This window comes from Streptomyces sp. IBSNAI002 (assembly GCF_052244475.1).
In the GTDB taxonomy this organism is placed as follows: Bacteria; Actinomycetota; Actinomycetes; order Streptomycetales; family Streptomycetaceae; genus Streptomyces.
This window is the reverse complement of record NZ_JBQPXG010000002.1, coordinates 7,075,418-7,133,088: the sequence shown is the minus strand read 5'-3', so window position 1 is coordinate 7,133,088 and position 57,671 is coordinate 7,075,418. Positions and strand designations below refer to the sequence as shown.

Here is a 57,671-nt window from a genome sequence, read left to right as displayed (position 1 = left end):
GGGCAGCCGCAGGACGGCGTGCCGCTCCCCGGTCTCCTGGACGCTGAGGCCCAGGGCCAGCACCCAGGGGGCGAAGTTGTCGGCGAGGATCTTGTCTGCGGCTGCGGAGGAGAACGTCACCGGGCGATTGTGGCGGCCCGGCCCGGCCGCCACAATCCCCCGTCGGTTTTCGGTCAGAGGGCGGCGGCGAGTTCCGTGCCCTGGCGGATGGCCCGCTTGGCGTCGAGTTCGGCGGCCACGTCGGCTCCGCCGATCAGGTGCGCCTCGACCCCGGCGGCGCGCAGCGCCTCGTACAGGTCGCGGCGCGGCTCCTGCCCGGTGCACAGGACGACGGTGTCGGCCGGTACGAGCCGCTGCTCGCCGTCGACGGTGATGTGCAGGCCCTCGTCGTCGATGAGGTCGTACGCGGCCCCCGCGACGGAGACCACCCCGCGGTGCTTGAGCTCCGCCCGGTGGATCCATCCGGTGGTGGTGCCGAGGCCCGCGCCGACCTTGGTCGTCTTGCGCTGGAGCAGGTGGACCTGGCGCGGCGGCGCGGGGCGTTCGGCGGCGGTGAGTCCGCCGGGGCCGGTGTACGCGGTGTCCACGCCCCAGTGGCGGAAGTAGACGGCCGGGTCCTGGGCGGCGCCCTCGCCGCTGTCGGTGAGGTACTCGGCGACGTCGAAGCCGATGCCGCCGGCGCCGACGACGGCGACGCGCTCGCCGACGGGGGCGCCGTCGCGCAGGACGTCGAGGTAGCTGACGACGTTGGCGTGGTCGACGCCGTCGATCGCGGGGGTGCGGGGGGTGACTCCGGTGGCGACGACGACCTCGTCGTAGTCGCGGAGCGTCTCCACGTCGGCGCGGGTGCCGAGGCGTACGTCCACTCCGCTGTCGACGAGCTGGGTGCCGTAGTAGCGGATGGTCTCCGCGAACTCCTCCTTGCCGGGGATGCGGCGGGCGATGTCGAGCTGGCCGCCGATGTGGCCGGAGGCCTCGAAGAGGGTGACGGCGTGGCCGCGGCCGGCGGCGGAGACCGCGCAGGCCAGTCCGGCGGGGCCGGCGCCGACGACCGCGACGCGCTTCTTCAGCTTGGTGGGCGAGAGCACGAGCTCGGTCTCGTGGCAGGCGCGCGGGTTGACCAGGCAGCTGGTGATCTTGCCGCTGAAGGTGTGGTCGAGGCAGGCCTGGTTGCAGCCGATGCAGGTGTTGATGGTCTCGGCTCGGCCGGCCGCGGCCTTGGCGACGAAGTCGGCGTCGGCGAGGAAGGGGCGGGCCAGGGAGACCAGGTCGGCGCGGCCGTCGGCGAGCAGTTCCTCGGCGATCTCGGGGGTGTTGATGCGGTTGCTGGTGACGAGGGGGACGGACACCGCGCCCATCAGCCGCTTCGTGACCCAGGTGTAGGCGCCGCGCGGGACGGAGGTGGCGATGGTGGGGATGCGGGCCTCGTGCCAGCCGATGCCGGTGTTGATGATGGTGGCGCCGGCCGCCTCGATCTCCTTGGCGAGGTGGACGACCTCGTCGAGGGTGGAGCCGCCGGGGATCAGGTCGAGCATGGAGAGGCGGTAGATGACGATGAAGTCCTCGCCGACGGCCTCGCGGGTGCGGCGGACGATCTCCAGCGGGAAGCGGACGCGGTTCTCGTACGCGCCGCCCCAGCGGTCGGTGCGCCTGTTCGTCGCGGCGGCGATGAACTCGTTGATCAGGTAGCCCTCGGAGCCCATGATCTCGACGCCGTCGTAGCCGGCGAGCTTGGCGAGGCGGGCGGCGCGCACGAAGTCCTCGACCGTGCGCTCGACCTCGATGTCGCTGAGCTCGTTGGGGGCGAAGGGGCTGATGGGGGCCTGGAGGGCGCTGGGGGCGACCAGGTCCTTGTGGTAGGCGTAGCGGCCGAAGTGGAGGATCTGCATGGCGATCTTCCCGCCCTCGGCGTGCACCGCCTCGGTGATCACCCGGTGCTCGGCGGCCTCGTCCTCGGTGGTGAGGCGGGAGCCGCCCTCGAAGGGGCGGCCGGCGTCGTTCGGGGCGATGCCGCCGGTGACGATCAGGCCGGCGCCGCCTCGGGCGCGCTCGGCGTAGAAGGCGGCGAGGCGCTCGAAGCCGCCCTGGTGCTCTTCGAGGCCGGTGTGCATCGATCCCATGATCACGCGGTTCGGCAGCGTGGTGAATCCGAGGTCCAGCGGGCTCAGCAGGTGCGGGTACCGGCTCTGGGACATGGGGGCGCCTCCTCGCGCGGGGGTGATGACCCTGTTGTAGCGAGGGGAGGGCGGTTTTGCAACTAGGTGCATAACCGGGTGGGGCCCGGCCGCCCCGGGAATTCCCGGGCCCCGGGGCCGGGCCGTCCGGAGGCTGTGGCGGAGTTCACGCCGCCACGGCCTCCGGGACGGGGCGCGTCAGTGGATGACCCTGAAGCTGCGCCAGGACAGGCTGGCGGGGGCCGTCACGTTCGTGAGCGTCGTCGCCACGTAGGTGCCGTCGGCCCGGTCGGCCTTGGCGCAGTCCTCCGTCCGGTACAGCACGATGTCGACGAGGGTGTTGTTCTCGACGTGGGTGGCCCCCTGCGGGATGGCGATCTTGTGACAGCCCCGCACGAGGGTGTTGGAGTAGCTCAGCTCGGCCGGCGAGTCGTGGCCGCGGAAGCTGAGCATGCCCGCGGTGCTCCGGCCCAGGCCCGAGCAGGCGGTGGCGGTCAGCAGCAGCGCCGCGACCCCCACGATGGTGCTGATGCGTCGGCTGTGGGACATGGCGCGGTCCTCGTCTGTGCGGTGGCGGCAGTGGCGGCGGTTCCTGCCCACAGCTTTGCCCCGCGGAGCGCGGGTGGCTTCCGTTGCTCGGCCGACCGGATGAACGCGGTGGAGCCGGGCCCGGTCGCACGGCCTCAGGCGCGGCGAGCCGGGCCCTGCTCCACGGGCCTCAGGCGCGGCGCAGGCGGACCGTGACGATCTGGAACGGGCGCAGGGTCAGGGCGACCGTGCCGTCCGCCGCGGTGGCGCCGACCGCCGAGCCCGCCAGGGGGCGCTCCAGCAGGTCGCTCTCGACCGCCGCCGCCACCGGGAAGCCCGCCGAGAGGGTGGCCCTGGCCCGGCCGCCGCGGGACTCGTAGAGGCGGACGATCACGTCGCCGCCGCGGTCCTCGGCCAGCTTGACCGCCTCGACGACCACCGCGTCGTCGTCCACCGCCAGCAGCGGGGCGACCGGGCCCGCGCCGCGCACCACCCGCTCGGGCAGGTTGAGCGCGTGCCCCTCGCGGACGGCGTCGCCGATCTGCGCACCGGGCGCCAGCGAGAAGCGCAGGGTGTGGGCGCCCTGGTCGGTCTCCGGGTCGGGATAGCGCGGCGCGCGCAGCAGCGAGAGCCGGACCGTGGTGGTCTGGCCGCCGTCGGGCCGCACCTCGCGGGTCACGTCGTGCCCGTACGTCGACTCGTTGAGCAGGGCGGCCCCCCAGCCCGGCTCCTCCGCGTGGATCCAGCGGTGGGCGCAGATCTCGAACTTGGCCGCTTCCCAGGAGGTGTTGGTGTGGGTGGCCCGGTAGACGTGCCCGAACTGGGTCTCCGAGGCGGTCCGTTCGGCCTTCACGTCCAGCGGGAAGGCCGCCTTGAGGAACTTCTCCGTCTCGTGCCAGTCCACCTCCGTGACGAGGTCGAGCACCTTGGCCCCGGACCGCAGGGTGAGCGACTGCACGGCCGTCGAGGAGCCGAAGGAGCGGGTGACCCGCACGGTGACGGCCGCCGGGCCGCTCTCGGTGACCTCCATGGCGTCCAGGGCGACCAGGTCGGTGACCTTGTTGCGGTAGAACGCGTCGATGTCCCAGGCGTCCCACATGTTCGGGAAGTCGGGGTGGATCTGGAGCAGGTTCGCCGCGCCGCCCGGTGCGACCGCCTCGCGGCCCGCCTCCAGGTCGTAGGCGGAGACGACCAGCCCGCGGCCGTCGATCTCCACGAGCAGCCGGCCGTTGGCCAGGACGTGACCGCCGCCGTGCCGCTCCTCCACCGTGACCGGCTGCCCCGTCCGCGCCGGGACGCCCGCGCCGCCGGCCGGGACGCCGTGCCGGGCGTGCGGGGCGCAGTTGAAGACCAGGTCCTGCGTGCCCTCCCCCGCCAGCGCCGTCTGCGCCGCCAGGGTGATCCCCTCGAGCTCCGCGCGCACCGCCCGGTAGGTCTCGCGCGCCTCGCGGTGCACCCAGGCGATGGAGGAGCCGGGCAGGATGTCGTGGAACTGGTGCAGCAGCACCGTCTTCCAGATCCGTTCGAGGTCCTCGTACGGATAGGCGTGGCCCGGCACGCGGACCGCGGCGGTGGCCGCCCACAGCTCGGCCTCGCGCAGCAGAGATTCGCTGTGCCGGTTGCCCTGCTTGGTCTTGGCCTGGGAGGTGTAGGTGCCGCGGTGCAGCTCCAGGTACAGCTCGCCGGCCCACACGGGCGCGTCCGCGTACTCGGCGCGGGCCTTTTCGAAGAAGGCGTCCGGCCGCTCGATCTCGACCCGCGGGGAGCCTTCGAGGTTCCGCTGGCGCGTGGCGCGGGCCAGGTGTTCGCGCGTGGGTCCGCCACCGCCGTCACCCCACCCGAAGGGCACGAGCGAGCGAGAAGCACGGCCCTTCTCGCGGTAGTTGCGGGCGGCGTGCGCCAGCTGGGCGCCGCCGAGGTCGGAGTTGTAGGTGTCGACGGGCGGGAAGTGGGTGAAGACGCGCGTTCCGTCGATGCCCTCCCACCAGAAGGTGTGGTGGGGGAACCTGTTGACCTGGGACCAGCTGATCTTCTGGGTCAGGAACCAGGTGGAACCGGAGAGCCTGACGATCTGCGGCAGCGCGGCGGTGTAGCCGAAGGAGTCGGGCAGCCAGGCGCCCCGGGTCTCGACGCCGAACTCCTCGAGGAAGAACTTCTTGCCGTAGAGGAACTGCCGGGCCATGGCCTCGCCGCCGACCATGTTGGTGTCGGACTCCACCCACATCCCGCCGACCGACACGAACTGCCCGTCCGCGATCTTCTTCTTGATCCTCTCGAAGAGCTCGGGCCGGTACGTCTTGATCCAGTCCAGCTGCTGGGCCTGCGACATGGCGAACACGAACTCCGGGTGGCCGTCCATCAGGCCCACCACGTTGGAGGAGGTGCGGGCGACCTTGCGCACCGTCTCGCGCAGCGGCCACAGCCACGCGGAGTCGATGTGGGCGTGGCCCACCGCGCTGATCCGGTGTGCGGAGGCATGGGCGGGAGCGGCGAGCACGCCGGCCAGGCAGGCGCGGGCGGCGGCCGCGGTGCCGGGAACGTCACCGAGGTCCACGGCGTCCAGTGTCGCGTCGACGGCGCGCAGGATCTCGTACCGCCGGGCGTCCCCGGTGTCGAGCTGGGTCATCAGGTCGTACAGGACCTCCAGATCCTGGACCAGTTCCCACACCTCGGTCTCGAAGACGGCGAGGTCCATCCGGGCGATCCGGTAGAGGGGCTGGTCGCCGCTGGTCAGCCGGTCGCCCTCGTACGTGGCCGTCTGCTCGACGAGGACCGGGTTGGACGCGGCCTCGACGTACCACTCGACGCGCTCGCCGCCCTGCGCCCGGTCGGCCACGCGCACCCAGTCGTTGTACGGGTTCAGCGCCTTGACCTCGCTCCCGTCCGCACGGTGGACCAGCCCCTCGCACTGGAAGCCGGGCATCATCCGGTCGAAGCCCAGGTCGAGGACGGCCTCGACCGTACGGCCCGCCCAGTCGCCCGGGACGCTGCCGGTGACCTTGAACCAGGTGGTGCCCCAGGCCGGCCCCCACGACGCGCCGGCCGCGCAGGGCTCGTAGTCCGCCGCCAGGCCCTGGGCGACGGGGACGGGCTCTTCGGGGGCCTCCCAGCGTGCGAGGGTCAGCGGGACCGTGCGGGAGTGGACGGCGGGCTTGATGCGCTCCTTGAGGACCCGGCGGAGGCGGTGTTCGGTGATGCTGCGGTCGTCGTGCATGACGGCTGCTCCAGGAGGGAGAGGGGTCGGGACACGTGAGGGGCGGGGCGCGGAGGCGGCGGTTCAGATCTTGACGGCTCCCTCTCCGACGCCCTTGAAGAAGAAACGCTGGAGGAAGAAGAAGAGGAGCATCATCGGGACGAGCGCGGCCATGGCGCCCGCGGCGATGAGCCGCTGGTCGTTGACGGTGGTGGCGCCGGCCAGGGTCTTCAGGCCGAGCTGGAGGGTGTGGTTCTCGCTGTCGGTGAGGACCAGCAGGGGCCACAGGAAGTCGTCCCAGGCGCCCATGAAGCTGGTGATGCAGACGACGGCCAGGGCCCCCTTGGCGGCGGGGAGGAACACCCGGGTGAAGCGGGTCCATTCGTCCGCGCCGTCCAGGACCGCGGCCTCCTCCACCTCCTTGGGCACGGCCAGGAAGGCCGCTCTCATGATCATGATGTTGAGTACGGAGACGGCGCCGGGCAGCCAGACGCCGATCAGCGTGTCGACCAGGCCCATCTCGCGGACCGTGAGGAACATCGAGATCATCACGGACTCGAAGGGGAACATCAGGGTCGCCACGAGCACCGTGAAGACGGCTTTGCGGCCCTTCCAGCCGGGCCGGGACAGGGCGTAGCCGCCCATCGCCCCGAACAGCACGTTCGAGGTGACGGCGAGGGCGGCCACCACGAGGGTGTTGCCGACGTACTGGAGCAGCGGGAACGACTCGGCGACCCGCAGGTAGTTGTCGAGGGTGGGCTGCGAGGGCAGTACGCCGTCGTACACGTTCTCCGTGCGGCCGCGGACCGAGGTCAGGAACTGCCAGACGATCGGGCCCAGCATGATCACGAGCATCAGGACCAGCGTGACGTACCGGCCGGCCAGTGCGGCGTGGCGGCGCCTCAACTCTCGTCTCCCTTCGACAGGCGGCGGCCCAGCAGGCTGAAGACGAGCGTCAGGAGGAACAGCAGGATCGAGATGGCGGAGGCGTAGCCGGTCTCGCCGGAGAAGCCGAGGCCGACCTGGCGGATGAGGAAGGGCAGGGTGCGGGCGCCGCCGCCGGGGCCGCCGCTCTCGCCGCCGAGGATGTAGATCTCGGTGAAGACGCGCAGCGCAGAGATCGCGGAGAGGGTGCCGACCAGCAGCATCATCGGTTTCACCTGGGGGACGGTGATGCTGAAGAAGCGGCGGACGGGCCCGGCGCCGTCGAGGGCGGCCGCCTCGTAGAGGGAGGCGGGGACGTTCCCGAGGGCCGCGAGGTAGAAGACCATGTAGTAGCCGAGGCCCTTCCACACGGTCACGATCATCGCGGAGACGAGCAGCATCGTGCTGTCGGTGAGGAACGGGACCGGCTCGGAGACGACGCCGATCTTGCGGAAGACGGTGTTGACGAGTCCGTCGCTGCGCAGCACCCACTGCCAGATGAGGCCCACGACCACGGCGGAGGCGATCACCGGGGTGTAGAAGGCGGAGCGGAAGAAGCCGATGCCGGGGACCTTGGTCCGTACGAGGACGGCGAGGGCCAGCGGCAGGAGGACCAGGCAGGGCACGACCACCGCGAGGTAGAGCACGCTGTTGACGGTCGCGGTCCAGAAGTCCGGGTCGGCGAGGGCGCGGGTGTAGTTGGCGAAGCCGACGAAGCCGCCGCCGCTCAGGATCCGGGAGTCGGTGAGGGAGAGGATGACGGTGTTGACGAAGGGCCAGAGGCTGAACAGCGTCACCATGAGCAGGCCGGGGGCGAGGAAGAGGTACGGGGTCCACCAGGCGCGGTGGCGCACCGCGGTCCCGGCCCGCTCCTCGCGGCCGGCGGGCCGTGCGCGGGTCACTTCCGGGCCGCGGCGGCGAGCAGTTTGTTGGCCTCCTCCTGGGCCTTCCTGACGGCCGTACGGGCGTCCTGTTCGCCCGTGATGGCCCTCTGCACCTCCCGTACGACGGCGTCACCGACCTGGCTGGTCCACTGGACGGGGGTGTTGGCGTCGAGCTCGGCCGTCTTCAGCTGCTGCGCGCCGACCGCGCGGGCCACGGTCTCGGCGTCCTTGCCGTCGCCCCTGTCCGCGAAGTACGGGTCCGCGAGGCCCCGGGCGTTGGACGGGTAGATCGTGGCCTTCTTGGAGAACGCCACCTGGTTGGGGCCGTTGGTGACCCATTTCGCGAACTCGGCGGCCGCGTCGAGGTGCTTGGTGTCCTTCTTGATGCCGAGCGACTGGGCGTAGATGCCGATGTGGCCGAGGGTGCCCGTGACGGCTCCCGCGACCTGGGTGTTCGCGTAGACCTGCGGGGCGTTCTGCTTGATGTCCTTGACGAAGCCCGGGGAGCCGGGGCCGAAGACGAGCTTGCCGCCGCCGTACAGCTGGTTGATGTCGTCGGACTTGAGGAGGGACTCCTTGGGCATCGCGCCCTTGGCGTACAGGTCCTTCATCCGTTCCACCCACGCGACGGCCCGGTCGGTGTCGAAGGTGAACCGCTCGCCCTTCGCGTCGAGGATCGGGACGCCCATCTTCTGCCAGTCCCCGGGCAGCCGGCCCTTGGGGTCGGCCATGAAGGCGGCGGTGCGGCCGCCGGAGGTGACGGCTATCCGCTCGGCGTAGTCGAAGAACTGCTCCACGGTGGTGGGCGGCTCGGCCGGGTCCAGGCCGGCCTTCTCGAAGAGCTCCCTGTTGTACGTGAGGATCTCCGGTGTCACGTACCAGGGGTAGGCGTACACGCCGTCGCCCTTGCCCGGCAGCTTGAACTGCTCCCAGGCGCCCGGCACGTACTCCCCGGCCAGCGCTCCGTCGAGTTTCGCGACGTCGGCCAGCATCCCCCGGTCGCCGAGGAGCTGGAAGGAGTCGGTGGACAGGTTGACCACGTCCGGCAGGGCCCCGGCCTGCGCGTCGGCGACGAGCTTCTCGTTGTAGCCGTCGCCCGGGACGTCCTCCCACTTGACCTTCGCGTCGGGGTACGCGGCCTCGAACCTGTCGATGACCCCCTGTACGTAGGCCGTGAAGACGGGCTTCAGCTGGAGGGTGCGGAAGGTGATCTCCCCCGACACTCTGCCCGTCCGCTCGGCCTCCCTCACCTCCCCCGAGCCGCCGCTCATGCCACACGCACCGGTCGAGAGGAGGGCGCCGGCCACCAGCACGGCAACGGCCGTACGGGTCGGGTTCGAACGGGTCATCGTCGCCGCCTTCGCAGAAGTCCGGCCTCATTGCCGGAGGCGGTGCCCACGCTCGCCGGGAACCAAGACCCCGTCAATGAGGCAGGTACCCCACTGGCCGGTGGGGGCCTGTTCAGGAATGCCGCGACCGGGGCGCACAGGCCCCGGAGGACCTCTGCGACGTACGCTCCGAGCTGGACTGATGCGCTTTAGTACAAAGGCCTTTGGCGGTGGTATCGATTCGATGACGAAGCGGCCTCTCCCGCGCGATCTGACGCTTTGTCGCCGGTTCACGAGGGCGTGCACTAATGCGGTTTACCTCATCGGGTACTCGGCCTTCTCCGCGAGCTTGCCGTCCTTGAAGCAGAAGCGGAGCACGGTCTCCTTGCCGTTCCTGGTGTCGCCGCTGGACACGTACCAGGCGCAGACGCTGCCCTCGGGCTCGGCCGGACCGCCCTCCTTCAGCGCGCTCTTGACGAAGGATTCGCCCGACGGGAGCTTGGCGCGCACCTCGCTCTCCGCGTCGCCGGTCTTCACCGCCGCGTAGACCGCGGGGTCGAGAAGGGTCTTGTCGGCCATGTCGAGGACCTTGCCCATGCCGAAGACCGCCGCCACGGCGAGGCCGACGCCCAGTACCAGGGCCACCCCGCAGCCGATCAGACAACCCTTGCGCTGTGCCACGCCGATTCCTCCGTGTCGCTCCGTGTCCGACGACGGTCGCCCGGACACAGCGAGCCTCGCAAAGGGCGGACGCCCGGGGCTGTCCTCGAAAGTCGTCGGCCGCCGCGACGATCGTCGTCCGAGGCCGTCCCCCGCACGGCGCCGGTCAGGCTCCGGGAGTCACCGCACCAGGTCCCCGGGGTCCGTGTTGGCCCCGCAGAGGATGACGGCGACCCGCTCGCCCAGCGGCTCCCGCGCTCCGCGCTGGGCCGCCAGGGCGGTGGCCGCTCCCGCCTCGACGACGATCCGGTGCTCCTCCCACAGCGCCCGCCGGGCGTCCGTGATCGCCGCGTCCGGGACGAGGACCGACCGGACGCCCCCGTCCTGCGCGGCGGCCAGCGCGTCCGCCGAGACGCGGGTGGCCCCCAGGGAGTCGGCGGCCACGGAGTCCACCTCGACGTCCACCGGGCGGCCCGCCGCCAGCGCCGCGTTCAGGGCGCGGCAGTTCTCCGGCTCGGCGGCGAGCACCCGTACACCGTGCTCGCGCGCGGCGGTGGCGATCCCGGCGAACAGTCCGCCGCCGCCCACCGCGACGACCACCGCGTCCAGTCCGGGCAGCGCGGCCCGGATCTCGTCGAGCAGGGTGCCGGCGCCCGCGGCGATGAGCGGGTGGTCGTAGGCGTGGCTGCTCAGGGCCCCGCTCTCGGCGGCGAACTCCTCGCAGGCGGCGAGCGCTTGGGCGTACCGGTCCCCGACGAGCCGGACGTCGGCCCCGTACCCGCGCAGCCGTTCCACCTTCACCCGGGGGGCGTTGACGGGCAGGAACACCGTCGCGGGCACGTCCTGCCCGCGGGCCGCCCAGGCGCAGGCGAGCCCCGCGTTGCCGCCGGAGGCGATGGTGACTCCGGCGGCCGGGAGGGTGCCGGCCCCGTGGTGGGCGGCGAGGAAGTTGCGCGCGCCGCGGGCCTTGAAGGAGCCGGTGTGCTGGAGGTGTTCCAGGGCGTACCAGACCCCGTCGGAGGCGGGGGCCACGGCGACGGGCCGTACCGATCCGGCGATGCGGCCGGCGGCGGCGCGTACGGCCGCGTAGTCGAGCTGCTGTGCGGGTTGCATGGCGTGTCTCCCCGGTCAGGTGGTGGGTCGGGCGGGCCGGGCGGCCTCGATCAGCTGGCGCAGGGCGCCGTAGTACACCTCGTGGTCCGTCAGGGGCGGCAGTACGTCGGCCAGTCCGGCGGAGAGCACGGGGAACCGCTCCGGGTCCAGCGCGGCGAGGGCCGCCCGGGAGGCGGCGGTGGCCCCGGCCGGATCCCGGTGGTCCACGAAGGCCGCACTGCCCAGGGTGAGCAGGTACATGCGGCGGTAGACGGTCATCGCCTCGGCGGCGGTCATCCCGGCGGCCACGCCGTCCGCGAGGGCGGGCTCGACGAGGCGGGCGAGCAGCTGCCGCCCGAGCCAGGGCCGGCCGCCGCGCAGGACGAGCAGCCCGGGGTGGGCGGTCAGCAGCCGGTACAGCGCGCCGAACCGCTCTTCGCAGGCCTGTCCCCAGTCGGTTCCGGCGGGGATGTCTGGCAGCTGCGCGGCGAGGTGCTCGGTGCACAGGTCCAGCAGTCCGGCGAGGTCGGCGCAGCGGCGCTGCACGGTGGCGTGGGAGACGCCGAGCCGCTCGGCCAGGGCGCGGAAGCTCAGGGCCGCCGGGCCTTCCTCGTCGAGGAGGCGCAGGGCGGCGACGGCGATCGCTTCGGGGGTGGCCTGGTCCAGTGCGGTTGATCTCCTCGGCATGAGATACACCGTAACATACGACGTATCGCGCGACCCCGGGCCGTCCATGACCTCTTTGGTGTGACATCGATTGCGGCCATATTGCTGGTCAATCACGGATATCAGCCGACTTGCGTTGACAGCGGGTAGCCGCCTCGCTGCACTGGGCGCACGACTGCCCCCCACGTCAAGGAGACTCCGTGCCGCCTCGCCTGCGCGCCTCGCTCCCCTGTCTCACCGCGGCTGCCCTGTTCGCCCTGGCCCTGCCCCCCGCCCCCGCGGGGGCCGAGCCCACGGCGACCTCGGACACCCCCCTCGCCCTCACCCCGCCCATGGGCTGGAACAACTGGGCGCACTACATGTGCGACATCGACGAGGCCACGGTGGTGGCGAACGCGGACGCCCTCGTGTCCACCGGGCTGGCCGCCAAGGGCTACGACACGGTGACCGTCGACGACTGCTGGATGACCAAGAGCCGCGACGCACAGGGCGCGCTGGTCGTGGACACGGAGAAGTTTCCGCACGGTATGGCCTGGCTCGGGGACTACCTGCACGCCAAGGGCCTGAAGTTCGGCATCTACCAGGACGCCGGCTCGCTCACCTGCGAGAAGTATCCGGGCAGCGGCGCGCCCCAGGGCGGTGGCGCGGACCACTACGCGCAGGACGCCCGGCAGTTCGCCTCCTGGAAGGTGGACTACGTCAAGATGGACGGCTGCAACCTGTGGGTGCCGGAGGGCAGGACGAAGGAGCAGGCCTACCGGGACGCCTACAACGCCGTCGCCGCGGCCCTGCGCGCGAGCGGCCGGGACATGGTGCTGTCGGCGTCCGCGCCCGCCTACTTCCAGCAGGGCGAGTGGGGCGGCTCCGACTGGCACAAGGTCCTCGGCTGGGTCGGCGAGACCGGCCAGTTGTGGCGCGAGGGCCGGGACATCAAGGTCTACCAGCCCGCCGCCCCGGCGACCTCCCGGTGGAGCTCGGTGCTGGGCAACTACGGCTACAACCGCTGGCTCGGCCGGTACGCGGGCCCGGGCAACTGGAACGACCCCGACTTCCTGATCGCCGGCGCTCCCGGCCTCAGCGCGGCCGAAGGCCGCAGCCAGGTCGCCCTGTGGGCCATGATGGCGGCCCCGTTCATCCTGTCCTCGGACGTATCGAAGCTCACCCCGGAGGGCCTCGCCGCCCTCGGCAACAGCCGGATGATCAACCTCGACCAGGACCCGATGGGCCGCCAGGGCGCGGTGGTCTCCTCCAACGCCACCTTCGAGATCCTGGTCCGGCCGCTCGCGAACGGCGACCGGGCGGTGGCCGTGCTCAACCGCTCGGGCGCCGCACGCGGCATCAACGTGCCGCTCGACGAGATCGGGCTGCCGTCCTGCACGGCGGACGCGCTGGACCTGTGGAGCGGGGAACGCCGGGAGGTGTCCGAGACGCTGACGGGGCGGGTCGGCGCCCACGACACCGGGGTCTGGCGGCTGACTCCGCGCGGCTGCGCGCAGGCGGTGCCGACCGGGCAGATCGTCGGTGACGGCGCCAAGTGCGCCGACGGGGCCAACACCACCGGGGTCGGCGCGGTCGTGCTCGGCGCCTGCACCGGGGCGCCCGACCAGCGCTGGACCCTGGGGCAGGACGCGAGCCTGCGGATCGCCGGGGAGTGCCTCTCGGCGGGCGAGGACGGCCTGGTGGAGCTGGCGGACTGCGCGCCCGCCGAGGAGCGGCCGCTCGGCCAGACCTGGGCCCACCGGCGCGACGGGGCCCTCGTCGAGGAGGCGAGCGGCCTGTGCCTGACGGCGCCCGCCGCGGCCGCCACCCCGGACGCCCCGGCCGCGCGTCTGCGCCTGGCCCCCTGCGGCGACCACCGGGTCGACCAGGCCTGGTCGCTCCCGGTCTGACGGGGCCGAGGGTGGCAGAGCCACAGCGCACCCCGCCGCCCACGTCCCGCCCCGGGCCCGGCGCCTCGCCGCCGTCCCGGCGAACTGACCTACACCACCGCCGCGGTGACGATCACCCCATCCGGTGATCGTCACCCTCCCGTGGGAATCTCGCTCCACGTGCGGGGGAGAACCCCCCGCGCGGACCTCCGTGCGGGAGCGGCACTCGGTTCACTGGCCCGGAAACGATCAGGGGCGGCCGCCGGAGCGATCCGGCGGCCGCCCCTTCCGACGCCATGGCGGCAGGACGCGACCAGGAGTGCACCGAACATGTCCCAGACCGAACACGAGCAGTCCGCGCAGGAGCGGCCCCGGCAGGAAGGGCCCGCGGACGCCTCCCCGTCCGCCGCGCCGCTGGAGCTGCTGACGCTGCTCGCCGCCGGGGTGGCCGACCTGGCCCTCGACCAGCTGCGGCAGTCCGCCGACCTGGCGCAACAGGTGATGCGCCGCTCCGACCTGCGGGAACTGCTGACCGACGGGGTGGTGGAGCTGCGCAAGCGCGGTGAACTGGCCACCCGCCGGGCGGGCATGGGCAACGAGAACTACCTGGAGACCATGGCCCGGCGCGCCGCCGAGCGCGTCGCCGCCGAAGGCCGCACCTGTGCATGACCACACCGGCTTCAAGGAACGCATCGACGAGGTGCTGGTCAGGCTGGCCGACGAGGAGGAGCGGGCCCTGCTCGCCATGCACGTCGAACTCTCCCCGCTGTCCGCGCAGTTACGCCGCTCCCTGGCGCGCGGCAAGCGCATCCGGGCGGCGTTCCTGTACTGGGGGTGGCGGGCGGCGGGCCAGCCCGACTGCGAGGGGGTGATCCGGGCCGCGGCCGCCATGGAGCTCGTGCACGCGGCGGCCTGCACCCACGACGACATCATCGACGACAGCCTGACGCGGCACGGCCAGCCGACGGCGCACGCCGCGTTCGCCGCGGCCGGGCGGCGCTCCACCGCCCTGGCCATGATCCTCGGCGATCTGCTGATGGGGTACGCGGGCCACGTCTTCACCTCCTGCGGGCTGCCCGGGGCCTACCTCGCCCGGACCGTGCCGCTCTGGTCCACCCTGCTCCGCGAGACGATGGCGGGCGAGTTCCTGGAGGTGCTGCGCACCGACGCGGAGCCGGCCCGGGATCCACTGGTGGCGGAGTCCCTGGAGGTCGCCCGCTACAAGACGGCGAAGTACACGGTGGAGCGGCCGCTGCACCTGGGGGCCACCCTCGGCGGCGGCTCCCCCGCCCTCCTGGGCGCCTTCTCCGCCTACGGGCTCCCGCTCGGCGAGGCCTTCCAGCTGCGCGACGACCTGCTGGGCACCTTCGGCGACCCGGCCAGGACCGGCAAGTCGAACCTCGACGACCTGCGGGACGCCAAACCCACCGCGCTGCTCGCCCTGACCGTGGCGGCGGCCGGCCCGGACGGCCGCCGGCTGCTCGCCAAGCTGGTCGGCAATCCGGATCTGGGCCTGGAAGAAGCGCTGTCCGTACGCGAGTTGATGGAGCACTGCGGAGCCCGGCAGCAGGTCGAGGACATGATCCGCGAGCGCATCGTACGGGCCACCGGCGCGCTGGACACCGTACCGATGCCGGCGGAGGCACGGTCCGCGCTGCACGAACTGGCCGCCTCGGCGGCCGAGCGGTCGCTGTAGCCGCCACCGCCGCCGCACCCGGCCGGCCGGCCCCGCACCCGAAGACACGAGAAGGACGACAGACGTGAACACCACCAAGAGCGCCTCGCCCGAGACCCGTTACGACGACGCCGCACTCGACGCCCTGCGCACCCAGGGGGATCCGCTCGCCGACGAGACCGTGGCCGAGATGTTCCGGCGCGAGGAGATCGGCGACCTCAACACGCTGATGCGGTTCTTCACCACCGCCGGGGACAAGCTCCCCGAACAGCTCCCCGCTTCCGCACGCGCCTACTTCGAGGCGACCGCCATGCCCCCGAGCTGGGTGGACTGGGACGTGATGGAGCAGGCCCGGCTGTTCTTCATGGACAACGCTGCCCACATCAACACCGGCCTGTCGTTCGCCGCGATGCCCGCGACCTACGCCATTCCCCGGCTCTCCCGGCTGCTCTCCTCGACGCACTCCCTCGCCTACCCCTCGCGGCGGATGGCCAACACCGGGCAGTTCGTCACCTACCTCATGCAGACCGACTCCTTCGCGGAGGGCAGCAAGTTCATCCCGGCCGCGCAGAAGGTGCGGCTGCTGCACGCGGCGATCCGCCACCACCTGCGCCACGGCGGCCACTGGGACATCGAGAAGGACGGACTGCCCATCTGCCAGGAGGACATGATCGGAGGTCAGATCTGCTTCTCGCTGCTGGTGCTCGACGCCATGCACCGGCTCGGCATCCACATGAGCGAGGACGGCGCCGAGGCCTACTTCTACGCCTGGCGGGTCGTGGGGGCGATGCTGGGCTGCGATATGTCGGCCGTGCCCGGGAACCTCGCCGAAGCCCGCGACTACTGCGACCTCTACCTCCTGCGCAACCTCGGCCCCTCCCCCGAGGGGGTCCGCCTCAACGCCCAGCTGATGCGGATGTACGAGGACGTGGTCCCCGGCACCCTCTTCGACCCGATGGTGCCCGCGACCGTCCGCTACCTCGTCGGCGACACCATCGGCGACTGGCTGGAGATCCCGCGCAGTCCCTGGGACACGGCGGCGAAGGCCGTGCCCGTGTTCCTCGGCCTGCTGGAGACGATCGAGGACAGCAGCCCGTACGCCGAATGGGCGCTCGACAAGGCCGGGTCACTGCTCTCCGGATTCGAGCTGGCCTCGCTGACCCGGGGCCGGGTGATGCACCACGCCATCCCGGCCGAGCTGAAGAGCGAGTACGGGGTGAAGCCGCCCCGGACCGGGCGCTGGGTGCCCCCGGCCCCGGTGCACTGACGGCCGGCCCCCGGCACGGCGCGCGGTGCGCGGTGCCGGGGTCCCGTGCGCGGAGCGCGGTGACGGTGCGGTGCGGTGCACCGTACCGGCAGGGCGCGTCACACTGGCCCTGTGACAGCAGACCCGGGGCGTCGGCGGCGACTGCTCGGCGCCCTCTGCGGGGTGGTGGCGGCCGCCGCGGGGCTGGCCGTGGCCGAGCTCGCCGCGGCCGCCGCCCGGCCCGAGTCCTCCCCGGTGACCGCGGTCGGGGCGGCGGCGGTCGACATCACGCCCACGGCCGTCCGGGAGTGGGCGATCCGGCAGTTCGGCGCCGCCGACAAACTGGTGCTGACGCTCGGCATCCTCGCCGTCCTGGCCGCGGTCGCCGCCGGGGCCGGGATGCTGGCCCTGCGCCGCCTGCCCGCCGGGATGGCCCTCGCGGGCGGCTTCGGGCTGCTGGGGGCGGCGGCCGCGCTCGCCCGGCCCGAGGCGGCCTGGCGGGACGCGCTGCCCGCGCTCGCCGCCGGTGTGACGGCGGCCGGGGTGCTGTGGCTGCTGGTCACCGCGGTACGAAGGCCCCGCCCGGCCGGGTCGCCGCCCGGCGCCGCCTGGGCGGTGGACCGCCGCGGCTTCGGCCGGCTGGTCGCCGCCACCCTGGCCGTCTCGGCCGGGGCCGCGCTCGCCGGGCGGCGCCTGGGCGCCTACGGCTCCGCCGGTGCGACGGCCTCCCGGGCCCGCTTCCGGCTCCCCCCGGCCACCGTGCCCGCGCCCCCGGTACCGGCCGGCGCCGACCTCCGGGTGCCCGGGGTCCCGCCCTTCCTCACCCCCAACCGGGACTTCTACCGCGTGGACACCGCCCTGGTGGTGCCCCGCGTGGACGCCGACGCCTGGCGGCTGCACATCCACGGGGAGGGCGTGGACAGGCCGCTGACCCTCGATCTGCGCGAGCTGCTCGCCCGGCCCCTGGTCGAGCACGACATCACCCTCACCTGTGTGTCCAACGAGGTCGGGGGCCCGTACGCGGGCAACGCCCGCTGGCTCGGCGTCCGCCTCGCCGACCTGCTCCGCGAGGCGGGGGTCCGGCCGCCGTCCGCGGGCGGCCCCGCCGACCAGCTGGTGGCACATTCGGTGGACGGCATGACGATCGGCACGCCCGTGGAGACCGTCATGGACGGCCGGGCGGCGCTGCTGGCCGTCGGGATGAACGGCGAGCCGCTGCCCTTCGCGCACGGGTTCCCGGTCCGGATGGTCGTACCGGGGCTGTACGGGTACGTCTCCGCCTGCAAATGGCTGAGCGAGCTGCGTCTGACCACCTTCGCCGCGTACGACGCCTACCGGGTGCGCCGGGCCTGGGCGGCGCGGGCCCCCGTCAAGACGCAGTCGCGGATCGACACCCCGCGGCCGTTCGCGGCGCCGGCGCCGGGCCGGGTGGCGGTCGCGGGGGTGGCGTGGGCGCAGCACCGGGGCATCGGGCGGGTCGAGGTACGGGTGGACGGCGGGCCCTGGCAGGAGGCGCGGCTGGGGGCGGCGGACGGCGCCGACACCTGGCGGCAGTGGGTGTGGGTGTGGGAGGCGACATCGGGCTCCCACACCGTGGAGGTCCGCGCCACGGACGGGACCGGCGCCGTGCAGACGGCGGAACGCTCCGGGACGGTGCCCGACGGGGCGACCGGCCTGCACGCGGTGACGGTTCGCGTCGCACCCGGCTCGTGAGGGCGCTACCGGTAGATTGACGCGACAATCGGAACATCGTGCGCGTTTCGTCCCGTGTCCCGTACGTCAGGAGCCGGCGCCGTGGAGCTGACCAGTACGTCGTTCCTCGTCACACTGATCGTCGTCACGGTGCTGGCCGTGCTCGCCGTCCTGCTGCTGTGGAACCGGATTCCGGGGCCGGGATGGGTGCGCTGGCCGGTCCGGCTGCTGATGATCGGGCTGTGCCAGCTCACCGCCATCTGCGTGGTCGCCACCTGGATCAACGGCAGCTACGGGCTCTACTCCTCCTGGGACGACCTGCTCGGCACCGACGCCGGGCAGGAGGCGGGGGCCGTCACCGGCCCGCCGGTGGGCCGGGCCAGGTTCACCCCGAACGGTGACGGCACCCAGACCACCTTCTTCCGCGGCTCCCACTCCAAGCTCGCCGGCCAGGTCGTCGTGTGGACTCCCCCGGAATACAGCGCGCCGGGCTCGGACCGCACCCGGTTCCCGGTGCTGATCCTGCTGCACGGCTACCCGGGCACGCCGCGCACCTGGATCGACCTCGGGGACATGCCCGACGCGCTGACCGGGATGGTCCAGCTGGGCGCCGCGCACCCCTTCATCCTGGTGATCCCGGAGATCTACCCGGGCGGGGTGAACACGGACTGCAGCAACACTCCGCAGCGCAAGATCGCCGACTGGCTGGCGCAGGACGTGCCGGACCTGGTCGCGCGGAACTTCCGTACGCTGCCCTCCCCCGCCGGATGGGGACTGATGGGCGTCTCCACCGGGGGCTTCTGCGCGGCCAAGCTGCCGCTCCAGTACCCGAAGGTGTTCCGGGCGGGAGCGGCCCTGGATCCCGATCCGCTGACCGGTGACCCGGGGGTGCTGCCCGATCCGGCGCTGCGGGAGCGCAACAGTCCGATGTGGCTGGTCGAGCACACGAAGAAGGCGGACGTCGGGCTGTTCCTGGCCACCTCGGCGCAGGACAAGGACAGCCCGCCGCAGCAGCTCGAGGCCTTCGCCAAGGCCGCGGAGGGCAGCGGGGTCCGGGTCAAGACCCTCGTCCGCCCGGTCGGCGGCCACAACTTCCAGACGTGGATCGGGATGTATCCGGACGCGCTGGGCTGGCTCAGCACCGAGCTGTCGCCGCCGGGGCCGGGCTAGGCGGTCCGGTCCGGATCAGGCCGGGGTGGGGCGGGTGAGGCGGACCGGCAGTTCCTCCACGCTGTTGCCGATGAAGCTGCGCTGGTGCGGCAGTCCGCTCTCGGGGACCGCGAGGTCCAGGTCGGGGAAGCGGGTGAAGAGCCGTTCCAGGGCGATCGTGGCCTCCAGCCGGGCGAGCGGCGCGCCCACGCAGTAGTGCGCCCCGTGCCCGAAGGACAGGCTCCGGGCGGCGGTGGGGCGGGTGAGGTCGAAGCGGTCGGCGTCCGGACCATGGAAGGCCCCGTCCCGGCCGGCCGCGGTGTAGCCGGCGAGGACGGGGGTCCCCTGCGGGATCACGGTTCCCCCGAGGGTCAGGTCGCGGGTGGGGTAGCGGAACGGGAACCAGCTGATCGGACTGTCCCAGCGCAGGGTCTCGTCCACCACGTCCGACCAGGTGGCCTTCCCCTCGCGGACGAGGGCGAGCTGGTCGCGGTGGGTGCACAGGGCGCGCACCGCGTTGCTGATGAGGTTGAGGGTGGTCTCGTGGCCCGCGATGAGCATCAGCCGCATGGTGCCGGTGAGTTCGGCTTCGCTGAGCCGGTCTCCGTCGTCCTCGCGGGCGGCGATCAGGGCGCTGGTGAGGTCCTCGCCGGGGCTCGCCCGGCGGGCGGCCGCGATGGTGGCGATCAGCCCGACCAGTTCGCGTACGGCGGCCATCACCTCGGCCGGGGCGGTGTCGGTGGAGATGATCACCGTGTTGGACAGGTGGTGCAGCCGGTCCCGGTGCTCGGGATCCACCCCGAGCAGCTCGCAGATGACGCTCATCGGCAGGGGCAGGGCGACGTGCGCGCGCAGGTCGGCCGTCCCGTCGGGGGATCCGGCCGCGGCGTGCTCCAGGTCGTCGAGGAGCCGGGCGGTCAGCTCCTCGACGCGCGGCCGGAGCCGCTCCACCTGGCGCGCCGTGAAGGCCTTGCCGACCAGGGCGCGCAGCCGGCGGTGGTCGGCCTCGTCGGCGGTGTGCATGCCCCGGGCGTCGGCGAAGACCCGCAGCGGCCAGTCCGGGGCGATGGTGCCGTCGTGCAGGGCCCGGAAGTGCCGGCCGTCCTTGGCCACGTCGGGGTGGGCCAGGAACTCCCGCAGCGCCTCGTGCCCCAGCACCACCGCGCCGGGCACCCCGCCGGGCAGTACCACCTCCGCCACGGCGCCCCGGGCGCGCAGCCGGGCGTTGAGCGCGTGCGGGCAGCCGCCTGCGGGGTCGATCACGTGCGGGGCGGGCGAGTGGGGGGAGGACAAGCCGCTTCTCCTGACCTGTGAACGGGACGGACTCGGTCAACAGTGCGGTCCGGCGGGCCGGTTGGACAAGGGCGCCGCGGTTCAGAACCAGCCGAGGGTGAGCGCGAAGGACGTGCCGGCGGTGGCTCCGGTGGAGTCGGTCGCGGTGGCGGTGATCTGGAGGGTTCCGGTGGCCCAGGGCTTGCCGCTGATGCGTCCGGTGCCGCTGTCGAGGGTCAGGCCCCAGGGCAGGCCGGTGGCGGCGTGGCGGACGGGGGGCTTTCCGCCGGTGGCGGCGAGCTGGATGGTGCAGGACTGGTTGAACTTGCAGTTCTGCGGGCCGGGGTTGGCCAGCCTCAGATCACCGGGGGTGGGAGTCGGGGTAGGAGTGGGCGTCGGGGTAGGAGTGGGCGTCGGGGTGCCGCCGCAGCCCGGGGTGGCCTCGGGGGGCAGGGGCACCCGCCAGATCTGGGTGTCGTTCTCCGATCCGACGAGCAGGTTCGCGCAGTCGGCGTACGTCACCGTCTCGCCCTGTGACTGGGCGGGCAGGGCGACGTCCGCGAGCTTGGCCCCCGAGGCGGCGTACACCGAGGCCGTGTTGGCGCCGAGCGGGCCCCCGCTGCGCAGGGTGTACGAGGCGCCCGTCGGCGAGAACGCCCCGTCGGTGGCGAACACGGGGCCCGGCCGGACCGCGGTGAGGGTGTTGACCTGCCCGGCCACGGGCGGCAGCGGGGCCTCGTACAGCCGGCCGGCCGCTCCGATGAGCTTGCTGGCGACGTAGAGCCTGCCGGTGACGGGGTCGGCGAGCAGGGATTCGGCGTCGTGCCTGCCGTCGGCGTAGGCGAAGCGGTGGGTCTGCGGGGTGACCGTGGCGTCGGCGAGCTGCTCGGGTTCGGCGAACGAGTGCACGGTGATCTCCGCGCGGCCGCTGAAGTTGTCCCCGATGTCGCCGACCAGGATGGTGGGGCCGCCGGAGGCGTCCTTGCCGATCGCCAGGGCCTCCCAGTCGGTATTGCCGACGCCCGCGACGGTGAGCGTGGCCACGAGCCGGCCGGCGGCCGCGGTGCAGTCGATCGCGAACACCTGGTTGGTGTTCCCGCTGTCGTTGACGGCGTAGAAGACGCCCCGATGGCGCCTGCTCATGGCGAGGCCGCTCTGTTCCGCCAGGCCGCCGGGGAGGGTGCACTCCTTCTCCGGCGCGAGGCTGTCGGCGGACGTCGCGGCGGGCGGAACGAGGGCGGTGGAAGAGGTGGAGGCGGTGGCGGTGGCGCTGGTCATCCAGGCGACGGCGGGCAGGATCGTGGCGAGGGCCGCGGTCGCGAGGGCGGCGGCCCGGTGGGGTGCGAGGACTCGGGACATGCTCACAATGTGATGGGACATCAGCCGGTGGCACCAGGCCGCACCGCCTCCCGTTCGAGCATCGTTCAATGCCGGGACGGCATGGCCCGGGCGGTCCGGTCAGCGCACCGGCTCGCGCACGGGCGCCTTGTGACCGGCGTGGGCGATGAAGGCGCGGGCCGCCCGGCTCAGCTGGCGCCGGGCGTGTGCGATGCCCACCGGGCGCAGCAGGGGCGGCGTGAAGGAGCGGATCTCGGCCCGGCTGCCGAAGGCTCTGAGCACCACGTCCCGGTACCAGATGAGGGAGCCGCGGCCGTCGGTCACGCCCGTCACCCAGGCGAGCCGCTCGTCGACCTCCAGGGAGGGCACGGGCCGTACGCCGAGGCAGCTGAACATGGCCTCCATCTCGGTGCGCCGTCCGGTCCCCGGGGTGGGCAGCACCATCGGCAGTCCGTCCAGCATGCGGAACGGCAGCGGGTGGGGCAGCCGCGAGCCGAGCGGCGAGATCAGCACCACCTCGCGCTCCTGGATGAAGTGGGTGACGAGTTCCTTGTCGATGGGGAGGTCGACGAGGGCCAGTTCGGAGCGTCCCTCGACCAGTTCCTGCACGAGGGCCTCCCGGCCGTCGTGCTGCTGGAGCCGTACGTCCACCCCGGGATGCCGCTCGGTGAAGGCCGCGACCAGGTCGGCGGCCAGGTCGAGGGCCAGGGTGGGGGTGGTGACGAGGCTGAGGGAGGCCCGGGTGTCACCGCCGTGCGGGGTCCCTATGTCGTCGATGGCCTCCACCGCGTTGAGCACGGTGCGGGCCAGCCGGACGACCCTGGCCCCCTCCGGAGTGAGGTCCACCCCCCTTCCCCGCCGGGCGAGGAGCACCACCCCGAGATCGCGTTCCATGGCCTGGACGGCCCGCGAGAGGGCGGACTGGGCGACGAAGACCGAGGCCGCCGCGCCGGTGATGGAGCGGCAGTCGGCGACGGCGACGAGGTAGCGGAGCTGCGCGAGCGTGGGCGTCATGACCGGACGGTAACCGCGTGAGGCTGTACCTGTAAGGGCCCGTCGCGTGAACAACTCCCGGTCGGCGGCGCGGCGTTCATGCCCGGTCGGCGGCGAGGCATGCCGGTACGGCATGCCCGCCGGGAGGCACTGCGGCGGCCCGCGCGGCGGGGCGCGCGCGGCTGGGCGGGAATCACCCCAGGCCACCGGGTCGGCGGGGGCGTCCCGCGGGTCGGTCCGGGGTGCGTGCGGGGTGGTCCGGTGGGACCGATAACGCGAAGCAACCTATTCCGCATCGCTGTTGACAGTGCGGGGCGGCCACCGCACGATGCAACGCGGCGTGAGGGTGTTTGACCACTACTCAAGCCCGCCCTACCGCCGGCGGGCCGCCCGGCCGATGTGCGAGACCGACGCACCCCCGTTCTCACTTTCTTCCGTTCTTCCGCTCTGTACTGCGCCATGTCACACAGCACTGGAAGAGGAGCGCCCGTGACCCCCCATCCCCCGCAGTCCGCCGCCGCCCGCGATCTGGTCGTCGCGGTGACCCCGTTCGAGGAACCCCAACCACGGATCGTGACCGCCGCCGAGCGCGCCGGCGCCCTCGGGCTGCTCGACCTCGGCCGGGACCCGGCCGCCGCGCGGCGGGCGTTCGCGGAGCTGGCCCGTCGGCTCGGAGGCCCTCGCGACGGGGACGGCGGCGGCCGGTACGGGGTTCGGGTGCCCGCGGGCTGCCCGCTCGGCCCCGCGGAGCTGCCGGGCGCGGTGGACACCGTGCTGCTCGCCGACCCCGCCTCCCACACCCCGGAGCAGGTGGCCGCCTGGGCCGCGGCGGCCGGCCGGCCCCGGGTGTGGGCCGAGGTCACCAGCCGCGCCGAGGCCGCGCGGGCCGTCGCCGCCGGGGCGGCGGCACTCGTCGCCAAGGGCCACGAGGCCGGCGGCCGGGTGGGCGGCGCCACCACCTTCGTGCTGCTCCAGCAGCTCCTCGCCGGCGCCGGAGCCGGGGTGCCCGTGCGGGCCTGCGGCGGGATCGGGCCGCACACGGCGGCCGCGGCCGTCGCGGGCGGAGCCGCGGGCGTGCTGCTCGACGTACAACTCGCGCTGACGACCGAGGGCGAGGCGGGCCTGCCCGCCGAAGTGGTCGCGGCACTGCGGGCGATGGACGGCTCCGAGACCCGGCTGGCCGACGGGCACCGGGTGTTCGCCCGCCCCGACCTGACGCCGCCCGAAGGTCCGGCGGCCGCCCTGCTCGGCGCCCGGGACCTGCGCACGCAACTGCTGCCCGTCGGCCAGGACGGGGCCGCCGCCGCCCGGCTGGCCGCGCGGCACCGGACCACGGGCGGGGTGCTCCAGGCGGTCCGGGCGGCCGTCTCCGGGCACCTGGCCGCCGCCGTACGGGCCCGGCCCCTCGGGCAGCCGCTGCCCGTCGCCCAGGGCCCGATGACCCGGGTGAGCGACCAGGCGGCCTTCGCCGAGGCGGTGGCGGCCGCGGGCGGGGTCCCGTACCTCGCGCTCGCCGTGATGGAGGGCGCCGACGTGCGCCGGCTGCTGGCCGAGAGCGCCCGGCGGCTCGGGGACCGCCCGTGGGGCGTGGGCCTGCTCGGCTTCGCCCCCGCCGAACTGCGAGCGGAGCAGCTGGCCGCCGTGGCCGAGGCCCGGCCCCCGTACGCGATCATCGCGGGCGGCACGCCGGCGCAGGCGGCGCCGCTGGAGGCGGCCGGGATCCGGACCCATCTGCACGTGCCCTCGCCCGGACTGCTGGAGCGGTATCTCGCGGACGGTGCGCGGCGGTTCGTGTTCGAGGGGCTGGAGTGCGGCGGGCACGTCGGGCCGCGCGCCTCGTTCCCACTGTGGGAGGAGCAGATCGAGCTGCTGCTGTCCTGCCCCGAACCCGAGGCCCTGGACGTACTGTTCGCGGGCGGGATCCACGACGCGCGCTCGGCCGCGATGGCCGTGGCCGCCGCCGCCCCGCTGGCCGAGCGGGGGGCCCGCGTCGGCGTGCTGATGGGCACCGCCTACCTGTTCACCGAGGAGGCGGTGGCGGCGGGCGCGGTGGTGCCGGGCTTCCAGCGGGCCGCGCTGGACTGCGAGCGGACCGTGCTGCTGCACACCGCCCCCGGCCATGCGACGCGCTGCGCGGCCACCCCGTACGCCGACACCTTCGAGGCGACCCGCCGCCGCCTGGCCGAGACCGGCACCGAGCCGCGCCGCGCGTGGGAGGAGCTGGAGGGCCTCAACCTGGGCCGCCTCCGGATCGCCAGCAAGGGACTGCGCCGGGCCGCACCCGCAGCGGACGGGACGGGGTCCCGCGGGTCCGCGCTGGAGGCCGTGTCCGAGGAGCAGCAGTACGAGGACGGGCTGTTCATGCTCGGGCAGGCGGCGACCCTGCGGTCCGCGACCACCACCGTCGCCGCGCTGCACGCCGAGGTCACCGAGGGGGCCACCGGGGTGCTGGAGCGGCGGGCGCGGGAGTTCGCCGCGGCCGCCGGACCCGCCCCGGCCGCGGACCCGCTCGACATCGCGATCGTCGGGATGGCCTGCGCCTACCCGGGCGCCCCCGACCTCGCCGCCTACTGGGCGCGGATCCTGGCCGGGGAGGACGCGGTGACCGAGGTGCCGGCCGAGCGCTGGGACCCGGAGCTGTACTACGACCCCGACCCGGCCCGGGCCGGCGAGCGCACCCCCTCCCGCTGGGGCGGCTTCCTCGGACCGGTGCCCTTCGACGCGCTCGCGCACGGCATCCCGCCCGCCTCCCTGTCCGGGATCGAACCGGTCCAGCTGCTGGCCCTGGAGATCTCGGCGCGGGCCCTCGGCGACGCCGGGTACGGCAAGGACCGCGCCTTCGACCGGACCCGGACCTCCGTGGTCTTCGGCGCGGAGGCCGGCACCGAACTGGCGGGCGCCTACGGGCTGCGGGCCCTGCACCCCGCCTACCTGGGCGAGCTGCCGCCCGAGCTGGACGGGCAGCTGCCGCGGCTCACCGAGGACTCCTTCCCCGGGATCCTCGCCAACGTGATCGCGGGCCGGGTCGCCAACCGCCTCGACCTCGGCGGCGCGAACTGCACCGTCGACGCGGCCTGCGCCTCCTCGCTGGCCGCGCTGGACCTGGCCTGCCGCCAACTGCGCGACCTCGACAGCGACATGGTCATCTGTGGCGGCGCGGACGTGCACAACGGCATCAACGACTACCTGATGTTCGCCTCGGTGCGCGCCCTGTCCCCCAGTGGCCGCTGCCGGCCCTTCGACGCGGACGCCGACGGGATCGCGCTCGGCGAGGGCGTGGGCGCGCTGGTGCTCAAGCGGCTCGCGGACGCGGAGCGGGACGGCGACCGGGTGTACGCGGTGATCAAGGCGGTCGGTGCCTCCAGCGACGGCCGGTCCCTCGGGCTGACCGCGCCCCGCCCGGAGGGGCAGCGGCGGGCGCTGGAGCGGGCCTACGCGCGGGCGGGCGTCTCGCCCGGCGAGGTGGGGCTCGTCGAGGCGCACGGTACCGGCACGGTGGTCGGCGACAGCACCGAACTGGCCGTGCTGAGCGAACTGTTCACCGCACACGGGGCCGCGGCCGGCTCGTGCGCGCTGGGCTCGGTGAAATCGCAGCTCGGACACACCAAGTGCGCGGCCGGGCTGGCCGGGCTGATCAAGGCCGCCCGGGCGGTCCACGCGGGTGTGCGGCCGCCGACCCTGCACATCGGCACGCCGAACCCGGCCTGGCGGCCCGAGACCAGCCCCTTCGTCTTCGACTCCGAGGCCCGGCCCTGGGCGGTGCCCCCGGAGCGGCGGATCGCCGGGGTGAGCGCCTTCGGCTTCGGCGGGACCAACTACCACACGGTGCTGGCCGGTTACGCGGGCGCCGAGGAGCCGCGGCACGGCCTGGAGGAGTGGCCGGCCGAGCTGTTCTGCTTCCGCGGCGAGGACCGGCGGGCGGCGGGCCGGGCGATGGCCCGGCTGGCGGCCCGGCTGGAGGAGAACGACGCGGCGGGCCGGCCGTGGGCGCTGCGCGACCTCGCGGCCGAGGCCGCGGCCTCCGGCTCCGGCCCGGTCCACGTCGCGGTCGTCGCCGCCGGTCCGGACGAGCTAGCGGCCCGGCTGGATCACGCCCGGGCCTTCACCGCGGGCGAGGGGGTCCACGTACGGGAGGAGTCGGCGGATCCGGGCCGGGTCGCGTTCCTCTTCCCCGGGCAGGGCAGCCAACGCCCCGGCATGCTGGGCGAGGCGTTCATGGCGTTCCCCGCGCTGCGTACGCTCCTGGACGAGGCGCCGCCCCCGGTGGTCTCGGCCGTCTTCCCGCCGGCGGCGTTCACGGCCGAGGGGCGGGCCGCGCAGCGGGCGGCGGTCACCGACACCCGGGTGGCCCAGCCCGCTCTGGGGCTGGCGGGAGCGGCGGCGCACCGGCTGCTCACCGGCCTCGGCGTCCGGCCGGACTGTGCGGCCGGGCACTCGTACGGGGAGCTCACCGCGCTCTGGGCGGCCGGGGTCTACGACACGCGGAGCCTGCTGCGGCTGAGCGCACGCCGGGCCGAGGCGATCCTCGCCGCCGCCGGAGCCGACCCCGGGTCGATGGCGGCGGTGTCGGCCGCGCCCGAGGAGGTACGGGAGATCGCCGCGCGGGCCGGCTGCGTGGTGGCGAACCACAACGCGCCACGGCAGTGCGTGGTCTCGGGGCCCACGGCGGCCGTCGCGGCGGCGGTGGCGGCGCTGCGCGAGGCGGGCCTGTCGGCCGAACCCCTCCCCGTGGCCTGCGCGTTCCACAGCGAGGTCGTCGCGGGAGCGGCGCCCGCGCTGGCGGCGGAGCTGGCACGGACGGAGGTGTCCGCGCCCGGCATCCCCGTCTGGTCGAACACGACGGCCGCCCCGTACCCGGCCACCGCCGACGGGGTACGCGGCCTTGCCGCACGCCAGGTCGCGGAGCCGGTCCGGTTCGTGGAGCAGGTGGAGGCGATGTACGCGGCGGGCGTCCGCACCTTCGTGGAGGCCGGACCCGGCCGCGTGCTGTCGGGGCTGACGGCCCGGATCCTGGGCGAGCGGCCGCACACGGTGGTTCCGCTGGACGTTCCGGGCGAGCACGGCCTGGTGCGGCTGGTCACGGCGCTGGCCGAACTGGCCGCCGCGGGCGTGCCGGTGGCGCCCGAGGCGCTGTTCCGCGGCCGGACCGCCGCCCTGCCCGACCGCGCCCCGCGCAGACCCGGCTGGCTGGTCGACGGCCATCTGGTGCGCACCGCCGACGGCGCGCCGGTGGCCGGGGGCCTGCGGCCCGCGCTGCGGGTGACCGCGCCGCCCGCGGCGGCGCCGGCCGCCGACCGGCGCGAGGAGGCGGTGCTGGAGTACCTGCGCGGCACCCGTGAGCTGGTCGAGGCGCAGCGGGAGGTGCTGCTGGGCTATCTGGGCGCGCCCGGAGGCGCGCCGCGCACCGCCGCCCGGCCGGACGACGCGGACGGACCGTGGGCCGCGGACCGGCCGGTCCCGGCGTCGGCGCCGGCCGCCGCCCACGAGCCGTGGCCCGAGACCGGCGCCCCGGGCCGGGCCCGGCCCGGCGACGCGCTTGCGGAGCGGGCGGCCGGCGCAGGCGCGGCGGTCCGGTCCCCGGAGGAGGTCATGGAGGCGGTCCTGGAGATCGTCCACACCCGGACCGGATACCCCAGGGACATGCTCGACCCCGCGCTCGACCTGGAGGCGGACCTGTCCATCGACTCCATCAAGCGGGTCGAGATCATCGGCGCCCTCGCCGACCGGATCGGGCTGCCCCAGGACCCGGGCGGGTCCGCCGAGTCCGCGGTGGAGGAGCTGTCCCGGATCAAGACCCTGCGCGGGATCGTGGACTGGGTCACCGCCCACACCGGTGAGCCGGAACCGGCGGCGGAACCCGAACGGCCACCGGCGCCGGTACCTGCACCGGCACCGGCACCGGCGTCCCACGGAGCGGCGGTGGCCGTGGCGGCGGGACCGGGCCGGGCGGCGGTGCCGGTCGCCCGGCTGCGGGTGGACACCGTCCCCGTGCCGGCGGCCGCCGGGGACCCGCAGACCCTGCGCGATCTGCGGATCGGGGTGGTCCAGGACGGCCAGGGACTCGCCCCGGCGCTCTGCGCGGCCTTGCGCGCCCGCGGAGCCGAGGCGCTGCCGCTGGCCGAGGCCGGGCCCGGGTACGACGGGATCGTCGACCTGACCGCCCTGCGGACCGGCGCCGAGCCCGTCCTCCCCCAGCTCTTCCCGGGGCTGCGGCAGGCCCTGGCCGGGGGGACGCCCAGGCTGCTGCTCGTCACCGCGGCCGGAACCCCGGGCGCCGGTCTGCACGGCTTCGCGCGCAGCGCCGCCCTCGAGTTCCCCGGCACGCTGGTCCGCGCCGTGGACGTGCACCCCAAGGAGGCCGCCGAGCAGGTCGCCGCGCAGCTCCTCGCCGAGCTGAGCTGCGCACCCGGGACCGGGACCGGGACCGGGACCCACACCGGTTCCCCGGCCTCGGTCGGCTACACCGCTGACGGGACGCGCGTCACCCGCCGCCCCGTTCCCGCGCCGCTCGCCCCGGCCGGAGCGGCCGGAGCCGCCGGGGACGGGCCTCCCCTCGGTCCCGGCTCGGTGGTCCTGCTCACCGGCGGGGCCCGCGGGATCACCGCGCGCACGGCGCTGGCCCTGGCCCGCACCACCGGCTGCCACGTGGAACTCCTCGGGCGCACTCCCGAACCCCCGGCGGAGCCCGACGGGTTCGGGCAGGCCACCGACCGGGTGGCGCTGCGGGCCGCGCTGATCGCCACGGGGCTGCGCACGCCCGCCGAGATCGAGGCGGCGGCCTCGCGGATCCTCGCCGAACGCGAGGTACGGGCCACCCTGTCCGCCCTGGCCGCGGCCGCGGCCTCGGTCCGCTACCACTGCGCCGACGTCACCGACGAGGCGGCCGTACGGGCCGTGGTGGCCGATGTGCGCGCGCGGCACGGGCGGCTGGACGGCATCGTGCACGGCGCCGGGGTGCTGCGCGACGGCCTGCTGCGCGACAAGCAGCCGGCGGACTTCACCGAGGTGTTCACCACCAAGGTGGCCGGCGCCCGGCACCTGGCCGCCGCGGCCGCCGAGCACGGCACGGGCCCCGCGCCCCGCTTCCTGGCCCTGTTCGGGAGCGTCGCCGGGGTCTACGGGAACCGCGGCCAGTGCGACTACGGGGCGGCCAACGACGCCCTGGACGGTCTGGCGCGCACCTGGGCGGAGTCCTTCCCGGGCCGGGTGCTGTCCGTGGACTGGGGTCCCTGGGCGGCGGACGCGGGCGGGATGGTCACCCCCGAGCTGGAGCGCGCGTACGCCCGGCGCGGCATCCCGCTCATCGCGCCGGAGGCGGGTACCGCCGCGTTCCTGGACGAACTGGCGTACGGGGCCGACGTCCAGGTGGTCCTGATGGCGGACGGGGGCCACGGCGATGAGTGAGCGGCAGCGGCGCGGCCCGCGCCCCACGGACGCGGCGATCGTCGGAATGGGCGCGGTGTTCCCCGGAGCCGCCGATCTGGCGGCCTACCGGCTCAATCTGCTCGCCGGTACGGACTCCATCGGCGAGGTCCCGCCGGGGCGCTGGGACCCCGAGGTGTACTACGACCCCGCGGGCGCCACCGGACCGGCGGCGGGCGACCGGTTCTACTGCCGTCGCGGCGGGTTCGTCGACGGCCTCGCCGCCTTCGACCCGACGCGGTTCGGGATCATGCCCGCCGCCGTGGAGGGGGCCGAGCCCGACCAGATGCTGGCCCTGCACGCGACGGCCGAGGCCATCGCGGACGCGGGCGGCGAGGAACGGCTGCCGGCCGACCGGTCCCGGATCGGGGTGGTGCTGGGCCGCGGCGGGTTCATGGGCGTGGCCACCGCACGGCTGGACCAACGGGTGCGCACGGCCCACCAGTTGGCGCAGACCCTGCGGGAGCTGGCGCCGGAGCTCGGCGAACGGCGGATCGCCGAGGTGCGCTCCGCCTTCCAGGAGGCGCTGGGCCCGGAGCGCCCGGACGCCTCGATCGGCCTGGTGCCGAGCTTCACGGCCGCCCGCACCGCGAACCGGCTGGACTTCCGCGGCCCCGCCTACACCCTGGACGCGGCCTGCGCCTCCTCGCTGCTGGCGGTGGACCAGGCGGTGGGGATGCTGGCGGGCGGACGCTGCGACGCGGTGGTCGCGGGGGCCGTGCACCACTGCCACATCGCGACGCTGTGGAGCGTGTTCACGCAGTTGCGGGCGCTGAGCCCGAGCGAGCGGATCCGGCCGTTCGACCGGCGGGCCGACGGGACCCTGCTCTCCGAAGGCACCGGCGTGGTGCTGCTCAAGCGGCTCGCGGACGCGCAGCGGGACGGCGACCGCGTCTACGCGGTGATCCGCGGTACGGGCGTGGCGGGCGACGGCCGGGCGGCGAGCCTGATGAGCCCCCTGGTCGCCGGTCAGGTACGGGCCCTGGAGCGGGCCTGGCGGGAGGCCGGGCTCGATCCGCGGGCGCCGGGCGCGCTGGGCCTGCTGGAGGCGCACGGCACGGGGACGCCGGTCGGGGACGCGGCCGAACTCGACACCCTCGCGCAGGTGTTCGGGCCGCCCGCGGCCGGGCACCCGGGGATCGGCTTCGGCTCGGTGAAGTCGATGCTCGGGCACACGATGCAGGCATCCGGCATGGCCGGGCTCATCAAGGCCGCCCTCGCCGTGCACGAGGGCGTGCTGCCTCCGACGCTGCACCTGGAGGAGCCGCACCCGGACCTGGCCTCGACACGGATGCGGCCGGTGACGGCGGCGGAGCCGTGGGAGCGCGGGCCGGAGCCGCGCCGGGCCGGGGTCAACGCGTTCGGCTTCGGCGGGATCAACGCGCACGTGGTGCTGGAGGAGGCCCCCGGAGCCGCCCGCCCGGCGGTCGTCCGTCCGGCCGCCGGCCGCCAGGCGGGCCGCCGGTTCCTGCCCGTGGGGGCGCCGGCCGCGCCGGTGGGTGCGCCCGCGGGCGGCGGCGTACTCCTGCTGGCCGGGGAGGGCCCGGCGGAACTGTCGGCCCTGCTGGCGGCGGGCCCGCCGGTGTCCGGGGGCGACGGGCCCTGCCGGCTCGCGGTGTTCGGGCCGACACCCCAGCGGCTCGCGCTGGCCGCGAAGGTCGTGGCGCGCGGGCGGGCCTGGCGGGGGCGCGGAGACGTGTGGTTCGCACCGCAACCGCTGGGCGGCCGTACGGCCTTCCTGTTCCCGGGCCTGGAGCCGGAGTTCGCGCCCGTGGTCGACGATGTCGCGCGGTGTCTGGGAGCGCCGCCGCCCCGGCTCACCCGGGGCACGTCGCTGGTGGAACGGGCCCTGGACGCGATCGCCACGGGCCGGTTCTTCGCCGGGGTGCTGCCCGGGCTCGGCATCGGGGCCGATGTGCTGGCGGGCCACAGCCTCGGCGAGTGGGCGGCGATGGTGGCCGCCGGTATGTACCCGCAGGAGGCGGCCGACACCTTCCTGGAGTCGCTGCGGCCCGGCGACCTGCGGGTCCCGGACCTCGTGTACGCGGCGCTGGGCTGTGGCGCGCAACGGGCCGAGGCGGCCCTGCGCGGTCTGGACGCGGTGGTGGTCAGCCACGACAACTGCCCGCACCAGTCGGTGGTGTGCGGGGAGCCCGGCCAGGTCGCCGTCGCCCTCGCGCGGTTGCGCGGCGAGGGAGTGCTCGGTCAGGAGCTCCCGTTCCGCTCCGGCTTCCACACGCCGATGTGGGAGCCGTACCTCGGCCAGGTCCGCGCCGCGTTCCAGCGGCTGCCGCTGCGGGCCGGGGCCCTGCCGGTCTGGTCGGCCACCACGTGCGCGCCGTTCCCATCGGAGCCCGACGAGGTGCGGGAGCTGGTGGTCCGGCACCTCCTGGAGCCGGTCCGCTTCCGCGAGCTGACCCTGCGGCTGTACGAGGAGCAGGGCGTGCGCGGCTTCGTCACGCTGGGCCCGGGCAGCCTGCCGGGCTTCGTCGAGGACACCCTGCGCGGCCGCCCCCACCTGTCGGTGTCCACCTCCTCCCCGCGGCTCACGGGCCTGGCGGCGCTGCGCCGCACCTGCGCCGCGCTCTGGGCGGAGGGCCACGCCCCCCGCTGGGACCTGCTGGCCGAAGCGGAAGCGGCAGCGGAAGCGGAAGCGGAAGCCGGTACAGGGGCGGGAGCGGAGGCCGGAACGGGGCTCGCCGGCCGCGGCGTGCCGCTGGACCTCGGCTCTCCGCTGGTCCGGCTCGGGGAGGCGGCCCGCGGCACCCTGGGCGGGCTGCTGACCGTGCGGGAATCCGGCGCTCCGGCGGCGGTGCCCGGCGCCCGCGCCCGCCCGGTCCTGCTGTCCGCCCTGGACGCGGTGCTGGCCGACACCGGGGCGGCGGCGAGGAGCGTGACCGAGGCCTGGTCGGCCGCACGGACGACGGCCGGAGCCACCGCGCCGGCCCCGGCCCCGGCCCCGGCCCCAGGCACCGAACGCCTGCGGCTCTCGCTGGCCGCGCTGCCCTACGTACGCGACCACTGCGTCTACCTCCAGCCCGAAGGCTGGCCCGAGGACTCCGACCGCTTCCCCGTCGTCCCCATGACCACCATGCTGGAGCTGGCCGCCGGGGCCGCGCTGCGGTGGGCCCCGCCCGGTCTGCACGTCGTCGGCTACGAGGATGTACGGGCGCTGCGCTGGCTGGCCGTCGAACCGGCCGTCGACGTCGAGGTCACCGTCCGGGGCGACGGTCCCGGCCGGGCACGCGTCACCCTCGGCGCGTACGCCTCCGTGGTCGTGCTGCTCGGCGAAGCGTACAGGCGGCCGCCCGCGCCCGACACCACGCCCCTGCACGATCCGCGGCCGGCCCCGGTCAGCGCCGGGGCCCTCTACCGCGACCGGTGGATGTTCCACGGCCCGCGCTTCGCCGCCGTGCACGAGGTGCGGACCGTCGGCTCGGACGGCATCGAAGGCGTGCTGCGGGCCCTGCCCGACCCCGGGGCGCTGCTCGACGCCGCCGGCCAGCTCTTCGGCCACTGGATGCAACTGAGGCTGCCGGTGGACCGGTTGGTGTTCCCGGCCACCGTGGACCGCATCCGCTTCAGCGGGCCCCCGCCCGCCCCGTCGGCCCTGGTCGCCGCCACGGCCCGGATCCGCGAGGTGCGCGACACCACGGTGCGCGGCGACCTCGAGCTGCGCCGGGCAGGGGGCGAGGTGTGGGCCCGGATCGAGGGGTGGACGTATCGCCGGTTCGGCGCCGACGAGCGGGTCTGGCCGATGAAGTTCACCCCCGAGGTGTGCGGCATCGGCGAACCCCGGCCCGAGGGCTGGTGCGTGGCCCGCCGCCGCTGGACCGATCCCGCCTCCCAGGAACTGGTCATGCGCCGCTACCTCGGCGCCGCCGAACGGGCCGCGTACGAACGGCTGTCGCCGCGCGCCCGGGCGCCGTGGCTGCTGGGCCGGATCGCCGCGAAGGACGCACTGCGGCAGCTGCTGTGGGACGGCGGGGCCGGTCCGGTGTTCCCGGCGGAGGTGCCCATCGGCAACGACGCGGCCGGCCGGCCGCTCGCCGAGGGCCCGCTCACCCGGGGCCTGCGGCTGTCGATCGCCCACAAGGACCGGATCGCGGTCGCCCTCGCGCACCCCGGGCGCGCGGTCGGCATCGACGTGGAACAGGTGACCGCCGACCCGGACGCGCTGGTCCGGGTCGCCCTCGGACCGGAGGAGGTCCGGCTCGCCGAGCGGCTGGCCGCCTGCGAGGGCACCGGCCTGCCGGCGGCCCTGACCGCCGTGTGGTGCGCCAAGGAGGCCGCCGCCAAGGCCGGGGGCAGCGGGCTCGGCGGCCGCCCGCGGGACTGGCGGGTGGCCGAGGACCCGGACTCCGGGGCGCTGCTGGTGCGCTCCCCCGACGGGCACCCGTACCCGGTCCGCACCGCCCTGCTCGCCGCCGGCCCGCTCGCCACGGATCCGCTCGACCACGTCGTCGCCTGGACCGCCCACGCGGAAACAACGCCGTCCCCCGTCCCCTTCCACCTCACGGAGACCCGTCATGGCACCTGACATCCTCGCCGAGATCACCGGAATGCTCGTGGAGATCGTCGGCGACGAGTACCTGCTCGCGGAGGAGGTCACGATGAAGACGACGTTCAACGAGGATCTCGCCCTGGAAAGCGTCGAGTTCGTGGCGCTCGCCGAGCTGCTCCACCACCGCTACGGCGCCGAGGCGGACCTGATGGAGTTCCTGGCGGAGAAGGACATGGACGCCATCCTCGCCATGTCCGTGGGCGACCTCGTCACGCACATAGGCCGGATCACCCATGCCTCCCTCGCCCGCTCGGGGTCCTCCCCGGCCGGCTCCGCGGGCTGAGGCGGCCATGGCCTTCGTCCTCGCCAACTCGCTGCGCTTCCACGTCCAGCGGCTTCCGGCCACCGCGGAAGCCGCCCGCCCCGGCCGGCCCGTGGTGGTCTTCCTGCACGGCCTGGCCGTCGACAACCTGTCCTCCTTCTACTGCCCGCTGGCGGTGCCGGTGGCCCGGGCCGGGCACGAGGCCGTCCTGTACGACCTGCGCGGCCACGGCCGTACCGAGCGGCCGGCCGCCGGCTACGACAGCCGCACCGCCGTACGGGACCTGTTCGCGCTGCTCGGCGCGCTGGGCCTGGGCGACCGGCCGGTGCACCTGGCCGGCAACAGCTACGGCGGCACGCTCGCCCTGCACGCGGCGCTGGCCCGGCCGGACCTCGTCGCGGGGCTGACCCTCCTGGAGCCACCGCTGAGCGGGGCCTGGGTGGAGAACATGGTGGACACCCTGTCGGCCGCCGCGCTCAGTCTGGAGGACAGCCCGGTCCCGGCCGAACTGCGCACGCTGCGGCTGCGCAAGGCCGCGAACCTCACGGCGATCGCCGACGACCTGCTCAACCGCACCACCCTCATCGACGACATGGCGGCGGGCCGCGCCTTCACCCCGGCCGACTACGCCCGGCTGCGCTGCCCGCTGCTGATCGTGTGCGGGGAGCACTCCGAACTGGTGCCGGGGGCCCGGGAGCTGGCTCTGCACGCACCGCACGGGTTCCTGCGGATCCTGCCGGGCCTGGGGCACGACGTGCTCAAGGAGACCAGCGGGGCGCTGCGGGAGGCCGTCCTGGACCATCTCGACGAGGCGGCCGCCCTGTCGGAGCGGGCGGCGCGGGACGCGCGCGGGGCCCGGGCGGGAGCGCTGGTCCCATGAGGGTGCTGTTCACGGTTCCGCCGCTGGCGGGGCACGTCAATCCGACCGTGGCCGTCGCGGGCGAACTGGCCGCCCGGGGCCACGAGATCGCCTGGGCCGGGCCCTCGGACGTACTGGCCGGACTGCTGCCCGCGCGGGCCCGGATCCTGCCGGCCGGCGAGCAGGCGGGGGGCGGCTACACGGCGCTGCACGCACGCTGGCGCGACCTGCGCGGGGTCGCGGCGCTGCGGTTCCTGTGGGAGGAGGCACTGGTGCCGCTCGCACGGGCGATGGTGCCGGGGGTGGCCGACGCCGTCCGCGCCTTCGGGCCCGACGTGATGGTCGCCGACCAGCAGGCCCTCGCCGGACCGCTGGTCGCCGAGCGGCTCGGGATCCCCTGGGCCACCTCCGCCAGCACTTCGGCGGAACTCACCCGGCCCTTCGCGGACTTCCCGAAGGTCGGGGAGTGGGTGGCGGAGGGGATCCGCGGGCTGGTCGCCGAGTTCGCCGCGGTGCCGACGGGCTGGGACCCGCGGTTCTCCGACCGGCTCGTGCTGGTCTTCTCCACGCCCGAACTCGTCGGCCCGGCCGAGGAGTTCGGGCCGCACTACGCCTTCGTCGGCCCGGCCTTCGGAGCCCGTCCGGCCGCCCCCGGATTCCCCTGGCAGCGGCTCGACCCGGCGCGCCGGCGGGTGCTGGTGTCCCTGGGCACCCTCAACCAGGAGGCCGGCGGCCGGTTCTACCGGGCGGTGCTCGGAGCCGCCGAGCACCTCGCCGAGGACGTGCAGATGGTGCTCGCGGCGCCCGCCGCGCTGATCGGTTCCGCGCCCGGGCACCTGCTGCTGCAAGAGCGCGTTCCGCAGCTGGAGCTGCTGCCGCACCTGGACGCGGTGGTCTGCCACGGCGGCCACAACACCGTCTGCGAGGCCCTCGCGTTCGGGCTGCCGCTGGTGGTCGCGCCGATCCGCGACGACCAGCCGATCGTGGCCCGCCAGGTCGTGGACGCCGGGGCCGGGGTGCGGCTGCGGTTCGGCAGGACCCGGGCCGAGGAACTGCGCGACGCCCTCACGGCCGTGCTGGACGAGCCCGGCCCCCGCCGGTCCGCCCGGCGCATCCAGGCCTCATTCGCCGCGGCGGGCGGAGCCGCCGCCGCGGCCGACCGGTTGGAGAAGCTGCGATGACGCCACTCCCGATCCCCCGGGTCCCGTGGACCTCGGCGGTGCTGCTGGCCGCGCTCGGCGCCGGCACCGTCCGGGCCGGACGCAGGCTGCGGGCGCTGCCGGTGCTGCCGGCATTGCCGGCCGGCCTGCCCGCGGCGGCCGGAGTGCCGCGCGCCGCCGGGTGGCGGCTGCTGACCGCCCGGGGGGTCGAGGCGGACGCGGCCACCTTCCTGTCCGCCTGCGCGCACGCCGAACGGGAGGGGCTGCGGGTCCTGGACCTGCTGCCGGCGGACCTGGCGGCCGAGCGGGCCCTGGGGCTGCTGCGGCTGGTCGACCCGGCCCGCTACCAGGGGGACCGGCTCGGCGAGGGCCGCGGCGCCGGGTTCGCCGTGCTGGCCGCCGAGGAGGTCCTCGCCCGGGCCGGGGTGGATCCGGACGGGCCGCGACCGGGACCCGCGGAACTCCTGGCGCTCACCCGCCGTTTGAAGGAGTACGCCGCCGGGGCCACGGGGCTGGCCATCGCCCCCGCCCTGCGCTGCGGACCGCCGGCCGCCGCGACCGGGCCCGAGCGCGCCGCCGAGCTGCGGGCGCAGGGGCTGCCACCGGGGGCGCTGGCCGCGGCCCAGCTCGCCGGGCTGGCCCTGCTGGCGGGCGCCGTCGTACGCCAGGGCCGGTGGGGGGCGGCAGCGGCCGGGCTGTACTGGCTCCAGCCGTACCTTGCCTTCGGCGGGCTGCGCTCCCCGCTGCACCCCGCCGATCTGGCCCGGGCCACCGCCGCCCGGCCGGTACGGTCCCTCGGCGCGGCCCTGCGCACGGCCGCGGCGGCCCGCGCCGGCCGGGGCAGCGAGCCGGACGCGGCCAGGGCCGCCGCCTACCGCGCGGACCTGGCCGGGGGGACCGACCGCTTCCTCGAGGCGCGCCGCCCGGACTGCCCCTGGTGCGGGAGCGGGCGGCTGTCGGTCCGGGTCCGGGTGCGGGACCTGCTCCAGGGCAAGCCCGGCCGGTTCACGCTGGAGCGCTGCGAGGACTGCGGGCACGTCTTCCAGAACCCCCGGCTGAGCCCGGAGGGGCTCGACTTCTACTACCGCGACTTCTACGACGGGCGGGGCGGCGAGGGCGCGGGCACGGTCTTCGGACGGCTCGGACCGTCCTACCGGGCGCGCGCCGAGATGCTCCGCGCGCACGTGGGCGGGGCCGGACCGGAGTCCTGGCTCGACGTGGGCACCGGGCACGGGCACTTCTGCAACGCGGCGCGCGAGGTCTGGCCGGGGACCCGCTTCGACGGGCTGGACATGGGCGACGGGATCCTGGGCGCCGAGCGGCGCGGCTGGGTGGAGACCGGATACCACGGGCAGTTCCCGGAGTTCGCCTCGAAGCTGGCGGGCCGCTACGAGGTGGTGAGCATGTACCACTACCTGGAGCACACCCGGGATCCGCTGGCCGAACTGGACGCGGCGGCCGCCGTACTGGCCCCCGGCGGATTCCTGGCCGTGGAGGTGCCCGACCCGGAGTCCCGGATGGCCGACCTGCTGGGCCGGGCCTGGCTGCCGTGGTTCCAGCCGCAGCACCAGCACCTGGTCCCGGCCGCGAACCTGCGCGAGGCGCTGGCCGGCCGGGGGTTCACCGTCCTCGTCGAGGAGCACGGAGCGGCCCATCAGGGCAACGACTTCTTCGGCGCGGTGGCGCTGACCGCCGCGCGGCTGGCCCCGGACCCGGACCGGCCGTGGGGTCCCCCGGCGACCGCCCGCGCCCGGGCCCGCACCGCCCTCGTCCGGGCGGCGGCCGTGCCGTGCTTCGCCGGCGCGGCCGTACTCGACGCCGTGCGCTCGGCGGCGGCCCGCGTCACGGACGGCGGAAACGCCTACCGCGTCCTGGCCCGCAAGGACACTCCGTGACGGCCCCCACCGGGACCGCCGGAGGGCCGGAGCGCGGCACGGTCACGGGCACGGGCACGCGCACGGGCACGGGCACGGCGGCCACCGCCGACCGCGCCGGCGGCGACCTGGCCCGGCGGGCCACCGCCGATCCGCTCTTCCGGCTCGTCGCCTACGCCCTGGAGGCCGCGCACGGCCGGCCGCCCGCCGCGGTGTGGAGCGCCCCGTACGCCTTCCGCCTCGGCTCCCCCGGACTGGTCGCGGCGGCCGGCTGGCCGACGGCCGCCGCCGCGGCCCCGCGCACCGACGGCCTGGTGCGGCTCAGCTCGCTCGGGCACCCCGCGGACAGCTGCGATCTGCCCCTGACCTTGTCCGGGCCACCGCCCGAAGCCCCCGCCTGGGCGGTCCGGCCGTACGCCGTGCTGCGGGCGCTGGCCCGGGCCGGTTTCGGCCGCGGCGGGACGGACCTGCACGTGCAGGGCTCGCTCACGGCGGCCGCCGGGCTGGCCACGGCGGAGCCCTGCGACTGCGCCGTGGCCCTGGCGGTGGCCGACGTACACACCGGGGCGGGTGAACTGCCGGACCGCGCGCACCTGGCCCGGCTGCTGGCCGCGGCGCTGCCGGACGGGGACGACACCCTGCGCCGGGCGGTGTTCTTCGCCCGGCGGGGCAAGGCCCTGCTGCTGGGCGCGGAGCCCCGGCGGCGGCAGCGGTACGTCCCCTTCGACCCGGCGGCCTCCGGGGCGCGGCTGGTCCTGGTGGCGGTGCGCGGCGAGGCCGCGGACCGGCCCGCGGAGCTGTCACGGGCCGTGGCCTGCGCCCGCCGGGCCGGGGCCCTGAGCGCCTGGTCTCCCGGGCAGGAACCGGGGCGCAGTGCGCTGGTGCTGCTGCCCGAGGCGCGACTGGCCGCGGTGCGGGCCGCGGTGGCGGAGGACTTCCGCGACCGGCGGCGGCCCGTGCCGCGCTTCCTGAACATCGCCGTGGCCGGCGCGGCCCGGCGCGAGGAATGACCGAACGGCCCGCCGTCGCCCGGCGGCACCCGGCCCGCTGACCCGCAGCGCGCCGACACCAAGGAGGATCCCCCATGCCCACACCCTCACCCAGGGCCGACGCGAGACGCCGGGCCCGGTGGTCCGCGCTCGTGGCCGGACTCGGCACGCTCGGCCTGCTGGGCGCATTCACCGTCGCCAGCTCCCAGGCCGCGCAGACCCGTCCGGGGACGACGGCCTCGGCCGCGGCCGCGCTGCCCTCGTACGACCACGTGGTGGTCGTCGTGTACGAGAACAAGCAGTACGGAGAGATCATCGGCAGTGCGAACGCCCCGTACATCAACCAGCTGGCGAACGGCGGGGCCAGCCTGACCGGCATGAAGGCGCTGACCCACCCCAGCCAGCCCAACTACTTCAACCTCTTCTCCGGTGCCACGCAGGGCATCACCGGCGACGGCTGCTACGTGCCGCAGTCGATGACGGCGCCGAACCTCGGCCAGGAGCTGATCGCGGCCGGCAAGACCTTCGCCACGTACAACGAGGACCTGCCGGGCGAGGGGTCCACGGCCTGCACCAGCGGCCAGTACGCGCAGAAGCACAACCCGTGGTTCGCCTTCAAGAACGTGCCGCTGAACACGGGGAAGACCTGGGCGCAGTTCCCGCGGAACGACTTCGCGGCGCTGCCCGACCTGTCGTTCGTCGTGCCGAACCAGTGCAACGACATGCACTCCTGCCCGGTCGCCACGGGTGACACGTGGACACGGAACAACATCGACGCGTACGCGCAGTGGGCGAAGGCCAACAACAGCCTGCTGGTGCTGACCTGGGACGAGGACAACTACCTGGGGTCGAACCAGATCGCCACCGTGTTCTACGGCGCGCACGTCAAGACGGGCAAGTACGCGACCGCCTTCAACCACCACCACCTGCTGCGGACCTTCGAGGACCTCTTCGGCACGACGCACGCGGGCAACGCGGCCAACGTCCAGCCGATCAGCGAGGTGTTCGGCGGCACGACCCCCACGCCCACGCCCACCCCCACCTCACCGACGCCCACCCCGACCCCCACCCCCACGCCCACGCCCACGCCCACCGCGGGTGACCTGAAGCTCGCCGATCCGGGACCGCAGACCTGCAAGTTCAACCAGTCCTGCACCATCCAGCTCAGCGCCACCGGCGGCAAGCCCCCGGTCCGGTACGCGGCCACCGGCCTGCCCTGGGGCCTGACCGCCGACCCCGGCACCGGCCGGATCAGCGGCAAGCCCTGGGCCAGCGGCACCATCCAGATCACCGCGACGGCCACCGACTCCGCGGGCACGACCGTCACCGCCGGGTTCCCGCTCACCGTCAACTGGTTCTAGTCGCCTTCAGGGAGGCATCCGTGTACCTGTCGACCAGCCGGGCCGCGGACACGGCCGGGGGCACCCCGGTCCCGAGCGGCCCGCTGCGGGCCGTCCCCGGCACGGTGTTCGCGCTCGGCATGGTCAGTCTGATCACGGACGTCTCGGCCGAGATGGTCACGGCGGTCCTGCCGCTGTACCTGGTGGCCGGGCTCGGCATGTCCCCGCTGGCCTTCGGCGCCCTGGACGGGCTCCACCAGGGCGCCACCGCGCTGCTGCGCCTGGCGGGCGGCCGGATCTCGGACCGCACCCACCGCCGCAAGCTGGTGGCGGGGTTCGGCTACGCGCTCTCCGCCGGGTGCAAGGCGGCCCTGCTCGCGGTCACCACCCCCTGGTCGGTGGCGGCGGTGCTGGCCGCCGACCGGACCGGCAAGGGCCTGCGCACCGCACCCCGCGACGCGCTGATCTCGCTGTCCTGCCCGCCGCAGGACCAGGGCCGCGCCTTCGGGGTGCACCGCGCGCTGGACACGGCGGGCGCGCTGCTGGGGCCGCTCGCCGCCTTCGGGGTGCTGTGGGTGGTGGCGGACGGGTACGCGGCCGTGTTCACCGTGAGCTGCTGCGTCGCGGTTCTGGGGGTGGTGGTGCTGGTCCTGTTCGTACGGGAGGCCCCCGCGCCCGCCCCCGCCGCCCGCACCCCGGCCCCTCCCGTACGCACCCTCGTACGGATCCCGGGGCTTCGGAGGCTGTGCGCGACCGCCGCCGTGCTCGGCCTGTTCACCGTCGGCGACGCCTTCCTCTACCTGCTGCTCCAGCGCCGGCTCGAGCTGCCGGCCGCGTACTTCCCGCTGCTGCCGGTCGGCACGGCGGCGGTGTTCCTGCTGGCCGCGCTGCCCGCCGGCCGGGCCGCCGACCGGCTGGGCCGTCTCCGGGTGTTCCTCGGCGGGCACGTGCTGCTGCTCGGCGCCTGCCTGCTGCTGCTCGCCCCGGTGCCCGCGGGGCCGCCGCTCGTGCTCGGGATCCTCGGGCTGCTCGGCCTGTTCTACGCGGCCACGGACGGGGTGCTGATGGCGGCGGCCGGGCCGCTGCTGCCGCCCGGGCTGCGCACCACCGGCCTCGCGGTGCTCCAGACCGCGCAGGCCCTGGCCCGGTTCGCCGGATCCCTGCTGTTCGGCGCGGCCTGGACGCTGTGGGGGCCGGGCCCGGCGCTGGGGATCGCGGCCGGGGGGCTGCTGCTGTCGCTGGCGGCGGTCGCCGTGTTCGGCGGGCCGGAGCGGAGCGGGCCGTCGTAGGGTCGGACGCATGGCTGAAGCACAGCGCACACTCGAAGGCAGGGTCGCCCTGGTGGCGGGGGCGACGCGGGGAGCGGGCCGGGGCATCGCGGTCCAGCTGGGCGCGCAGGGCGCGACCGTGTACGTATCGGGGCGCAGCTCCCGGAGCGGACCCTCGGAGTACGGCCGGCCGGAGACCATCGAGGAGACGGCCGAGCGCGTGACGGCGGCGGGCGGCCACGGCATCGCGGTGGTCGCCGACCACCTGGTGCCGGGCGAGGTCGAGGCCCTGGTCGGGCGGATCGACGCCGAGCAGGGGCGCCTCGACGTCCTGGTCAACGACATCTGGGGCGGGGAGCGGCTCTTCGAGTGGGACAGCACGGTCTGGGAGCACGACCTGGACAACGGGCTGCGGCTGCTGCGGCTCGCGGTCGAGACCCATGCCGTCACCAGCCACTTCGCGCTGCCGCTGCTGCTGCGCCGGCCGGGCGGGCTGGTGGTGGAGATGACGGACGGCACCACCGAGTACAACGCGTCCACCTACCGGGTGTCGTTCTTCTACGACCTCGCCAAATCCTCGGTGCTGCGGATGGCGTTCGCGCTGGGGCACGAACTGGGTCCGCGGGGTGCGACGGCGGTGGCGCTGACGCCGGGCTGGCTGCGGTCGGAGATGATGCTGGACAACTACGGCGTGACGGAGGAGAACTGGCGGGACGCGCTCGCGAAGTCCCCGCACTTCGCGATCTCCGAGACCCCGTCGTACGTGGGCCGGGCGGTCGCGGCGCTCGCCGCGGACCCGGACCTGGCGCGCTGGAACGGCTGTTCCCTGTCCAGCGGGCAGCTCGCGGGCGTCTACGGCTTCACGGACCTCGACGGCAGCCGCCCGGACTGCTGGCGGTACATGGTCGAGGTCCAGGACCCGGGCCTCCCGGCGGACACCACCGGCTACCGCTAGGGGGTGTCCGACCGGATCGGGCACAGGATGTCGGGTCGGGCAGGGTGGTTCCTTCCTAGCGTGGGGATCGAAAGGGAAGGAGGCCGGGGTGCTGGAGCGGCTCAACCAGGCCATGGAGCACATCGAGGGCCGCCTCGACGGGCGGATCGACGCGGCCGACCTGGCGCGGATCGTGATGACGTCGGAGTACCACCTGCGGCGGCTGTTCTCCGCGCTGGCGGGGATGCCGCTGTCGGAGTACGTGCGGCGCAGGCGGCTCACGATCGCCGGCGCCGAGGTGCTGGCCGGGGACCGGACGCTGCTGGAGATCGCGGTGCGGTACGGCTACACGTCGGGGGAGGCGTTCGCGCGGGCGTTCCGCGCCGTGCACGGCGTCGGCCCCGGCGAGGCCAGGCGCTCCGGTGCGAGCCTGCGGTCCCAGCCACGGCTGTCCTTCCGCCTCACCGTCGAAGGGAACAGCAGCATGCGGTACCGGGTAGTGGAGAAGGACGAGTTCAGGATGGTCGGCAGGAAGGCGCGCGTCCCCCTGGTGCACGAGGGGGTGAACCCCGCCATCGCCGACTTCATCCGGGGCATCGGGCAGGAGGCGCTCGGGCGCATGGAGCTGCTGTCCGACCAGGAGCCGCGGGGGATCGTGGGGGTGAGCGGGAACCTCGACCCGAGCCGGGCGGAGGGAACCGGACTCGACTACTTCCACGGGGTGGTGACGCGGGCCGCGGTGCCCGAGGACATGGAGGCGCTGGACGTTCCGGCCGGGACCTGGGCCGTCTTCGAGAGTTCGGGGACGTTTCCGCAGGCGCTCCAGTACCTCTGGCGGGACGTGTTCACCCAGTGGTTCCCGTCGAATCCGTACCGGAGCCGTCCGGGACCGGAGCTCCTGCGGGTCCGGCTGTCGCAGGACGCCTCGGAGGCGGACGCGGAGCTGTGGATCCCCGTGGAGCGGACGCCACTCTGAGCGGCGGCGCGGGCCCGGTGCCTCAGGACGCGGGCCTCGATTCGATCAGGCGGGCCAGTCCGTCCAGGACGCAGCGCAGGCCGAAGGCCCAGACCGTCTCCGGGTTGTAGGGGCCGACGGCGCTGCCGACGCGGCCGGCGAGCGGGTAGCTGCCGGGGTCCATGGCCCGTTCCAGCAGCGGCGCGCTGACGGCCCACCACTCCTCGTCGCTCTGGCGGCTGTTGTGCTCGGCGGCGTCGGCGGCGGCCTGCGCCTCGGCGTGGACGACGGCGAGGAGGTGGGTCAGGGCGGCGTCCATCTCGACGTCGGTGAGTCCGATGCCGTCGAAGGCCGCCAGCTCGTACTCGTATTTGGCGATCACGCCGGGGCCCATCGGCGGGCGGGTGACGGACAGGTCCGCGATCCAGGGGTGGCGGGCGAGCAGTGCCCGGTTGTCCTCGGCGACGCGGGTGACCCGCGTCTGCCAGGGCTCCGGCACGTCCGTCGCAGGCCGGGGGCGGTCCATGGTGCGGTACGCGTCGTCCAGCATGAGGTCGAGCAGTTCGGCCTTGCCGGGCACGTAGGTGTAGAGGGTCATCGGTGTCACCCCGAGGCGCTGGGCGAGCGCGCGCATGGTCAGCGCGGTGAGCCCCTCGGCGTCGGCGAGGGTGACCGCGGCCCGGACCACGGCGTCCACGCTGAGCCCCTGCCGCGGCCCGCGCCGTCCCGGATGCGCCTCCTGGCCGGGCCCGCGCCACAGCAGTTCCAGCGTCCGGGCGGTATCCCCCGCACCACTGCGGTCCCTCGCCATCTCGGCCCTCCCCGCTCTCGGCAACAAAACACACTACGACGTATAGAGTACAGTGTAGAATGTAACTCGAGACACCGCCACGCCACCGCGAGGAGTTCCGTGCACATCGCCGCCGACAGCCATCAGGTCATCCAGGTCCGCGGAGCGCGGGAGAACAACCTCGCCGACATCTCCCTGGACATCCCCAAGCGCCGGCTCACCGTGTTCACCGGCGTCTCCGGCTCCGGGAAGTCCTCCCTCGTCTTCGGCACCATCGCCGCCGAGTCGCAGCGCATGATCAACGAGACGTACACCGCCTTCATCCAGTCCTTCATGCCGAGCCTGGGCCGGCCGGACGTGGACGGGCTGCACAACCTGAGCGCCGCCATCGTCGTCGACCAGGAGCGCATGGGCGCGAACTCCCGCTCCACGGTCGGCACCGCCACCGACGCCTACACCATGCTGCGGATCGTCTTCTCCCGGCTGGGCGTCCCCCACATCGGCACGTCCACCGCCTTCAGCTTCAACACGCCGGACGGCATGTGCCCGCGCTGCGAGGGCATCGGCCAGGTATCCGACATAGCCGTGGACCAGCTCGTGGACCGCGAGCTCTCCCTCAACGAGGGCGCCGTCACCGTCCCCGGCTTCGCCGTCGACTCCTGGTACTGGCAGATCATGGCGAACTCCGGCTTCTACTCCCCCGACACGAAGCTGAAGGACTTCACCGAGCAGGAGTGGGCCGACTTCCTGCACAAGGACGCAGTGAAGGTGAAGGTGGGGTCGAACAACTTCACCTACGAGGGCCTGATCACCAAGATCCAGCGGACGTACCTGTCCAAGGACCGCGAGTCCATGCAGTCTCACATCCGGTCCTTCGTGGACCGTGCCGTGGTCTTCGCCGACTGCCCGGACTGCGGCGGCACCCGCCTGTCCGCGGCCGCCCTCTCGTCGCGCGTCGACGGCGTCAACATCGCCGAGTGCTCGGCGATGCAGATCAGCGACCTGGCCGCCTTCGTCCGCCGGATCGACGACCCCGGTGTGGCGCCGCTGCTCGCGAGCCTCCGGGACCTGCTGGACTCCCTCGTCGAGATCGGCCTCGGCTACCTCAGCCTGGACCGCCAGTCGGCCACCCTCTCCGGCGGCGAGGCCCAGCGCGTGAAGATGGTCCGCCACCTCGGGTCCTCGCTCACCGACATCACGTACGTCTTCGACGAGCCGACGACCGGCCTGCACCCGCACGACATCCAGCGCATGAACGACCTGCTGCTGCGGCTGCGCGACAAGGGCAACACCGTGCTGGTCGTCGAGCACAAGCCCGAGGTCATCGCCATCGCCGACCACGTCGTGGACCTGGGCCCCGGCGCCGGCACGGCGGGCGGGCAGCTCTGCTACAGCGGGGACGTGGCCGGGCTGCGCGCCTCCGGGACCCTGACCGGCCGCCACCTCGGACACCGGGCGCGGCTGCGGGAGCAGGTGCGCGCCCCGCGCGGCCACCTGTCGGTCAAGGACGCCGACCTGCACAACCTGAAGGACGTCAGCGTGGAGGTGCCGCTGGGCGTGCTGGCGGTGGTGACCGGGGTGGCCGGATCCGGGAAGAGCTCGCTGATCCACGGGTACCTCGCCGGGCAGGACGGGGTGGTGGTCGCCGACCAGTCCCCGATCCGCGGCTCGCGCCGGTCCAACCCGGCGACGTACACGGGGCTGCTCAATCCGATCCGTACCGCCTTCGCCAAGGCCAACGGGGTCAAGGCCGCGCTGTTCAGCGCCAATTCGGAGGGCGCCTGCCCCAAGTGCAACGGCCTCGGGCTGGTCTACACGGACCTGGCCATGATGGCCGGGGTGGCCTCGGTCTGCGAGGAGTGCGAGGGGCGCCGGTTCACGCCGGAGGTGCTCACGTACACCCTGCGCGGCAAGAACATCAGCGAGGTGCTCGACATGCCGGTGTCGGAGGCGTACGAGTTCTTCACCACCGGCCAGGCCCGGACGATCCTGGCGCGGCTCGCCGACGTGGGGCTGGGCTACCTGCGGCTCGGCCAGCCGCTCAACACCCTGTCGGGCGGCGAGCGGCAGCGGCTCAAGCTGGCGATCAGCATGGCGGAGAAGTCCTCCGTCTACATCCTCGACGAGCCGACGACCGGGCTGCACATGGCCGATGTGGACAAGCTCCTCGCCCTGCTGGACCGCCTCGTCGACAACGGGAACTCGGTGATCGTCATCGAGCACCACCAGGCGGTGATGGCGCACGCCGACTGGCTGATCGACATCGGCCCGGGCGGCGGGCACGCCGGCGGCCAGGTCGTCTTCGAGGGCACCCCGGCCGCCCTGGTGGCGGGGGCCGACACGCTGACGGCGCGGCACCTGCGCGCGTACGTCACCTCGTAGCCCGGACCGCACGCCCCGGGGTCACAGCACCAGGTCGCCGCCCGCGAGCGGAGCGAAGAGCCTCTCCACGTCCGCGCCGGTCACGTCCGCCAGGGCGGGCGGCGACCAGCGCGGACGGCGGTCCTTGTCGACGACCTGGGCACGGATGCCCTCCACCAGGTCGGGCCAGGCCAGGGCGTTGCACGAGACGCGGAACTCCTGGACCAGCGCCTCCTCCAGCGAGCCGAGGGCGGCGGCCCGGCGCACCGCCGCGAGGGTGGTCTTCAGGGCGGTCGGGGACTTGGCCAGGACGGTCTCGGCGGCCTCCTTGGCGGCCGGGTCCCCGTCGGCGAGCAGCCGCTCGACGGTCTCCTCGACGGTGTCCGCCGCGTAGCAGTGGTCGATCCAGGGCCGCCGGCCGGCGAGTTCACCGGGCGGGGGCGCGGCCGTGTAGCGCGGCAGTACCTCGTGGACGGGGGCCCCGGCGAGGGCGGCGGTCAGCTCCGGCAGCCGTGCGGCCGGGACGAAGTGGTCGGCGAGTCCGCACAGCAGGGCGTCGGCGGCGCCCACGGCCGCGCCGGTGAGGGCGAGATGGGTGCCGAGACGGCCGGGCGCGCGGCCGAGCAGCCAGGTCCCGCCGACGTCGGGGACGAAGCCGATGCCGGTCTCGGGCATGGCGACGCGGGAGCGCTCGGTCACGACGCGCACCCCGCCGTGGGCCGAGATCCCGACTCCGCCGCCCATGACGATCCCGTCCATGAGGGCGACGTACGGCTTGGGGTAGCGGGCGATGCGGGCGTTGAGGCGGTACTCGTCGCGCCAGAACTCCGCGGAGGCCGTGGTCTTGGCCTTGGCGTCGTCGTGGATGGCCCGGATGTCCCCGCCCGCGCACAGACCCCGCTCACCGGCGCCGCGGACCAGCACCTGGTGGACGGCGGGGTCCCGCTCCCAGGCCGCCAGCGCCCTGGCCATGCGCCCCACCATGGCGTGGGTGAGCGCGTTGAGGGCCTTGGGGCGGTTGAGGGTGATCACCCCGGTCCGGCCCTCGACGGCGAGCAGGACGGTGTCGTCTTCGGTCTTCACACCGGCCAGTATGGACGGCGGCCGACAGGAGCCGGCGGCCGGGCGGGGCCGGACCGGGCGGGCCGCCACGCGCTCGGAGAAGTCCGGGATTCACCCCTTTCGCATGCGCGTTCCCGTTTCGGGGGGACCGGTGATCGGTAAGGTCACCCTGCAGTGCCGGCGCCGTGTCCGCACGCACCCCGAAGGAGACCTCCATGGCCGCCCCGACCGCCGACCCGAACCGTCTCGCCCTCGGCAGGGACACGGCCCTCGTCCTCATCGACCTGCAGACCGGCATCCTGGGCCTGCCGACGGCCAGGCCCTCCGCCGACATCCTGAAGCAGGGCATCGCCCTCGCCGGGGCGTTCCGCGCACACCGGCTTCCCGTGGTCCTGGTCAAGGTCGCCTGGTCCCCCGACAGCGGCGACCTGCCCACGGCCAACGTGGACCGTCCGGGCCCGGCCGCGGCCCCGCCGGCCGCGTTCTCGGAGATCCCGGCCGAGCTCGCCGCGCTCGGGGACGTGGTGGTCACCAAACGCCACTGGGGCGCCTTCACCGGCACCGAGCTCGACCTCCAGCTGCGCCGGCGCGGCATCCACCGCATCGTCCTGGCCGGGATCTCCACCAGCGCCGGGGTCGAGTCCACCGCCCGTACGGCCTGGGAGCACAGCTACGACCTGGTCTTCGCCGAGGACGCCACCGCCGACCTGGACGCCGACTCCCACGCCCACACCTTCGGCAAGATCTTCCCCCGCATCGGCAAGGTCGCCTCCACGGCCGAGATCATCGCAGCCCTGGATTCCTGACCCGGGCCGGAGCGGCCACCTCCAGCCATACGCACTTGCCGTGCGGGCCCGGGCGGGAGCCCCAGCTGCGGGCCAGCCGGTCCATGATCAGCAGCCCGTGCCCGCCGGGCTGCCCGGGCCGCGCGCCCGGGCCGGCCCGCACGGGGACCGGCGGCGCCGGGTTCCCGTCGGTCACCTCGATGCGCAGCCGCTCGTCGTCGCAGTCCAGCAGCAGCGCACCCGGCCCGCCGCCGTGCAGACAGGCGTTGGCCACCACCTCGGACACCAGCAGGAGCACGTCGTCGGCCGCGTCCCGCTCCTCCTGCGTCGCGGCCGGGAGCCAGTGCCACGCGGCCAGGGCCCGGCGCGCGAAGTCCCGGCTGCGCGTCACGACGTCGGTGGCCCCGTCCAGTACCAGGTACCAGGTCCGGTCGGGTGACCCCCGCTGTTCCATGACGCTCCGACTCCCATGTGTCGACGTGCAGTAGCCGTATTGACCTGGGGCCGTGCCCGACCACCCGTGCCGCGGTGGTGCTAGGCCGGCGAACCGTCCGTCCCGCCGTCCGTCCCGTTCAGTGCCTGCGCCACATCGGCGTACACGGGGAAGATCCCGTCGGCGCCGGTGATGCGGAACATCCGGGCGACCGAGCCCCGCAGCCCGGCCAGCTCCACGCTGCCGCCGGCCTCCAGGGCCGAGAGTCTGCTGTGCAGGAGCACGTTCAGCCCGGTGGAATCGCAGAACCCCAGTCCCGTCAGGTCCACCAGCAGCCGTCCACCGCGCACGACCGCCGCGTCGAGGGCCTCGCGCAGGGGCTGGGCCGTGTCGTGGTCCAGCTCCCCCGCCAGCTCGATGACGACGGCTCCGTCCACGTGCTGGACCGCGACGGTGAAGCGCTCGTTGTCCGCTTCCGGAACCATCCCTCATCACCCTTCCGTCCTGTTCTTGCACCTTCCCAGAAGCCACGCGGATACGCCTCCGGCGACGACGGCCGCGGCGGCGGGCGGGAAGGTCCTGCGGGGCTCCCGTGGACGGGGCCGGCGGCGGTTGAACCGGAAACGACCGTGGGGCCGTTTCGGATTGCTCCGAAACGGCCCCACGACCTGCGACTTCGAAAAGTCGGGACGACAGGATTTGAACCTGCGACCCCTTGACCCCCAGTCAAGTGCGCTACCAAGCTGCGCCACGTCCCGTTGTGCCTGCGACCTGGGGTTTCCCCCGTCCCGGCGGCACATGCAGAACATTACCCCACGCCGAGGGGTGTTCATGCACCGGTAATCGGCGGCGCGGAAGATGGCGAAGATGAGGTGGTGAACGCACGGGATCGGGATCGGGACAGGGACGGCGGGGGACGGGCGCGCAGTGCGCGCCCCCGGGACGGGCTCGGGCGGCCGCTGCCGTACGGGGCGGCCGGGGTGGAGCGGCAGCCGGAGGGGGTGGTGCGCCCGCCCCGCGAGACGGTCGCGGAGGCGCAGCGGCTGCTGGACCGCGGCATGCCCTTCCACGCGCACGAGGTGTTCGAGGACGCCTGGAAGTCGGGGCCCGAGGAGGCGGCACCGTTGTGGCGCGGGCTCGCGCAGCTCGCGGTGGGGCTGACGCACGCCGCGCGCGGGAACGCGGTCGGCGGGGCGAGGCTGCTGCGGCGCGGGGCGGACGCCCTGGCCGGGCGGGAGGACGCGTACGGGATCGACGTGGCGGGCCTGACCGGGTGGGCCCGGGCGCTGGCCGGACGGGTGGCGGCCGGGGAGCACATCGACGCGGCGGCCGAGGCCCCCGGCCTCACCGGCAGGCCGGGCACTCCCTAGGCGGGCTGGAGCAGGTCCCAGCGGTTTCCGTAGAGGTCCTCGAAGACGGCGACGGAGCCGTACGCCTCGTGGCGCGGCTCCTCGAGGAAGCGGACGCCCTCGGCGGCCATCCGGGCGTGGTCGCGGGCGAAGTCGTCGGTGTGGAGGAAGAAGCCGACGCGGCCGCCGGTCTGGTCTCCGACGCGGGCGCGCTGGGCCTCGTCCTTGGCGCGGGCCAGCAGCAGTGCGGCCTCCTCGGCACCGGGCGGGCGGACCACGACCCACCGGGCGCCGTCCGGGCGGGCGCTGTCCTCAACGAGGTCGAAGCCGAGGGCGCGGGTGTAGAAGTCGATGGCCTCGTCGTAGTCGTGGACCAGGAGCGCGGTGAGGGCGATGCGGGATGACATGCCCTCATTGTGCGCCGAGGAGGACCACTTCCAGGGTGCGGGGGCCGTGTACGCCCTCCACCCGGTCGAGTTCGATGTCGCTGGTGGCGGAGGGACCGGAGATCCAGGTCAGGGGGCGGGCCGGGTCGAGGCGTTCCAGTGCCTGCGGTACGGAGTCCACCACCTGGTCCGGCACGCGGACCACGCAGATGTGGTGGTCCGGTACCAGGGTGATGCGGCGCCGGCCCTGGTCGGGGCCGCCGTCGAGGACGATGGTGCCGGTCTCGGCGACGGCCAGTGCGCAGCCGGTCACGACGCTGTCCACGCGGTCGAGTTCGGCGGGGGTGGACGCGGCCCGGTCGTGGATCCGGGTCGGGTCCGCGGCCGACAGCCAGTGCGGGGGCAGGGCGGGCGGTACGAGGACCGTGCCGGAGCCGCGCTCGGCGAGGAGCCGGCTCAGCAGCATCGGCAGGCCGTCCTCGTCGGTGCGGTGGACCTTCGCCCGGTACTCGGCCAGGTGGGCGGCGAGCAGGTCGGCGCTCTCGGCGGGCGTGCGGACGCCGTGGACGCGCAGGTAGTCGCGGGGGATCCGGGGATCCGGATCCGGCCCCCGCTCCCCCACCGCGCGCCGGACGCGGGCCAGGATCCGGTCCCTGCTGCTCATCGGGAGGCCTCCCGTTCCCGGGCCCACCAGTCGCGGAAGGACTCCGCGGGGACGGCGGGCAGTTCGCGGCTGTCGGTCCAGGCCCGCCCGGGCCCCGGCAAGCGGCGCGGGCGCAGCCGGCGGGCACGGGCCAGCAGGCGTTCGCCGGCGCGGAGCGCGGCGGGACGGTCCAGCAGGAGGCGGGCGGCCCGCATCGCGGCCCGTTCCGCGGTGTGGCCGTGCGCCGGGCGGATCCGTACGCGGATGCCGCCCTGGGTCACCCGGCCGCCCTGGACCACCCGTTCGCGCAGGTGGACGAGGACCTCGGGGATGTCGATGGCGACGGGGCAGACCTCGTAGCAGGCGCCGCACAGGGTGGAGGCGTAGGGCAGCGAGGCGTCGATCTCGCTTCCGGTGCCGCGCAGCTGGGGGCTGAGGATGGCGCCGATGGGGCCCGGGTAGACGGATCCGTAGGCGTGGCCGCCGGCCCGTTCGTACACGGGGCAGACGTTGAGGCAGGCGGAGCAGCGGATGCAGCGCAGGGCCTGGCGGCCGACCTCGTCGGCGAGGGTGTCGGTGCGTCCGTTGTCGAGCAGGACGAGGTGGAAGGCGGCGGGTCCGTCGCCGTCCGTGGTGCCCGTCCACATGGTGGTGTACGGGTTCATCCGCTCGGCCGTCGAGGAGCGGGGCAGCGTCTGGAGGAAGATCTCCAGGTCGCGGAAGGCCGGGACGACCTTTTCCACGCCGACGACCGAGATGAGGGTTTCCGGCAGGGTCAGGCACATCCGGCCGTTGCCTTCGGATTCCAGGACGACCATGGTGCCGGTCTCGGCGACCATGAAGTTGGCGCCGGACACGGCGACCTTGGCGCGCAGGAACTTCTCGCGCAGGTGCAGGCGGGCCGCCTCGGCCAGTTCGCGCGGGTCGTCGCCGAGCGGTTCGGGCGCGGGCCGTCCCCAACGGCCCATCTCCGTACGGAAGATGTCGCGGATCTCGGCGCGGTTGCGGTGGATCGCCGGGACCAGGATGTGCGAGGGCCGGTCGTGGCCGAGCTGGACGATGAGCTCGGCGAGGTCGGTCTCGTACGCGGCGATCCCGGCGGCCTCGAGGGCTTCGTTGAGCCCGATCTCCTGGGTGGCCATGGACTTGACCTTGACGACCTCCCGCTCACCGGTGGCGAGCACCAGCTCCGTCACGATCCGGTTGGCCTCGTGGGCGTCGGCCGCCCAGTGCACCGTGCCGCCGGCCGCGGTCACGGCGGCCTCCAGCTGGAGGAGGTAGCGGTCGAGGTGGCGCAGGGTGTGGTCCTTGACCGCCTTGCCCGCGGTGCGCAGCCGGTCCCAGTCGGCCAGTTCGGCGACCGCGCGGGCCCGTTTGCCGCGGATGGCGTGGGTGGCGTGGCGGAGGTTGGCCCGCAGCACGTCGTCGCGTACGGCCTCGCGGGCCGCCTCGGGGAAGGCGGGCATGCCGAGGAAGGTGCCGCTCATGTCAGGGGTTCCTCCTCGGTGGCGGCCAGGATCTCGGCGATGTGCAGGGTCCGCAGCGGGGCCCCGGCCCGGCGCAGCAGGCCGTCGAGGTGGGCCAGGCAGGAGTTGTCGGCTCCGCACAGCACCTGCGCGCCGGTGGCGGCCGCGCTGCGCGTCTTGTCGGTGCCCATCGCGGCCGACACGTCCGGGTTCTTGACGGCGAAGGTGCCGCCGAAGCCGCAGCACTCCTCGGCTCCGGGCAGCTCGACCAGGTCCAGGCCCTTGACGGCCGCCAGCAGCCGCCGCGGCCGGTCCCCCAGCCCGAGACCGCGCAGGCCGTGGCAGGAGGGGTGGTAGGTGACGGTGTGCGGGAAGCAGGCGCCGACGTCGGTCACCCCGAGCACGTCGACCAGGAACTCGGTCAGCTCGTACACGCGGGGCGCCAGATCCCGGGCGAGGGCGCCGAGCTCGCCCCCGCGCCCCTCGGCCGCCGCCCGCCGGCCGATGCGCGGGTAGTGCTCGCGGACCATCGCGGCGCAGGACCCGGAGGGGGTGACCACGTACGGGTACCCGGCGAATGCCTCCGCGGTGCGCCGCAGCAGCGGTTCCGCCTCGTGCCGGTAGCCCGTGTTGTACTGCGGCTGCCCGCAGCAGGTCTGGGCCTGCGGGAAGTCCACGGTGACGCCGAGCCGCTCCAGGAGGCGTACGACGGCGATGCCCGTCCGCGGGTACAGCGCGTCGTTGACGCAGGTGACGAACAGGGCGGCTCGCATGACGGGCAGAATAGCGGCGTGAAGAAGTTCTCAGTGATCGGCATAGGCGCGGGCGACCCGGACCACCTGACCCTCCAGGCGGTCAGGGCGATCGGCGCGGCGGACGCGTTCCTCATCCTGGAGAAGGGCGAGGAGAAGGCGGACCTGACCGGACTGCGGCGCGCGATGCTCGACGAGCACGCCCGCCCCGGCCACCGGCTGGTGGAGGGCCGCGACCCCGACCGGGACCGCACTCCGGCGGACTACACCCCCACGGTGGACGGCTGGCGCAGCGCGCGGGCCGAGCTCTTCGAGCGGTTCATCGCGGAGGATCTGGCGGAGGGCGAGACCGGGGCGTTCCTGGTGTGGGGAGACCCCTCGCTGTACGATTCCACGCTCGCGATCCTCGACGAGGTGCTGGAGCGGGGCCGGGTGACCTTCGAGCACGAGGTGGTCCCGGGCATCAGCAGCGTCTCGGCGCTGCTGGCGCGGCACCGCACCAACCTGAACCGGGTCGGGCGGCCGGTCCAGATCACCACCGGGCGGCGGCTGGCGGAGGGCTGGCCGGAGGGCGTGGACGACGTGGTGGTGATGCTGGACGCGCGGCACGCCTTCACCGCCCACCTGGACCAGGACCTGTTCATCTACTGGGGGGCCTACGTCGGCACCCCGGACGAGATCCTGGTCTCGGGGAAGCTCTCGGACGTCGCCGGGCGGATCGAGGAGCTGCGCACCGAGGCCCGGGCCCGCAAGGGCTGGATCATGGACACCTACCTGCTGCGGCGCGGCTGAGCCGGGTCACCCGGCGAGGAAGGCGGGCAGGGCCGCGGCGAGCCGCTCGTACTCCTCGGGGCGGTTGTAGACCTGCCCGCAGACGCGCAGGCCCCCGCCGCCCGGCCGGGGCCAGACCAGGACCCGGATGCGGAGCTTCGCCGCGAGCTCCTCGCGCAGGGCCGCGGCCGCCTCGCGGGTCTCGGCGACGCCCGCCGGGAGCAGCACGGAGCGCATCGGCAGGCCCGGGGTGTGCGGGAGGGCGGTGAACCCGGGCAGCCGGGCGAGCAGGTCCGCGCCGTAGGCGGCGAGCGCGGCGTTGTGGGCGCGGACCCGGCCGGCGTCCAGGCGTTCGATCAGGTCGAGGCCCTCGGGGGCGGCGAGCCAGCCGGTGTAGTCGGTGGTGGCCCGGTACTCGACCGAGCGGGGGTAGCCCCGGTGGTCCTCCCAGGAGGGCACCAGGGCCCTGACGCGGGCCCGGTGGGCGGGGGCCACGGCGAGCAGTGCGCTGCCGGACGGGGCGTAGCCCCACTTGTGCAGGTTCCCGAACCAGAAGTCGGCGCCGGCGGCGACCGGCCGGGCCAGTGTGCCCGGGGTGTGGGCGCCGTCGACGACGGTGGTGACCCCGCGCGCCGCGAGGTCCGCGAGGAGCCGGGGGCCCGCGACGAGGCGGGCGGTGGGCGAGCTGACGTGATCGAGCAGGGCCACCTTCGTGCGGGGGGTGAGCGCCGCCAGCACGGCCTCGCGCACGGCGTCCTCGTCGGGCAGGTGGGGGTCCAGGGCGACCGTGGTGACGGACGCGCGGCGGGCGGCGGCCTCGGTCACGGTGCCGTAGCCGTGGTCGGTGACCAGGATCTCGTCGCCGTAGGCGAGCGGAATGGCATCGAGGGCGAGGTTGGCGCCCTCGGTGGCGTTGGAGATGAAGGCGAGCCCCGCCGGGTCCGTCCCGAGGCGGGCCGCGATCCGGCTCCGGGCCCCCTCCAGCCGGTCGGCGACCCCGTTGAAGAAGGCGTCGGGGTCGGCGTCGGCCTCGGCGCGCAGCGCCTCCTGGGCGTCCCGGACGGGGACGGGCACCGTGCCGTACGAGCCGTGGTTGAGGTGGGAGACGCCGGGGTCCAGCCGGAAGAGGCTTCCGCCGCCGGGGAAGGCGGTCGGGGTGGCGGGCTCGGTCACGGTACCTCCGGGTGAAGGGTGCGGCGGTGCGGGCGGGCTCCTGCGGATCATGCACGGCGCGGGGCCGGGCCCGACAAGGCCACTCACGGCAGGGTGGCCTGCCCGCAGGCCGCGGCTGCGCCTCCCTCTGCCCCTACCGCCCGCTGGTCGCCGCGTAGTACTGGAGGTCCTGGACCTCCACCGTACGGTCCACCGGGTACGGCAGCCGTACCTCCGTGCCGGTCTTGCCGCCGCGCACCACCGCTGCCGTGGCGGTGCCCGGCTTCAGCGGCAGCAGTTCGGAGTGCACCCCCGCGGGGGCCTCGTGGGTGTCCTGGGCGGATCCGACGGCCGTGCGGACGGCCGCGGGCCCGGCGAGGAAGCTGAGCACCTCCACCGTGTCCCGGGGCGCGGCGGTGCCCTTGCGCGGGGCCATCAGCAGCGACTGGCCGCCCGTCGGGTCCGCGGCCGCGAACTGGGTGCGGGCGGTGAGGTACAGCGTGTCACGGACGATCTTCGGCCAGCTGCCCGTCTTGAACCGGGTGAGGTAGTAGGAGGTCAGGTCCAGGTAGGCGTACCCGTTGTGCAGGGAGGGCGCGAACTGGCTGCCTTCCGAGTAGTCGTTCCAGGTGGTCAGCTGCACCCAGTCGGCCCCGTCCTCGATGGCGTGCGTCCAGGTGGAGCGCAGGGTCGCGGTGTTGCCGGCCTCGTCGTAGACGCCCTGGTTGGGGCGGGCGTCCTGGACCGAGACGGGCTGCATCCAGATCTTGCCCATGCCGTGCGCCCGGCGGACGTCGCGCGTGTTGCCCTCCTGGCCGACGTAACTGCGGCTGCCCCATTCGGAGAAGCCGTGGCTGATGGGGGCGAACGCGTCGTGGTGGGCGGCGAAGTCGAGGAAGAGCGGGACGAACGCGGTCTGGACGCCGTGCCTGGACCGCAGGATCTCCAGGACCTGGGTCCACCACGCGGCGCTCTTCTCCTCTGCCTTGAACGGGGAGACGACGAGCCGGCCGTCGGGGAGGCGGTGGGCGGCCGGGGCGTCGCCGAGCGTGGCGATGGCCTCGGCGAGCACGCCCGGGTCGTCGGTCTTCAGCGAGGTCATGTCGGGCATCAGCATGATCTTGAAGGCGGGGTCGACCGAACGGGCCGCCGCCATCAGCAGGTTGCAGCGGTCCCAGTTGCGGCCGGAGAAGGACAGCATGTCGAGGGTGAACCCGTCGATGCCCGCCGCGCGGGCCGTGCGCACCTCCTGCTGGAGGTTGGCGTACTCCCAGTCGCCGGACTTCGGCTCGACGGGCAGCGGCCGGTCGCGCAGCAGGCCGCCGTACTTCCCGTGCTTGCCGCTCTCGCCGTCCGGGTTCAGGTAGTGGCGGGTGTAGTAGTCGCCATCCGCCCGCGCGTTGTCGAGGGAG

Annotated in this window: 44 protein-coding genes and 1 tRNA gene (2 of these 45 running past the window's edge); 21 read left to right on the top strand and 24 right to left on the bottom strand. The window is 74.6% G+C overall.

From position 1 onward, the window contains the following. The 10 genes from ACTVZO_RS33435 to ACTVZO_RS33390 form a co-directional block, all read right to left on the bottom strand. Positions 1-120, bottom strand: the 5' end (the start) of a protein-coding gene (locus tag ACTVZO_RS33435; RefSeq protein ID WP_443301880.1) for a PaaI family thioesterase. Its footprint begins 294 nt before the window's first position; the window shows 120 of its 414 coding nt (coding positions 1-120); it begins with the start codon at positions 118-120; its stop codon lies beyond the left edge, outside the window. Positions 121-173: 53 nt separating this feature from the next. Continuing rightward, positions 174-2,195 (bottom strand): oxidoreductase, encoded by a 2,022-nt coding sequence (locus ACTVZO_RS33430; RefSeq protein WP_443301879.1) that lies wholly within the window; start codon positions 2,193-2,195, stop codon positions 174-176. Positions 2,196-2,372: 177 nt separating this feature from the next. After that, the gene (locus tag ACTVZO_RS33425; protein WP_443301878.1) at positions 2,373-2,723 is read right to left on the bottom strand and encodes a hypothetical protein; all 351 of its coding nucleotides are present in this window, start codon (positions 2,721-2,723) and stop codon (positions 2,373-2,375) included. 169 nt (positions 2,724-2,892) lie between these two features. After that, positions 2,893-5,916, bottom strand: coding sequence for an alpha-mannosidase (locus ACTVZO_RS33420; RefSeq protein WP_443301877.1), 3,024 nt, complete (start codon positions 5,914-5,916; stop codon positions 2,893-2,895). 63 nt (positions 5,917-5,979) lie between these two features. Next, entirely contained in the window at positions 5,980-6,750 is a 771-nt protein-coding gene (locus tag ACTVZO_RS33415; protein ID WP_443303349.1) for a carbohydrate ABC transporter permease, read from the bottom strand. A gap of 47 nt (positions 6,751-6,797) precedes the next feature. Then, entirely contained in the window at positions 6,798-7,721 is a 924-nt protein-coding gene (locus tag ACTVZO_RS33410; protein WP_443301876.1) for a carbohydrate ABC transporter permease, read from the bottom strand. After that, positions 7,718-9,052 carry an ABC transporter substrate-binding protein gene (locus ACTVZO_RS33405; protein WP_443301875.1) on the bottom strand — a complete coding sequence of 445 codons (1,335 nt, stop codon included), beginning with the start codon at positions 9,050-9,052 and terminating at the stop codon, positions 7,718-7,720. Before ACTVZO_RS33405 ends, ACTVZO_RS33410 begins: the two co-directional genes overlap by 4 nt. 294 nt (positions 9,053-9,346) lie before the next feature. Further along, positions 9,347-9,712: a hypothetical protein gene (locus tag ACTVZO_RS33400; RefSeq protein ID WP_443301874.1), complete on the bottom strand. Its 366-nt coding sequence runs from the start codon at positions 9,710-9,712 to the stop codon at positions 9,347-9,349. Between the two features lie 159 nt (positions 9,713-9,871). Then, the gene (locus tag ACTVZO_RS33395) at positions 9,872-10,804 is read right to left on the bottom strand and encodes a serine/threonine dehydratase (protein ID WP_443301873.1); all 933 of its coding nucleotides are present in this window, start codon (positions 10,802-10,804) and stop codon (positions 9,872-9,874) included. 15 nt (positions 10,805-10,819) lie between these two features. Further along, a complete protein-coding gene (locus ACTVZO_RS33390) occupies positions 10,820-11,470 on the bottom strand; it encodes a TetR/AcrR family transcriptional regulator (protein WP_443301872.1) in 651 nt (216 codons plus the stop codon). Between the two features lie 179 nt (positions 11,471-11,649). Here ACTVZO_RS33390 and ACTVZO_RS33385 point away from each other — a divergent pair, with 179 nt between their 5' ends. The 6 genes from ACTVZO_RS33385 (at position 11,650) to ACTVZO_RS33360 (ending at position 19,100) form a co-directional block, all read left to right on the top strand. Then, entirely contained in the window at positions 11,650-13,338 is a 1,689-nt protein-coding gene (locus tag ACTVZO_RS33385) for a ricin-type beta-trefoil lectin domain protein (protein WP_443301871.1), read from the top strand. A gap of 309 nt (positions 13,339-13,647) precedes the next feature. Beyond that, positions 13,648-13,986 (top strand): hypothetical protein, encoded by a 339-nt coding sequence (locus ACTVZO_RS33380; RefSeq protein WP_443301870.1) that lies wholly within the window; start codon positions 13,648-13,650, stop codon positions 13,984-13,986. Further along, a complete protein-coding gene (locus ACTVZO_RS33375) occupies positions 13,979-15,013 on the top strand; it encodes a polyprenyl synthetase family protein (protein ID WP_443301869.1) in 1,035 nt (344 codons plus the stop codon). The genes ACTVZO_RS33380 and ACTVZO_RS33375 overlap by 8 nt, the downstream gene beginning before the upstream one ends. A gap of 64 nt (positions 15,014-15,077) precedes the next feature. Then, on the top strand, positions 15,078-16,259 hold the full coding sequence (locus tag ACTVZO_RS33370; protein ID WP_443301868.1) for an oxygenase MpaB family protein: 1,182 nt from the start codon (positions 15,078-15,080) through the stop codon (positions 16,257-16,259). A gap of 111 nt (positions 16,260-16,370) precedes the next feature. Beyond that, on the top strand, positions 16,371-17,951 hold the full coding sequence (locus tag ACTVZO_RS33365) for a molybdopterin-dependent oxidoreductase (RefSeq protein WP_443301867.1): 1,581 nt from the start codon (positions 16,371-16,373) through the stop codon (positions 17,949-17,951). A gap of 81 nt (positions 17,952-18,032) precedes the next feature. After that, positions 18,033-19,100: an alpha/beta hydrolase gene (locus tag ACTVZO_RS33360; RefSeq protein ID WP_443301866.1), complete on the top strand. Its 1,068-nt coding sequence runs from the start codon at positions 18,033-18,035 to the stop codon at positions 19,098-19,100. A 15-nt stretch (positions 19,101-19,115) separates the two neighbouring features. On the opposite strand, the gene ACTVZO_RS33355 is transcribed toward ACTVZO_RS33360, so the two are convergent. The 3 genes from ACTVZO_RS33355 to ACTVZO_RS33345 all read right to left on the bottom strand — a co-directional run bounded on the left by ACTVZO_RS33355 (position 19,116) and on the right by ACTVZO_RS33345 (position 22,703). After that, positions 19,116-20,372 carry a cytochrome P450 family protein gene (locus tag ACTVZO_RS33355; RefSeq protein ID WP_443301865.1) on the bottom strand — a complete coding sequence of 419 codons (1,257 nt, stop codon included), beginning with the start codon at positions 20,370-20,372 and terminating at the stop codon, positions 19,116-19,118. A gap of 81 nt (positions 20,373-20,453) precedes the next feature. Continuing rightward, positions 20,454-21,710: a putative Ig domain-containing protein gene (locus ACTVZO_RS33350; protein ID WP_443301864.1), complete on the bottom strand. Its 1,257-nt coding sequence runs from the start codon at positions 21,708-21,710 to the stop codon at positions 20,454-20,456. 99 nt (positions 21,711-21,809) lie between these two features. Next, complete coding sequence (locus tag ACTVZO_RS33345; RefSeq protein ID WP_443301863.1) at positions 21,810-22,703, bottom strand: LysR family transcriptional regulator; 894 nt, start codon at positions 22,701-22,703, stop codon at positions 21,810-21,812. Between the two features lie 468 nt (positions 22,704-23,171). Between ACTVZO_RS33345 and ACTVZO_RS33340 the strand changes: the two genes are divergently transcribed. The 11 genes from ACTVZO_RS33340 (at position 23,172) to ACTVZO_RS33290 (ending at position 44,330) form a co-directional block, all read left to right on the top strand. Next, complete coding sequence (locus tag ACTVZO_RS33340) at positions 23,172-30,086, top strand: SDR family NAD(P)-dependent oxidoreductase (protein WP_443301862.1); 6,915 nt, start codon at positions 23,172-23,174, stop codon at positions 30,084-30,086. Then, entirely contained in the window at positions 30,079-34,644 is a 4,566-nt protein-coding gene (locus tag ACTVZO_RS33335) for a beta-ketoacyl synthase N-terminal-like domain-containing protein (protein ID WP_443301861.1), read from the top strand. The genes ACTVZO_RS33340 and ACTVZO_RS33335 overlap by 8 nt, the downstream gene beginning before the upstream one ends. After that, positions 34,634-34,951, top strand: a complete 318-nt coding sequence (locus ACTVZO_RS33330; RefSeq protein WP_443301860.1) for an acyl carrier protein — start codon at positions 34,634-34,636, stop codon at positions 34,949-34,951. Before ACTVZO_RS33335 ends, ACTVZO_RS33330 begins: the two co-directional genes overlap by 11 nt. Positions 34,952-34,958: 7 nt before the next feature. Beyond that, positions 34,959-35,810, top strand: coding sequence for an alpha/beta fold hydrolase (locus tag ACTVZO_RS33325; RefSeq protein ID WP_443301859.1), 852 nt, complete (start codon positions 34,959-34,961; stop codon positions 35,808-35,810). Then, positions 35,807-36,970 carry a glycosyltransferase gene (locus ACTVZO_RS33320; RefSeq protein ID WP_443301858.1) on the top strand — a complete coding sequence of 388 codons (1,164 nt, stop codon included), beginning with the start codon at positions 35,807-35,809 and terminating at the stop codon, positions 36,968-36,970. The genes ACTVZO_RS33325 and ACTVZO_RS33320 overlap by 4 nt, the downstream gene beginning before the upstream one ends. Next, positions 36,967-38,844, top strand: a complete 1,878-nt coding sequence (locus ACTVZO_RS33315; RefSeq protein ID WP_443301857.1) for a methyltransferase domain-containing protein — start codon at positions 36,967-36,969, stop codon at positions 38,842-38,844. The genes ACTVZO_RS33320 and ACTVZO_RS33315 overlap by 4 nt, the downstream gene beginning before the upstream one ends. Further along, positions 38,841-39,833: a galactokinase gene (locus ACTVZO_RS33310; protein WP_443301856.1), complete on the top strand. Its 993-nt coding sequence runs from the start codon at positions 38,841-38,843 to the stop codon at positions 39,831-39,833. The genes ACTVZO_RS33315 and ACTVZO_RS33310 overlap by 4 nt, the downstream gene beginning before the upstream one ends. Positions 39,834-39,907: 74 nt before the next feature. Continuing rightward, entirely contained in the window at positions 39,908-41,173 is a 1,266-nt protein-coding gene (locus ACTVZO_RS33305) for an alkaline phosphatase family protein (RefSeq protein ID WP_443301855.1), read from the top strand. A 20-nt stretch (positions 41,174-41,193) separates the two neighbouring features. Continuing rightward, on the top strand, positions 41,194-42,441 hold the full coding sequence (locus ACTVZO_RS33300) for an MFS transporter (protein WP_443301854.1): 1,248 nt from the start codon (positions 41,194-41,196) through the stop codon (positions 42,439-42,441). A 10-nt stretch (positions 42,442-42,451) separates the two neighbouring features. Next, entirely contained in the window at positions 42,452-43,375 is a 924-nt protein-coding gene (locus ACTVZO_RS33295) for an SDR family oxidoreductase (RefSeq protein ID WP_443301853.1), read from the top strand. Positions 43,376-43,463: 88 nt separating this feature from the next. Next, positions 43,464-44,330: an AraC family transcriptional regulator gene (locus ACTVZO_RS33290; RefSeq protein ID WP_443301852.1), complete on the top strand. Its 867-nt coding sequence runs from the start codon at positions 43,464-43,466 to the stop codon at positions 44,328-44,330. Between the two features lie 22 nt (positions 44,331-44,352). Here the strand turns inward: ACTVZO_RS33290 and ACTVZO_RS33285 are convergent, their stop codons facing one another. Beyond that, on the bottom strand, positions 44,353-45,120 hold the full coding sequence (locus ACTVZO_RS33285; RefSeq protein ID WP_443301851.1) for a TetR/AcrR family transcriptional regulator: 768 nt from the start codon (positions 45,118-45,120) through the stop codon (positions 44,353-44,355). A 99-nt stretch (positions 45,121-45,219) separates the two neighbouring features. On the opposite strand from ACTVZO_RS33285, the gene ACTVZO_RS33280 reads away from it, so the two are divergent. Beyond that, positions 45,220-47,481, top strand: coding sequence for an ATP-binding cassette domain-containing protein (locus tag ACTVZO_RS33280; RefSeq protein ID WP_443301850.1), 2,262 nt, complete (start codon positions 45,220-45,222; stop codon positions 47,479-47,481). A 21-nt stretch (positions 47,482-47,502) separates the two neighbouring features. Here the strand turns inward: ACTVZO_RS33280 and ACTVZO_RS33275 are convergent, their stop codons facing one another. Further along, on the bottom strand, positions 47,503-48,543 hold the full coding sequence (locus ACTVZO_RS33275; protein ID WP_443301849.1) for an enoyl-CoA hydratase/isomerase family protein: 1,041 nt from the start codon (positions 48,541-48,543) through the stop codon (positions 47,503-47,505). 194 nt (positions 48,544-48,737) lie between these two features. On the opposite strand from ACTVZO_RS33275, the gene ACTVZO_RS33270 reads away from it, so the two are divergent. Next, positions 48,738-49,328, top strand: coding sequence for an isochorismatase family protein (locus tag ACTVZO_RS33270; protein WP_443301848.1), 591 nt, complete (start codon positions 48,738-48,740; stop codon positions 49,326-49,328). On the opposite strand, the gene ACTVZO_RS33265 is transcribed toward ACTVZO_RS33270, so the two are convergent. The 3 genes from ACTVZO_RS33265 to ACTVZO_RS33255 form a co-directional block, all read right to left on the bottom strand. Continuing rightward, positions 49,306-49,761 (bottom strand): ATP-binding protein, encoded by a 456-nt coding sequence (locus ACTVZO_RS33265; protein WP_443301847.1) that lies wholly within the window; start codon positions 49,759-49,761, stop codon positions 49,306-49,308. The genes ACTVZO_RS33270 and ACTVZO_RS33265 overlap by 23 nt on opposite strands. A gap of 80 nt (positions 49,762-49,841) precedes the next feature. Further along, positions 49,842-50,225, bottom strand: coding sequence for an STAS domain-containing protein (locus tag ACTVZO_RS33260; RefSeq protein WP_443301846.1), 384 nt, complete (start codon positions 50,223-50,225; stop codon positions 49,842-49,844). A 199-nt stretch (positions 50,226-50,424) separates the two neighbouring features. Then, positions 50,425-50,498, bottom strand: a tRNA-Pro gene (locus tag ACTVZO_RS33255). A 117-nt stretch (positions 50,499-50,615) separates the two neighbouring features. On the opposite strand from ACTVZO_RS33255, the gene ACTVZO_RS33250 reads away from it, so the two are divergent. Then, entirely contained in the window at positions 50,616-51,110 is a 495-nt protein-coding gene (locus tag ACTVZO_RS33250) for a DUF309 domain-containing protein (RefSeq protein WP_443301845.1), read from the top strand. Here the strand turns inward: ACTVZO_RS33250 and ACTVZO_RS33245 are convergent. Genes ACTVZO_RS33245 through ACTVZO_RS33230 form a run of 4 tightly spaced genes read right to left on the bottom strand, consistent with a single transcriptional unit; the run spans position 51,107 to position 54,357 of the window. After that, complete coding sequence (locus ACTVZO_RS33245) at positions 51,107-51,496, bottom strand: VOC family protein (protein WP_443301844.1); 390 nt, start codon at positions 51,494-51,496, stop codon at positions 51,107-51,109. The two genes, ACTVZO_RS33250 and ACTVZO_RS33245, sit on opposite strands and share 4 nt — an antisense overlap. 4 nt (positions 51,497-51,500) lie before the next feature. Then, a complete protein-coding gene (locus tag ACTVZO_RS33240; protein WP_443301843.1) occupies positions 51,501-52,139 on the bottom strand; it encodes a LutC/YkgG family protein in 639 nt (212 codons plus the stop codon). Then, positions 52,136-53,605: a lactate utilization protein B gene (locus ACTVZO_RS33235; RefSeq protein ID WP_443301842.1), complete on the bottom strand. Its 1,470-nt coding sequence runs from the start codon at positions 53,603-53,605 to the stop codon at positions 52,136-52,138. Before ACTVZO_RS33235 ends, ACTVZO_RS33240 begins: the two co-directional genes overlap by 4 nt. Next, entirely contained in the window at positions 53,602-54,357 is a 756-nt protein-coding gene (locus ACTVZO_RS33230; RefSeq protein ID WP_443301841.1) for a (Fe-S)-binding protein, read from the bottom strand. Before ACTVZO_RS33230 ends, ACTVZO_RS33235 begins: the two co-directional genes overlap by 4 nt. Before the next feature lie 18 nt (positions 54,358-54,375). Here ACTVZO_RS33230 and cobF point away from each other — a divergent pair, with 18 nt between their 5' ends. Continuing rightward, positions 54,376-55,128 (top strand): precorrin-6A synthase (deacetylating), encoded by a 753-nt coding sequence (gene cobF, locus ACTVZO_RS33225; RefSeq protein WP_443301840.1) that lies wholly within the window; start codon positions 54,376-54,378, stop codon positions 55,126-55,128. A gap of 6 nt (positions 55,129-55,134) precedes the next feature. On the opposite strand, the gene ACTVZO_RS33220 is transcribed toward cobF, so the two are convergent. Together ACTVZO_RS33220 and ACTVZO_RS33215 are read right to left on the bottom strand one after the other, a co-directional pair. Continuing rightward, positions 55,135-56,280, bottom strand: a complete 1,146-nt coding sequence (locus tag ACTVZO_RS33220; protein ID WP_443301839.1) for an aminotransferase class V-fold PLP-dependent enzyme — start codon at positions 56,278-56,280, stop codon at positions 55,135-55,137. 133 nt (positions 56,281-56,413) lie between these two features. Continuing rightward, positions 56,414-57,671, bottom strand: partial view of an endo-1,3-alpha-glucanase family glycosylhydrolase gene (locus tag ACTVZO_RS33215; RefSeq protein WP_443301838.1) — the 3' portion only. Its footprint extends 362 nt past the window's final position; the window shows 1,258 of its 1,620 coding nt (coding positions 363-1,620); its start codon lies beyond the right edge, outside the window; its stop codon occupies positions 56,414-56,416.

Bases quoted from the DNA above. Each gene is read 5' to 3' on its own strand.
- ACTVZO_RS33430 (WP_443301879.1), bottom strand. From the start codon at position 2,195: ATGTCCCAGAGCCGGTACCCGCACCTGCTGAGCCCGCTGGACCTCGGA.
- ACTVZO_RS33425 (WP_443301878.1), bottom strand. From the start codon at position 2,723: ATGTCCCACAGCCGACGCATCAGCACCATCGTGGGGGTCGCGGCGCTG.
- ACTVZO_RS33420 (WP_443301877.1), bottom strand. From the start codon at position 5,916: ATGCACGACGACCGCAGCATCACCGAACACCGCCTCCGCCGGGTCCTC.
- ACTVZO_RS33415 (WP_443303349.1), bottom strand. From the start codon at position 6,750: ATGCTCGTGATCATGCTGGGCCCGATCGTCTGGCAGTTCCTGACCTCG.
- ACTVZO_RS33405 (WP_443301875.1), bottom strand. From the start codon at position 9,052: ATGACCCGTTCGAACCCGACCCGTACGGCCGTTGCCGTGCTGGTGGCC.
- ACTVZO_RS33395 (WP_443301873.1), bottom strand. From the start codon at position 10,804: ATGCAACCCGCACAGCAGCTCGACTACGCGGCCGTACGCGCCGCCGCC.
- ACTVZO_RS33390 (WP_443301872.1), bottom strand. From the start codon at position 11,470: ATGCCGAGGAGATCAACCGCACTGGACCAGGCCACCCCCGAAGCGATC.
- ACTVZO_RS33380 (WP_443301870.1), top strand. From the start codon at position 13,648: ATGTCCCAGACCGAACACGAGCAGTCCGCGCAGGAGCGGCCCCGGCAG.
- ACTVZO_RS33350 (WP_443301864.1), bottom strand. From the start codon at position 21,710: ATGTCCCGAGTCCTCGCACCCCACCGGGCCGCCGCCCTCGCGACCGCG.
- ACTVZO_RS33345 (WP_443301863.1), bottom strand. From the start codon at position 22,703: ATGACGCCCACGCTCGCGCAGCTCCGCTACCTCGTCGCCGTCGCCGAC.
- ACTVZO_RS33335 (WP_443301861.1), top strand. From the start codon at position 30,079: ATGAGTGAGCGGCAGCGGCGCGGCCCGCGCCCCACGGACGCGGCGATC.
- ACTVZO_RS33330 (WP_443301860.1), top strand. From the start codon at position 34,634: ATGGCACCTGACATCCTCGCCGAGATCACCGGAATGCTCGTGGAGATC.
- ACTVZO_RS33325 (WP_443301859.1), top strand. From the start codon at position 34,959: ATGGCCTTCGTCCTCGCCAACTCGCTGCGCTTCCACGTCCAGCGGCTT.
- ACTVZO_RS33320 (WP_443301858.1), top strand. From the start codon at position 35,807: ATGAGGGTGCTGTTCACGGTTCCGCCGCTGGCGGGGCACGTCAATCCG.
- ACTVZO_RS33315 (WP_443301857.1), top strand. From the start codon at position 36,967: ATGACGCCACTCCCGATCCCCCGGGTCCCGTGGACCTCGGCGGTGCTG.
- ACTVZO_RS33305 (WP_443301855.1), top strand. From the start codon at position 39,908: ATGCCCACACCCTCACCCAGGGCCGACGCGAGACGCCGGGCCCGGTGG.
- ACTVZO_RS33295 (WP_443301853.1), top strand. From the start codon at position 42,452: ATGGCTGAAGCACAGCGCACACTCGAAGGCAGGGTCGCCCTGGTGGCG.
- ACTVZO_RS33285 (WP_443301851.1), bottom strand. From the start codon at position 45,120: ATGGCGAGGGACCGCAGTGGTGCGGGGGATACCGCCCGGACGCTGGAA.
- ACTVZO_RS33270 (WP_443301848.1), top strand. From the start codon at position 48,738: ATGGCCGCCCCGACCGCCGACCCGAACCGTCTCGCCCTCGGCAGGGAC.
- ACTVZO_RS33265 (WP_443301847.1), bottom strand. From the start codon at position 49,761: ATGGAACAGCGGGGGTCACCCGACCGGACCTGGTACCTGGTACTGGAC.
- ACTVZO_RS33260 (WP_443301846.1), bottom strand. From the start codon at position 50,225: ATGGTTCCGGAAGCGGACAACGAGCGCTTCACCGTCGCGGTCCAGCAC.
- ACTVZO_RS33245 (WP_443301844.1), bottom strand. From the start codon at position 51,496: ATGTCATCCCGCATCGCCCTCACCGCGCTCCTGGTCCACGACTACGAC.
- ACTVZO_RS33240 (WP_443301843.1), bottom strand. From the start codon at position 52,139: ATGAGCAGCAGGGACCGGATCCTGGCCCGCGTCCGGCGCGCGGTGGGG.
- ACTVZO_RS33235 (WP_443301842.1), bottom strand. From the start codon at position 53,605: ATGAGCGGCACCTTCCTCGGCATGCCCGCCTTCCCCGAGGCGGCCCGC.
- ACTVZO_RS33230 (WP_443301841.1), bottom strand. From the start codon at position 54,357: ATGCGAGCCGCCCTGTTCGTCACCTGCGTCAACGACGCGCTGTACCCG.